At 60.3% G+C, this 43,573-nt stretch carries 42 protein-coding genes and 4 tRNA genes (1 of these 46 cut by a window edge); 18 read left to right on the top strand and 28 right to left on the bottom strand.

The features are described 5' to 3' along the window. Both QRN10_RS20520 and QRN10_RS20525 read left to right on the top strand, forming a co-directional pair. Positions 1 to 524, top strand: the end of a protein-coding gene (locus QRN10_RS20520; protein ID WP_285429010.1) for a TDT family transporter. Its footprint begins 625 nt before the window's first position; the window shows 524 of its 1,149 coding nt (coding positions 626–1,149); the start codon falls outside the window, past its left edge; its stop codon occupies positions 522 to 524. Positions 525 to 592: 68 nt separating this feature from the next. After that, on the top strand, positions 593 to 2,467 hold the full coding sequence (locus QRN10_RS20525) for an MFS transporter (RefSeq protein ID WP_181079921.1): 1,875 nt from the start codon (positions 593 to 595) through the stop codon (positions 2,465 to 2,467). A gap of 59 nt (positions 2,468 to 2,526) precedes the next feature. On the opposite strand, the gene sugE is transcribed toward QRN10_RS20525, so the two are convergent. From sugE to rdgC, 3 genes are all read right to left on the bottom strand, one after another. Further along, complete coding sequence (sugE, locus tag QRN10_RS20530) at positions 2,527 to 2,841, bottom strand: quaternary ammonium compound efflux SMR transporter SugE (protein WP_253511729.1); 315 nt, start codon at positions 2,839 to 2,841, stop codon at positions 2,527 to 2,529. 105 nt (positions 2,842 to 2,946) lie between these two features. Next, the gene (locus QRN10_RS20535; protein ID WP_253511732.1) at positions 2,947 to 3,912 is read right to left on the bottom strand and encodes a bile acid:sodium symporter family protein; all 966 of its coding nucleotides are present in this window, start codon (positions 3,910 to 3,912) and stop codon (positions 2,947 to 2,949) included. A 157-nt stretch (positions 3,913 to 4,069) separates the two neighbouring features. Next, positions 4,070 to 4,990, bottom strand: a complete 921-nt coding sequence (gene rdgC, locus QRN10_RS20540) for a recombination-associated protein RdgC (protein ID WP_181079918.1) — start codon at positions 4,988 to 4,990, stop codon at positions 4,070 to 4,072. A gap of 159 nt (positions 4,991 to 5,149) precedes the next feature. Here rdgC and QRN10_RS20545 point away from each other — a divergent pair. The 4 genes from QRN10_RS20545 (at position 5,150) to QRN10_RS20560 (ending at position 5,669) form a co-directional block, all read left to right on the top strand. Then, a tRNA-Val gene (locus tag QRN10_RS20545) sits at positions 5,150 to 5,225 on the top strand. Between the two features lie 19 nt (positions 5,226 to 5,244). Continuing rightward, positions 5,245 to 5,321, top strand: a tRNA-Asp gene (locus QRN10_RS20550). A 176-nt stretch (positions 5,322 to 5,497) separates the two neighbouring features. Further along, a tRNA-Val gene (locus QRN10_RS20555) sits at positions 5,498 to 5,573 on the top strand. 19 nt (positions 5,574 to 5,592) lie between these two features. Continuing rightward, positions 5,593 to 5,669 (top strand) — tRNA-Asp (locus tag QRN10_RS20560). Between the two features lie 308 nt (positions 5,670 to 5,977). On the opposite strand, the gene QRN10_RS20565 is transcribed toward QRN10_RS20560, so the two are convergent. Beyond that, a complete protein-coding gene (locus QRN10_RS20565) occupies positions 5,978 to 7,144 on the bottom strand; it encodes a catalase family protein (protein ID WP_285429011.1) in 1,167 nt (388 codons plus the stop codon). Continuing rightward, positions 7,141 to 8,949 (bottom strand): di-heme-cytochrome C peroxidase, encoded by a 1,809-nt coding sequence (locus QRN10_RS20570; RefSeq protein WP_181079916.1) that lies wholly within the window; start codon positions 8,947 to 8,949, stop codon positions 7,141 to 7,143. Before QRN10_RS20570 ends, QRN10_RS20565 begins: the two co-directional genes overlap by 4 nt. A 247-nt stretch (positions 8,950 to 9,196) precedes the next feature. Here QRN10_RS20570 and bamJ point away from each other — a divergent pair, with 247 nt between their 5' ends. From bamJ to QRN10_RS20590, 4 genes are all read left to right on the top strand, one after another. Beyond that, positions 9,197 to 9,937 carry a BamJ family beta-barrel-assembly machinery protein gene (bamJ, locus tag QRN10_RS20575; RefSeq protein WP_253511743.1) on the top strand — a complete coding sequence of 247 codons (741 nt, stop codon included), beginning with the start codon at positions 9,197 to 9,199 and terminating at the stop codon, positions 9,935 to 9,937. A gap of 298 nt (positions 9,938 to 10,235) precedes the next feature. After that, on the top strand, positions 10,236 to 10,691 hold the full coding sequence (locus QRN10_RS20580) for a YkvA family protein (RefSeq protein WP_181079914.1): 456 nt from the start codon (positions 10,236 to 10,238) through the stop codon (positions 10,689 to 10,691). A gap of 96 nt (positions 10,692 to 10,787) precedes the next feature. Then, entirely contained in the window at positions 10,788 to 11,126 is a 339-nt protein-coding gene (locus tag QRN10_RS20585) for a helix-turn-helix domain-containing protein (RefSeq protein WP_266248703.1), read from the top strand. Further along, positions 11,123 to 11,494, top strand: coding sequence for a hypothetical protein (locus QRN10_RS20590; protein WP_071484740.1), 372 nt, complete (start codon positions 11,123 to 11,125; stop codon positions 11,492 to 11,494). The genes QRN10_RS20585 and QRN10_RS20590 overlap by 4 nt, the downstream gene beginning before the upstream one ends. Here QRN10_RS20590 and QRN10_RS20595 read toward each other — a convergent pair. From QRN10_RS20595 to QRN10_RS20630, 8 genes are all read right to left on the bottom strand, one after another. Beyond that, a complete protein-coding gene (locus QRN10_RS20595) occupies positions 11,491 to 13,260 on the bottom strand; it encodes a bifunctional diguanylate cyclase/phosphodiesterase (protein ID WP_181079912.1) in 1,770 nt (589 codons plus the stop codon). The two genes, QRN10_RS20590 and QRN10_RS20595, sit on opposite strands and share 4 nt — an antisense overlap. Positions 13,261 to 13,377: 117 nt before the next feature. Next, complete coding sequence (locus QRN10_RS20600; RefSeq protein ID WP_253511749.1) at positions 13,378 to 15,459, bottom strand: carboxy terminal-processing peptidase; 2,082 nt, start codon at positions 15,457 to 15,459, stop codon at positions 13,378 to 13,380. A gap of 324 nt (positions 15,460 to 15,783) precedes the next feature. Beyond that, a complete protein-coding gene (locus QRN10_RS20605) occupies positions 15,784 to 16,437 on the bottom strand; it encodes an HAD family hydrolase (protein ID WP_253511753.1) in 654 nt (217 codons plus the stop codon). A gap of 28 nt (positions 16,438 to 16,465) precedes the next feature. Beyond that, positions 16,466 to 17,455: an ABC transporter ATP-binding protein gene (locus tag QRN10_RS20610; protein ID WP_181079909.1), complete on the bottom strand. Its 990-nt coding sequence runs from the start codon at positions 17,453 to 17,455 to the stop codon at positions 16,466 to 16,468. Beyond that, positions 17,452 to 18,252: an ABC transporter permease gene (locus tag QRN10_RS20615; protein WP_285429012.1), complete on the bottom strand. Its 801-nt coding sequence runs from the start codon at positions 18,250 to 18,252 to the stop codon at positions 17,452 to 17,454. The genes QRN10_RS20610 and QRN10_RS20615 overlap by 4 nt, the downstream gene beginning before the upstream one ends. Continuing rightward, positions 18,239 to 19,084: an ABC transporter permease gene (locus QRN10_RS20620; RefSeq protein WP_285429013.1), complete on the bottom strand. Its 846-nt coding sequence runs from the start codon at positions 19,082 to 19,084 to the stop codon at positions 18,239 to 18,241. Before QRN10_RS20620 ends, QRN10_RS20615 begins: the two co-directional genes overlap by 14 nt. Then, positions 19,081 to 19,887, bottom strand: a complete 807-nt coding sequence (locus QRN10_RS20625) for an alkaline phosphatase family protein (RefSeq protein ID WP_285429014.1) — start codon at positions 19,885 to 19,887, stop codon at positions 19,081 to 19,083. The genes QRN10_RS20620 and QRN10_RS20625 overlap by 4 nt, the downstream gene beginning before the upstream one ends. Positions 19,888 to 20,051: 164 nt before the next feature. Then, positions 20,052 to 21,128, bottom strand: a complete 1,077-nt coding sequence (locus QRN10_RS20630) for an ABC transporter substrate-binding protein (RefSeq protein ID WP_253511759.1) — start codon at positions 21,126 to 21,128, stop codon at positions 20,052 to 20,054. Between the two features lie 349 nt (positions 21,129 to 21,477). Here QRN10_RS20630 and QRN10_RS20635 point away from each other — a divergent pair, with 349 nt between their 5' ends. Next, complete coding sequence (locus QRN10_RS20635; protein ID WP_181079904.1) at positions 21,478 to 22,191, top strand: UTRA domain-containing protein; 714 nt, start codon at positions 21,478 to 21,480, stop codon at positions 22,189 to 22,191. A 41-nt stretch (positions 22,192 to 22,232) separates the two neighbouring features. On the opposite strand, the gene QRN10_RS20640 is transcribed toward QRN10_RS20635, so the two are convergent. Genes QRN10_RS20640 through QRN10_RS20675 form a run of 8 tightly spaced genes read right to left on the bottom strand, consistent with a single transcriptional unit; the run spans position 22,233 to position 28,344 of the window. Continuing rightward, positions 22,233 to 23,153: a metal ABC transporter solute-binding protein, Zn/Mn family gene (locus tag QRN10_RS20640; RefSeq protein ID WP_285429015.1), complete on the bottom strand. Its 921-nt coding sequence runs from the start codon at positions 23,151 to 23,153 to the stop codon at positions 22,233 to 22,235. Further along, positions 23,153 to 24,052 (bottom strand): metal ABC transporter permease, encoded by a 900-nt coding sequence (locus QRN10_RS20645; RefSeq protein WP_181079902.1) that lies wholly within the window; start codon positions 24,050 to 24,052, stop codon positions 23,153 to 23,155. The genes QRN10_RS20640 and QRN10_RS20645 overlap by 1 nt, the downstream gene beginning before the upstream one ends. Next, entirely contained in the window at positions 24,049 to 24,795 is a 747-nt protein-coding gene (locus QRN10_RS20650; protein WP_285429016.1) for a metal ABC transporter ATP-binding protein, read from the bottom strand. The genes QRN10_RS20645 and QRN10_RS20650 overlap by 4 nt, the downstream gene beginning before the upstream one ends. Next, positions 24,792 to 25,718 carry a metal ABC transporter substrate-binding protein gene (locus QRN10_RS20655; protein WP_253511768.1) on the bottom strand — a complete coding sequence of 309 codons (927 nt, stop codon included), beginning with the start codon at positions 25,716 to 25,718 and terminating at the stop codon, positions 24,792 to 24,794. Before QRN10_RS20655 ends, QRN10_RS20650 begins: the two co-directional genes overlap by 4 nt. Before the next feature lie 19 nt (positions 25,719 to 25,737). Continuing rightward, complete coding sequence (locus QRN10_RS20660; RefSeq protein ID WP_253511772.1) at positions 25,738 to 26,298, bottom strand: DUF6162 family protein; 561 nt, start codon at positions 26,296 to 26,298, stop codon at positions 25,738 to 25,740. Continuing rightward, positions 26,295 to 26,615 (bottom strand): hypothetical protein, encoded by a 321-nt coding sequence (locus tag QRN10_RS20665; protein WP_181079898.1) that lies wholly within the window; start codon positions 26,613 to 26,615, stop codon positions 26,295 to 26,297. The genes QRN10_RS20660 and QRN10_RS20665 overlap by 4 nt, the downstream gene beginning before the upstream one ends. Then, positions 26,612 to 27,145, bottom strand: a complete 534-nt coding sequence (locus tag QRN10_RS20670; protein WP_181079897.1) for a PA2404 family protein — start codon at positions 27,143 to 27,145, stop codon at positions 26,612 to 26,614. The genes QRN10_RS20665 and QRN10_RS20670 overlap by 4 nt, the downstream gene beginning before the upstream one ends. Beyond that, complete coding sequence (locus QRN10_RS20675; protein ID WP_253511775.1) at positions 27,142 to 28,344, bottom strand: PepSY-associated TM helix domain-containing protein; 1,203 nt, start codon at positions 28,342 to 28,344, stop codon at positions 27,142 to 27,144. The genes QRN10_RS20670 and QRN10_RS20675 overlap by 4 nt, the downstream gene beginning before the upstream one ends. Positions 28,345 to 28,854: 510 nt before the next feature. Here QRN10_RS20675 and QRN10_RS20680 point away from each other — a divergent pair. The 4 genes from QRN10_RS20680 to QRN10_RS20695 are packed head-to-tail and all read left to right on the top strand — an operon-like array spanning position 28,855 to position 33,365. After that, positions 28,855 to 30,009, top strand: coding sequence for a KamA family radical SAM protein (locus QRN10_RS20680; protein WP_253511778.1), 1,155 nt, complete (start codon positions 28,855 to 28,857; stop codon positions 30,007 to 30,009). A gap of 29 nt (positions 30,010 to 30,038) precedes the next feature. Further along, positions 30,039 to 31,406: an ATP-grasp domain-containing protein gene (locus tag QRN10_RS20685; RefSeq protein WP_181079894.1), complete on the top strand. Its 1,368-nt coding sequence runs from the start codon at positions 30,039 to 30,041 to the stop codon at positions 31,404 to 31,406. A gap of 4 nt (positions 31,407 to 31,410) precedes the next feature. After that, positions 31,411 to 32,136 (top strand): 2OG-Fe dioxygenase family protein, encoded by a 726-nt coding sequence (locus QRN10_RS20690; protein WP_253511781.1) that lies wholly within the window; start codon positions 31,411 to 31,413, stop codon positions 32,134 to 32,136. Next, a complete protein-coding gene (locus QRN10_RS20695; RefSeq protein ID WP_253511784.1) occupies positions 32,133 to 33,365 on the top strand; it encodes an MFS transporter in 1,233 nt (410 codons plus the stop codon). Before QRN10_RS20690 ends, QRN10_RS20695 begins: the two co-directional genes overlap by 4 nt. A 31-nt stretch (positions 33,366 to 33,396) precedes the next feature. Here QRN10_RS20695 and QRN10_RS20700 read toward each other — a convergent pair whose 3' ends face one another. The 5 genes from QRN10_RS20700 to msuE form a co-directional block, all read right to left on the bottom strand. Next, a complete protein-coding gene (locus tag QRN10_RS20700; protein ID WP_181079891.1) occupies positions 33,397 to 33,855 on the bottom strand; it encodes a VOC family protein in 459 nt (152 codons plus the stop codon). A 135-nt stretch (positions 33,856 to 33,990) separates the two neighbouring features. Continuing rightward, entirely contained in the window at positions 33,991 to 35,094 is a 1,104-nt protein-coding gene (locus QRN10_RS20705; RefSeq protein WP_285429017.1) for a sigma-54 interaction domain-containing protein, read from the bottom strand. 10 nt (positions 35,095 to 35,104) lie between these two features. After that, the gene (locus tag QRN10_RS20710) at positions 35,105 to 36,292 is read right to left on the bottom strand and encodes an acyl-CoA dehydrogenase family protein (protein ID WP_285429018.1); all 1,188 of its coding nucleotides are present in this window, start codon (positions 36,290 to 36,292) and stop codon (positions 35,105 to 35,107) included. Positions 36,293 to 36,349: 57 nt separating this feature from the next. Then, on the bottom strand, positions 36,350 to 37,489 hold the full coding sequence (ssuD, locus tag QRN10_RS20715; RefSeq protein ID WP_253511793.1) for an FMNH2-dependent alkanesulfonate monooxygenase: 1,140 nt from the start codon (positions 37,487 to 37,489) through the stop codon (positions 36,350 to 36,352). 12 nt (positions 37,490 to 37,501) lie between these two features. Next, entirely contained in the window at positions 37,502 to 38,065 is a 564-nt protein-coding gene (msuE, locus tag QRN10_RS20720) for an FMN reductase (protein WP_285429019.1), read from the bottom strand. Positions 38,066 to 38,456: 391 nt separating this feature from the next. On the opposite strand from msuE, the gene QRN10_RS20725 reads away from it, so the two are divergent. The 3 genes from QRN10_RS20725 (at position 38,457) to QRN10_RS20735 (ending at position 41,979) form a co-directional block, all read left to right on the top strand. Further along, positions 38,457 to 38,726: a hypothetical protein gene (locus QRN10_RS20725; protein ID WP_253511798.1), complete on the top strand. Its 270-nt coding sequence runs from the start codon at positions 38,457 to 38,459 to the stop codon at positions 38,724 to 38,726. A gap of 234 nt (positions 38,727 to 38,960) precedes the next feature. Continuing rightward, positions 38,961 to 40,121, top strand: coding sequence for a cysteine desulfurase family protein (locus QRN10_RS20730; protein ID WP_285429020.1), 1,161 nt, complete (start codon positions 38,961 to 38,963; stop codon positions 40,119 to 40,121). A gap of 49 nt (positions 40,122 to 40,170) precedes the next feature. After that, the gene (locus tag QRN10_RS20735) at positions 40,171 to 41,979 is read left to right on the top strand and encodes an aminopeptidase P family protein (RefSeq protein WP_253511804.1); all 1,809 of its coding nucleotides are present in this window, start codon (positions 40,171 to 40,173) and stop codon (positions 41,977 to 41,979) included. Positions 41,980 to 42,035: 56 nt separating this feature from the next. Here the strand turns inward: QRN10_RS20735 and QRN10_RS20740 are convergent, their stop codons facing one another. Both QRN10_RS20740 and rhtA read right to left on the bottom strand, forming a co-directional pair. After that, positions 42,036 to 42,317 carry a hypothetical protein gene (locus tag QRN10_RS20740; RefSeq protein WP_181079883.1) on the bottom strand — a complete coding sequence of 94 codons (282 nt, stop codon included), beginning with the start codon at positions 42,315 to 42,317 and terminating at the stop codon, positions 42,036 to 42,038. Positions 42,318 to 42,482: 165 nt separating this feature from the next. Further along, positions 42,483 to 43,370 carry a threonine/homoserine exporter RhtA gene (gene rhtA / locus QRN10_RS20745; RefSeq protein ID WP_181079882.1) on the bottom strand — a complete coding sequence of 296 codons (888 nt, stop codon included), beginning with the start codon at positions 43,368 to 43,370 and terminating at the stop codon, positions 42,483 to 42,485. Between the last annotated feature and the right edge of the window lie 203 nt (positions 43,371 to 43,573).

Genomic DNA, 43,573 nt, shown 5'->3' on the forward strand with positions numbered 1-43,573 from the left:
CGGTGGCGTTCAGCATTCTGACCATCTTGATGCTGCGCATGGCCCTGCACAAACTGCCCCACGCCAATATGGCCGCGTCAAGTTGGCTGGCCCTTGGCCCCATCGGCACCGGTGCTCTCGGCATGTTGCTGCTGGGAGGTGATGCACCGGCTATCTTCGCAGCCAACGGCCTGCCTGGCATCGGCGACATTGCCAACGGCCTTGGCCTGGTGGCCGGTGTCACGCTGTGGGGTTTCGGCTTGTGGTGGATGCTGATTGCGGTGTTGATCACACTGCGCTACCTGCGCGCCGGAATCCCCTTCAACCTGGGCTGGTGGGGCTTTACCTTTCCCCTGGGCGTGTACGCGTTGACCACGCTCAAACTGGCAAGCGTGTTGCACCTGGCGTTCTTCAACGTGGTGGGCAGCGCGTTGGTGGCGGCGCTGGCGTTGATGTGGTTGATCGTGGCCAGGCGCACCGTTGCCGGCGCCTATGGAGGTGAGCTTTTTGTTTCACCGTGCATTGCAGGATTAGGGAATAAGTAAGCAGGATTAGGTAAAGTCGTGGCCTGATAATCGATAAGCCTTCAGGCCACGCAGGAACACGGACGACGATGAGCCATCCTTCTCAATTCACCTTGCTGCGCACGCGGCGCTTTCTGCCGTTTTTCATCACCCAGTTGCTGGGTGCCTTCAACGACAACATCTTCAAGCAATCGCTGATCCTGGCGATTCTCTACAAACTCACCATCGACGGTGATCGCGCCATTTGGGTCAACCTGTGCGCGCTGCTGTTCATTCTGCCGTTCTTTCTGTTTTCGGCGCTGGCCGGGCAGTTCGGCGAGAAATTCAACAAGGACGCCCTGATACGCGCGATCAAGATCGGCGAAATCGTGATCATGGCCGTGGGTGCCACCGGGTTTCTGTTCAATCATTTGGAATTGATGCTGCTGGCGCTGTTCGCCATGGGCACGCACTCGGCGCTGTTCGGCCCGGTCAAATATTCGATCATGCCCCAGGCGTTGCGCGACGACGAATTGGTCGGCGGTAACGGCCTGGTGGAAATGGGCACGTTCCTGGCGATCCTGGCCGGCACTATCGGCGCCGGGATCATGATGTCGTCCACTCATTACGCACCGGTGGTGTCGGTGGCGATCGTCGGCGTGGCGGTCCTGGGTTACCTGGCCAGCCGCAGCATTCCGCGTGCGGCGGCCTCCACGCCGCAACTGCGTTTGAACTGGAATATCTTCAGTCAATCCTGGGCCACCCTGCGCATGGGCCTGGGGCAGACGCCGGCAGTGTCGCGCTCGATTGTCGGCAACTCGTGGTTCTGGTTTGTCGGCGCGATCTACCTGACGCAGATCCCGGCCTACGCCAAGGAGTGGCTGTACGGCGATGAAACCGTGGTCACTCTGATTCTCACGGTGTTCTCGGTGGGCATCGCGCTGGGTTCGATGCTGTGCGAAAAGCTGTCCGGGCGTAAGGTTGAAATCGGCCTGGTGCCGTTCGGTTCATTCGGCCTGACGGTATTCGGCCTGCTGCTGTGGTGGCACTCGGGTGGCTTCGCGCAGAACGTCCAGGCCAACGATTGGCTGGCGGTGCTCAGCTACGGCCAAGCGTGGTGGGTACTGGGCGATATCCTTGGCTTGGGTGTGTTCGGCGGTTTCTATATCGTGCCGTTGTACGCGTTGATCCAGTCACGCACGGCTGAACACGAGCGCGCGCGGGTAATCGCCGCCAACAACATCCTCAACGCGTTGTTCATGGTGGTGTCGGCGATGGTGTCGATCCTGCTGCTGAGCGTGGCCAAACTGTCGATTCCGCAGCTGTTCCTGGTGGTGTCGCTGCTCAATATCGCGGTCAACGCCTACATCTTCCGGATCGTCCCGGAGTTCACCATGCGCTTCATGATCTGGCTGCTCAGCCATTCCATGTACCGCGTGGAGCACCGCAACCTGCAGGCCATCCCCGATGAAGGCGCCGCGTTGCTGGTGTGCAATCACGTGTCGTTTGTCGATGCGCTGCTGATTGGCGGCGCGGTGCGTCGGCCGATTCGCTTTGTCATGTACTACAAGATCTACCGTTTGCCGGTGCTCAACTTTATCTTTCGCACCGCCGGGGCGATTCCAATTGCCGGGCGCAACGAAGATATTCAGATTTATGAGCAAGCCTTCAAGCGCATAGCTCAATACCTTAAGGACGGGGAGCTGGTCTGTATCTTCCCGGAGGGCAAGCTGACGGCCGATGGTGAGATGAATGAGTTTCGGGGTGGCGTGACGCGCATCCTGGAAGAGACGGCGGTGCCGGTGATCCCCATGGCGTTGCAGGGGCTGTGGGGCAGTTTCTTCAGCCGGGACCCGAACAAAGGCTTCCTGCGCCGGATCTGGTCGCGGGTGGTGCTGGTGGCCGGCGCGCCGGTTGCAGTGGAGGCGGCTACGCCTGCCCGGTTGCAGGAAGCGGTGGCGGGGTTGCGTGGGACGGTTCGCTAGATTGGTACGAGTAGTCAGCCCTTATCGCGCTCAAGCCGCCCGCGATAAGGGCTGGCGGCCTAGGTGCTGAGCTTGAGGCCAATGAGCCCGCATATGATCAGCGCGACACTGGCCAGCCTGAACAACGCCATGGATTCGCCGAACAGGATTATCCCGGCAATGACTGTTCCGACGGCGCCCACGCCCGTCCATACGGCATAGGCAGTGCCCAGTGGCAGCTCTTTGACGGCCAGGCCCAGCAGGCCGAGGCTGACGGCCATGGCGGCAAGCGTCAGGACGGTGGGCAGCGGCTTACTGAAACCGTCGGTGTACTTCAAGCCGACGGCCCAGCCGACTTCGAACAACCCGGCAAAAAACAGAATGATCCAGGACATGGGTAACCCCTTCTGCAGATGGGGTCGTCCCCGGAATTGTCGCTTGAAAGCGTCGCGGGGTCGTCCCCGCGAAGTCCGTCAGAGTGCCGAACATCGAGCCGGCGATCAAGTTGGTGGGGTGTGTTCCACTGCGCGGCGGTCTTGCTCTTCGCTCATGCGGCGGAAGTAAGTCGACAGCAACGCCCCCGAAATATTGTGCCAGACGCTGAATAGCGCGCTCGGCACCGCCGCCAACGGCGAGAAGTGCGCGCTGGCCAGCGCGGCGCCCAGCCCGGAGTTTTGCATGCCCACCTCCAGCGCCAGGGATTTGCGTTGCGCCAGAGGCAGCTTGAACAGGCGACCGGTGAAGTAGCCCAGCAAGTAGCCGAAGCTGTTATGCAGCATCACCACCGCCATGATCAACAGGCCCGACTCGGCAATCTTTGCCTGGCTCGCCGCAACTACCGCGGCGACGATCATCACGATGCTGATCACCGATACCAGCGGCAATACCTCCACCGCATGGCGCACGCGCTCACCGAGCACGCGTTGCGCCACCACGCCGAGGATGATCGGCAGCAGCACCACTTGCAGGATCGACCAGAACAGCTCCATGAACGACACCGGCAACCAGGCCGACGCAAGCAGCCAGATCAGTGCCGGCGTCAGCAGCGGGGCGAGGAGGGTGGTGACAGCGGCGATGGCCACCGACAACGCCAGATCGCCACGGGCCAGCCAGGTCATGACGTTGGACGAGGTGCCGCTTGGGCAGCAGCCCACCAGGATCACACCGACGGCAATTTCCGGCGGCAGATGAAACGCCTGGCACAACAACCAGGCCACGCCGGGCATGATCACGAAGTGCGCCACCACGCCCAGTGCCACGCGCCATGGATGGCGCGCGACTTCGGCGAAGTCATCCAGTTTCAGGGTCAGCCCCATACCGAACATCACCAGGCCCAGCAACGGCACGATGGCGCTTTTGAGGCCGATGAACCAGGTCGGTTCGAAGAACGCCACAACGGCGAAAATCAACACCCAGTAGGCGAAGGTATTGCCGACGAAGCGGCTCAGGCTGGCGAGGGCGCGCATGGGGATGTCCTTTTTTGTTGGTCTTTTTTGAAAGGTTGATGCGGTCAAATGTGGGGAGGGGGCTTGCCCCTATCGCACTGTGCCGGCCAATGAATAAGTTGACCGACACCGCGCAATCCAGAGCTCGCCCCCTGCCGCATCCCGATCCTCACACGGCTTAGATGCCCTGCGGGGTCTCTTCGCCGCCCAGTGCTTCGATCAACGCCGGCAGGAAGTCGCCGAACGTCAGCATCATCAGGGTAAAGCTGGCATCCAACTGGCCCAAGGCTTCGTCGCCGCCGTCCTGTTCGGCCTGGTCCTGCAGCAGGTCTTCGAACTTCAGGCGCTTGACGGTCATTTTGTCGTCGAGCATGAAGGACAGCTTGTCCTGCCAGGCCAGGGCCAACTGCGTTACCACTTTGCCGGTGGTCAGGTGCAGTTGGATTTCTTCGCTGGTCAGGTCCTGACGCTTGCAACGGACGATGCCGCCGTCTTCGTGAGTGTCGCGCAGTTCGCATTCGTCGAGAACGAAGAAATCATCGGCCGGTTTCTGGGTGGTGACCCAGTCGGTCATGATGGCGGTCGGTGCGGTTTTAACCGTCAATGGGCGTACCGGCAGGGTGCCGATGACTTCACGCAGGGTCGAGAGCAAGTCTTCGGCGCGCTTGGGGCTGGCTGAGTTCACCAGGATCAGACCTTGTTTCGGCGCAATGGCGGCGAAGGTCGATGAGCGACGAATGAACGCGCGGGGCAGGAAGGCCTGAATGATCTCATCCTTGATCTGGTCGCGCTCCTTCTTATAGACCTTGCGCATCTGCTCGGCTTCGATTTCTTCGACCTTCTCTTTGACTGCGTCGCGCACCACGCTGCCCGGCAGGATACGTTCTTCCTTGCGCGCTGCGATCAGCAGGAAGTCACCGCTGACGTGAACAAGGGGGGCATCTTCGCCTTTGCCGAACGGTGCGACGAAACCGTAAGTGGTCAACTCCTGGCTCGCACACGGGCGTGCCAGTTTGGTGGCCATGGCCGCTTCCAACGCCTCGGCATCAACAGGCAGATCTTGGGTCAGGCGATAGATAAGCAGGTTCTTGAACCACATGGGGTGAGTCTCTCCTTTATACAAAGGGGGGCATTATTCTCTTCATATTGGCGCAGGCCAACCCTGCCTAAGCCATTGGAAGGCATGAAAAAAAAGATTTAAGAAAGTGCTTGCCAGACCTGAGGGCGCTCCGTAGAATGCGCGCCACACCGAAACGAAGGGTGATTAGCTCAGCTGGGAGAGCATCTGCCTTACAAGCAGAGGGTCGGCGGTTCGATCCCGTCATCACCCACCATTCGCTTCACGTGTTACGCGCAGCGGTAGTTCAGTCGGTTAGAATACCGGCCTGTCACGCCGGGGGTCGCGGGTTCGAGTCCCGTCCGCTGCGCCATATTCGGTTACCTGGAACACTGAACGCCAGGTCGCCACAGAAAGCCCGCTTAATCGCGGGCTTTTTGCTGTTCGACATACGGCAAAAAATCGCGCGCTTAATTTTTTTAAAATAAAGTGCATTTAAATCAAGACATTACGATTTTTTGGTGTATGATGCGCCCACACCGAAACGAAGGGTGATTAGCTCAGCTGGGAGAGCATCTGCCTTACAAGCAGAGGGTCGGCGGTTCGATCCCGTCATCACCCACCATTCGCTTTATGTGTTACGCGCAGCGGTAGTTCAGTCGGTTAGAATACCGGCCTGTCACGCCGGGGGTCGCGGGTTCGAGTCCCGTCCGCTGCGCCATATTCGGTTATCTGGAACGCTGAACGCCAGGTCGCCACAAGAAGCCCGCTTATTGAGCGGGTTTTTTTTCGCCCGGGATTTGGCTACTCGACTTTTTTCTTGTGTGTCTGACGCGTAGCCAGGTGTTCAAAGCAAAACGAGGCAGTGCCGAACACCGCGATCAAGGTGAGTACGATCATGCCGAGGGTTGAGCTTTCCACGTTGATTTCCTACGTGATGGGGTAGGCGCTCAAGGTAGATTCGCGGCAAACATGTCTCAATAGACCCGACGCAATCCTTACGGCACCGGGCCCGTTGTTATGCACTCTTTACGGTGCGTTGCGGCTATGACGGTAATCGCTGACCGCTTCGTACACCGCCTTGCGCAGACGGTTGATACCGCCGATGGGGCGGTGCTCCGCGACGCCGAACCAGGGATTGAACGACTGGTTGTCACAGGCCAGGTTCTGCGCCGGCGTATCGAAGTCCTGAGCAGGAATCCGTACGGTGGCCACGGTTTCATAGGGCGCATCGCTCTCCTTCCACTCGATGCTGGTGTCTTCGATAGGCATGAATTTCTGCGGGTTCTGCCGCTGGATCTGCAATTCGAAGCACGCCGGCACCCGGTCCGTGGACAACTGCTGGCTCAAGGCGCTGCGCAAGAAATTCGGCAAGTCCTGGTTCTGTTTGGGCAGCACGTACTCCGGGCAACTCTGAGGGGCGGGCGCCACGCGGAACTTGGCATTGGCCGTACCGAACTTGTAGGGCGATACCGAAAAGTAGGTGGTCTGCGTCGGGCTGGCGGGCGCCGGCGCCAGGGTTGCGAGGGCGATAAACAGGTGACGCACTTGCCAACTGCGTGGGTCGATACCGGGAAAGAATGCCAGGACTTTCTTACCGTCCGCCTGGGCGCCGATGTTCTGTGCGTACTCCGCTACGTCGCTGACGAAAAAGTTGGGATGACTGAACATCACAAAGTCTTGCTCGGTACGGGCTTGTTGGTCCGCCAGCAGCTGTTTGCCGGGCACGTCGAGCAGCTTGAGGGCCATGCCCCGCGCGTCGCGGATACTGTCGAACTGGGGGTAAGCGTTGCCATTGGACAGTCGCATCAGCGCCTGCCAGGTCTTGCCCGGTTCGGCGAATACACCCTGGCGCAGCGCAGGATCCAGATCGGACAGCACGCTGACTTCGGCCTTCACGCAGCCGTGCGCCTTGGCGTGGGCGTCGCGCAGGTAGCGTGTACCTTCGCGATGCTGATCGACGATGCGCACCGCCGTTTGAATGATGCCTTGGGTCATCGCCGCTTCGCCCGGCGGCACCTGCTCATCCGCCGGCACCGGGCCGCTGTGTTGCCAGGCGTACCAGACGCTACTCGCCAGCCAGCCAATCAGGCCCAGCGCCACCAGCCAGAGCAGGGTCTTGCCGACAAAGCGGCCAAGGCGCAGCCAGAGGCGTGCGAGCAGGGAGGGGCGATCGTATTGAGATCGAATCATCATGGCAGTTGTTGCTCCAGAGGGCCGCCCAGTACTTTGAGGTATTCCAGCAGTGCCCAGCGCTCCTGCGGCAGCAAGCTGCGGCCAATCACGCCATTGCCTCGCTGACCGGCTCGGAATTCGTGGCCGCTGTTATGGTTGCCGGTCACTCGGGTATCGAACAGGAAGGCATTGTTGAATGCCGCGGTTTCAAAGCCCAAGTGGCGCGGGTCGTAGTTGAAGGTGCCTTTATAGAAAGTGGTGCTGCGCTCATCCTGAGGCGAGAGCAACTGGTAAATGGTCGGCACCGAGCCGTTATGCAGGAATGGCGGCGTAGCCCATACGCCGGCCAGCGGGCGCGCCTTGTAAGCGCGCAATTCGCGCACGCCGATCGGCAGGCCGTAGCCATCCAGGCGCGGGCGCTCGGCCGGGGTCACGCCGGCGGCGCGGTAGGCGTGGTCTTCGACGAAGGCGGTGACGTAGGCCAGGCCTTTGGCCACGGACATATTCTTCAGATCCAGCGGCTCGGTAGGGCTGGGGTGCAGTTCGACATTCAGTCTGGCCAGCTCGGTCGGGTCCCATTGCAGGGCGCTGAGATCGTAACGTCGATCGGCAATGTTGGCGGCGGTGCCGGGGTCGGTGCCGATGTACTCAACCGGCAGCATTTTCAAGTGCTGCACCGGACGGCCGTTTTCCTCGGTGACATTCGGTACGTGGCAGCCTGCGCAATTTTCCGCGAACAGTGCGCGACCCTGCGCCGCCAGCGGCTTGTCGATGGCACCGAACAGGTCTTCGGGCCAGGTGGGTGGCTTGAGGCGCTGCAGGGTTTCTTCAATCAGGTTGAGGTCGCGCACCCTTACGCTGGAAGGGTAGCGCGCATCGCCTTGCAGGGGCTGACCGGCGCTGTCGAAAAAGGCCAGGGTCGCGCCCACGCCCAATGCTTCGCCGATATTGCGTGCCATGGGCTGTTGGGCCGAGCCGTTCCATTGCACCCAATCGAAGGTCCAGATATCCCACAGTTGTGGGTAGTCCACCGGCGCGTTGGCCACGCGGTAGTTGTCCGCCGAAATGGCATCGCCAAAACTGGCGTTGGCGATACGGCCAAAGGCGTCTGTACGGCCGGGGCCTTCTTCGGTGGGGTAGAGGCCCCGGTGGGTGTCGTTCCAGGCGACTTTGAAAAACTGATTCAGCGACTGCTTGAAGTCCTCGCGCAGTTGGCTGTGTTCGGCGTCATAGCGATCTTTGAGCACCTGGCGGGCGAACCGTTCGAATTTCCAGGGGTTGTAATAAGTGGCGGCCAGGCTGGCGACCAGGGCCTGGCCGAAGCTGCCACCGCGCAATGTCGGTACGCTGGAGGGCAATACGTGCTGGGCCGAGCCGCCATCGATACGCAGCGCCTGGCCTTTGAAGTGCAATTCGCCGGTGTGGCACGCCGCGCAGGTGATATCCAGGTATTCGACGTTGCTGTCGGCATTCTTGTGGCGGGCGAACCCTACGGGCAGGTTGCCGGGATTTTGCGCGGAGGGTACTTGCCTGGGGTCGACCAGGAAACCGAAGCGCGCCAGGTACTCAGGCGTGGCAAAGCGTTGCTCGGAGAACGGCAGTTCAAGGGCGGTGAACCACTCATAATGCAGCCCCTTTACCTGGGTACCTTGGGGCGTGAAATAGTAGATCTGGCGGTCGGCGGCGCTCCATTGGTCCTGGTAGTGCACGTGCTTGACGGGCACGTAGGCCGGCAACCTGGGGTTGATGGTGTAATAGATCACCACGGCCACCGCCAAGCCCAGCAGCAGCCCGAGCAGCAGCAAAATACGGGAAAATAGGCGCAAGATAACTATCCTTGTCTAGGGGTTGCGTTGTTATGCCACTACGCCAGGAGTGCGGCAAGTGGCCATGAGCCTGGATGAAGGCGGTCCCGCGGTCCGTCGCGGGCCCTCATGATGAATGAAAATGCTTTTAAACACGTGAACTTATCGGAAGTTTCCTGCTCACATGCCGGTAGCCATTGGTCGTGGCCGCCTGATAAGCTCGCGACTTTATTCAAATGCCCTATTGGCGCATGAACAAGGAAATAGCATGAAACAGCATCGGTTGGCGGCGGCGGTGGCCCTGGTTAGCCTGGTACTTGCGGGTTGTGATTCGCAGACCAGCGTAGAGCTGAAAACCCCGGCGCAAAAAGCTTCCTATGGCATCGGCCTGAACATGGGCAAGAGCCTTGCCCAGGAAGGCATGGATGACCTGGATTCCAAAGCGGTAGCCCAAGGCATTGAAGATGCCGTCGGCAAGAAAGAGCAGAAGCTCAAAGACGACGAACTGGTTGAAGCGTTCGCCGCACTGCAAAAGCGTGCTGAAGAACGCATGACCAAGATGAGCGAAGAGTCGGCAGCCGCCGGCAAGAAATTCCTCGAAGAAAATGCCAAGAAAGACGGCGTCGTGACCACGGCTTCCGGTCTGCAGTACAAGATCACCAAGAAAGCCGATGGCCCGCAGCCTAAGCCTACCGACGTGGTGACTGTTCACTACACCGGCAAGCTCACCAACGGCACTACCTTTGACAGCTCCGTGGATCGCGGTAGCCCGATTGACCTGCCGGTCAGCGGCGTGATTCCGGGTTGGGTCGAAGGCCTGCAATTGATGCACGTTGGCGAGAAGGTCGAGCTGTACATCCCATCCGACCTGGCCTACGGCGCGCAAAGCCCGAGCCCGGCGATCCCAGCCAACTCCGTGCTGGTATTCGACCTGGAGCTGCTGGCCATCAAGGATCCGGCCAAGGCTGACGCACCTGCCGCACCTGCCGCACCTGCCGCCAAGAAGTAATCGGCGCCTGAACACACAACGCCCCGTCGAGACGGGGCGTTGTTGTTTCTGCGGCCTGCACACATTCAACCGAACGTCCAAAGCCTGTAACAGTCTGATATAACACTTGAGCACGGGTAACCGCACGGCAACGCCAAGTCAATGAATTCTTGGGTTTTTTTGATGTGCGCAAAAAACGCCCGATCTGACTGCAAGCCTTGTAGTTCGTGGCTTTCAGCCCGCAAAACAGGCTCTGTTCACAAGGTTATCCACAATTTGTGTGGATAACCTTGTGTGTCGACTGGAACTGGAGTGACCCATGAAACCACCTTTCAATTTCACCCGATTCCTGCCCATGGCGGCTCGCTTGCTGGGACGCGGACGCTTGCCGACGTTGCTGTTCGCGGTGGCGGCCAAGGGCTCCAGCCAGGGCAACCGCCTGGGTAAACTCAAGGATGATCTCAAGTTGCTTCAGGCCCTGTGCCTGGCCTACTGGCGTGGTGAGTACCGCGCCATCAGCCCCAAGGCGCTGATTTCGATAGTGGCCGGTCTGATGTATTTCCTGAGCCCGATTGATGCGATCCCGGACTTCATCCCGATGTTCGGCATGTTCGATGATATCGCCGTACTGGCGTGGGTGATGAAGACGTTGGAAGGCGAATTGAGCGCCTTTCGCGCCTGGCGTAATGCCCAGCGCCCGGAGAAGCTGGCGGTGGTGGAGCGTCTGCCTGCAACGCCGGCGCTGTTGGCTGAGGAAAACCCGCAAAAAAACTGAACCCGTGGCTATCCCCCTGCGACCTTTGTGGCTGTTAGGATTACACTCCTAAGGAAAGTGCTTACGCTGTAAGTGTTGTTATCCTACGGGGCGGTCATGGATATTCAGATAATTTCACGCAATGGCGAACCCGAATATGCGGTGTTGCCATGGGATCAATACCAGGCGCTGCTCAACGCGGCCGGTCAGCAACAGCCTCCGTCACCTTCTTCCCCTGTTGCCCGAGCGGTTGCCGAGCAGGACCTTCGGCCGCTCGCCGACTTGCGTGGGCTGCGTGAAGCCAAGGGCCTGGCTATTGAAGGACTGGCCCGCACCGTGGGCATCAGCCCCTCGTATCTTGAATTGATCGAAAAGGGTGAGCGCCAGCCGGATGCCGCGATCCGCCGCAGCCTGGCCTGGGAATTGGGCGTTGCAGGGTGGAGGGATGAATCTTGAGTTTACGTATCAGCCGTCAACACTGGGATGGGTTGCTCAACGAGCTGGACCAGGCGCGCCGCCAGCGCCATTTGCTGACCTACCGCGCGCTGCTTGAGCGCCTGCAATTCCCCTCGCCAGCCATGCAGACCCTGGCCGCGGCCCTCGAGCACTTGGCGGCGCTGGATGCCAAAGCCGAGCAGCCATTGCGCAGTTCCCTGGTGATCAGCCAGGGCGCCAGCCGCCTGCCGCGTACCGGTTTCTTCGAATGCGTGGAGCGCCTGGGGCGTTTCAGCGGGCCGTCCGATGGCGTGGCCGCGGCTTCCTGGCATGCGTCCGAGGTGGTGCGGGTGTTCGAGTACGAGTACCCGGAATCCGCCGAGGCCTAAAGTGGCTGGGGCAGCATGTCCATGCTGTCGATGACATGGATGCTGTAGCCGGCCACATCTTTTGCGTGGTGCTTGGCCTGCGACGCCAGCTCTGCCAACTGACTGGCATCCAGGTGCCCGCAGGCCTGTGGGTATAAATGGACCACGCCGATCGACAACGACAGCAATGCGAATTCCTGACGTATGCCCTGGCGGTTCAACGCCACGAAGCAGCCGGCATCCAAGTGTTCGGCGCGGTAGAAGCGTCGGCACTGGGTGTGGAAATCATCCAGCAACTGATTGAGCCGCCTGCGCCAGTCCTGCGGCCCCAGCACCAGTAGAAAATCATCCCCACCGATATGCCCGACGAAGTCGCGGCTGGGGTCGACCCGGTCGTTCAGGCACTGCGCCAGGCACAGCAACACCTCGTCCCCACGTCCATAGCCGTAGATATCGTTGAAGGGCTTGAAACTGTCGATGTCCACGTAGCAGATCACCGATTCACGCTGTTGCTGCAACAGCCGTGCGAGGCACTGCTGAATCGGCACGTTGCCCGGCAGCAGGGTCAATGGGTTGGCGTAGCGCGCCTGTTGGATTTTCAGTTCGGTAATTAACTTCAGCACATCGATCACCCGCCCCAGGCCCAGGTAATCGCCATTGAGCGTGATGATAAAGTCTTCCTCGATCCGTTGCCGTGCGCGGCTGGTCAGCAGGCGGCTGACCTGTTGCAGCGACTGGCTCAGTTCCACCGCCAGGAAGTCGTTGCTCATCAGGCGGCTGATGGGCTTGCGCGCGAACAGGTCGGTGGCGAACGGCTTGAGCAGCGCGTCGGACAGCGAATGCCGATGCACGATACCCACCGGGTGGCCGCGCCCATCGAGTACCGCCAGGGAATTGAGATTGGCCTGGCGGCGAAACGCCTCCAGCACCTGGGCGGTGGCAGTATCCTGGTCCACGGCCGGTTGTTCGTTGAGCAGGGCGCTGAGGTCACTGCCTTCATCGTTGAGGGTCACGCTGGCGCTGTCAGGCTTGGGCAGCATCAGGCGTGCTTCCTGCGGCGGCTGTTCCTGCGGGCGGCAGAGCAGGTACCCCTGGACCAGGTCGACGCCCATCTCGGTCAACACTGCCAGCTCCTCCGGCAATTCGATCCCTTCGGCGATGACCTGCGCGCGCGACGCCCGAGCGATCTGCAGGATCGAGCCGACAAACTCGCGCTTGAGCGCATCCTGATGGATGCCATCGATAAAATGACGATCGATCTTCACATAGTCCGGGCGCAGCTCCGACCATAACCGCAGGCTTGAATAGCCGGCACCCAAATCGTCCAGAGCAATCGAAAAACCCATGTTGCGATAGTGATGCAACGCGGTCTGCAAGAGGTTGAAATCGTCGGTGGGCGTCTGCTCGGTGAGCTCGATCACCACCTGGCTCGGCGGGATGCCAAAGTCGTGCAGCAGTTGTAGGGTGCGCCCGGGTTGGTGTGCGGTTTCCATCAGCGATTCGGGTGAGATGTTCAGAAACAGCTTACCCGGCAGCTTTTGCTCGCTGAACCGGCGGCAGGCGCTCTCGCGGCAGGCAATTTCCAATTCGCTGAGGCGGCCGGTTTGGCCCGCGATGGCGAACAAGGCGACGGGCGAGTGCAGGGGGCTGTTGGATGGCCCGCGACTGAGGGCTTCATAACCAAGAATCCGCCGCTCGGACAAGCAGATGATCGGCTGGAACAGACTGTGCAAACTGCCTTGAGCCAGGATTGAGCTCAGTGCATTCAGCTGTTCGGTCGTGGTCATGGCGGTCTCGGTCAAAAAAAAGGACCCCAGGCCTGAAGCCTGGGGTCCCTCATTTCACGACAGAATGATGTCTATTTGATGACACTCCGGGGAGCGTTCACATTAAATTGCCATCAGTTACTGCTTGGCTACCTGCTTGCTGATCTTCAGGTAATCCAGCAGGATCCGCCCGGTTTCAGCCAGGTAGGCATCGTCTTCCGGCTTGGTTTTATCCGCTTCGGTCGGCAATGCATCTTCGTCTTCTTTCTTCAACTCTTTGAGCGGATCCTCGCCCTTGGCCTTGCGACGGATGTTTTCCAGGGCCAGTTGCTTGTTTTCGATATCGCTGTGCTGTGCGCGACGGTCCACTTCATTAAGGCTGACGGTTTTTTCTTCCATCAGTTTTTTGGCCAGGGCCAGTTTGTCGCGGATGAAGACGAACTCGGCATCTTTGGCAGAGCGAGCGTCGTGGTCAGCTTTCAACTGTACGAGGAACGGTTTGAACGGGTCGGAGGCCGGCTTGATCGCGGGACGAATGGTGTCCCACGGCATGGCTTCCGGCAGGGCGCTTTCGCCGATTTCCTTGGTGTCGATGACCGACGGGAAATCAATGTCAGGCAATACGCCCTGATGCTGTGTGCTTTGCCCGGACACTCGGTAGAACTTCGCCAGTGTCAGCTTGAGCTCGCCATGGTTGAGCGGCTGGATGGTCTGCACCGTGCCTTTGCCGAAGGTCTGGCCGCCGATAATCAATGCACGGTGATAATCCTGCATGGCACCGGCGAAAATCTCCGACGCCGACGCCGAGAGACGATTGACCAGCAGTGCCATCGGCCCTTTGTAGAATGCGCCTGGATTCTCGTCTTCCAGCACGTCGACACGGCCGTCGGCGTTGCGTACCAACACGGTCGGGCCCTTGTCGATAAACAGGCTGGTCAGTTCGGTGGCTTCCTGCAGCGAGCCACCGCCGTTATTGCGCAGGTCGATGACCACGCCGTCGACTTTTTCCTTCTGCAGCTCTGTCAGGATTTTCTTAACGTCGCGGGTGGTGCTCTTGTAGTCCGGATCACCGGCACGGAACGCCTTGAAGTCCAGGTAGAACGCTGGGATCTCAATCACCCCCAGTTTGTAGTCCTTGCCATCCTGCTTGAGGTTCAGGACTTTCTTCTGCACCGCCTGGTCTTCGAGTTTCACCGCTTCGCGGGTGATGGACACGATCTTGCTGGTCTGGTCGTTGGGCGCGTTGGTGTGCGGGATTACTTCCAGGCGCACCACGCTGCCTTTCGGCCCACGGATCAACTTGACCACTTCGTCCAGGCGCCAGCCGACCACATCGACCATCTCTTTGTCGGCCTGGGCCACGCCGATGATCTTGTCGGCCGGGGCGACCTGCTTGGTCTTGTCCGCCGGACCAGCCGGCACCAGACGCACGATCTTGACCTGGTCATTATCGCTTTGCAGGACGGCACCGATGCCTTCCAGCGACAGACTCATATTGATATCGAAATTTTCCGCATTATCTGGCGACAGATAATTGGTGTGCGGGTCGTAGGACATCGCGAAGGTGTTGATGTACGCCTGGAAGATATCTTCCGCGCGGGTCTGGTCCAGACGCGCCAGCTGATTCTTGTAGCGCTTGGTCAACAGCTCCTGGATGGCCTTGGGTTCCTTGCCGGCGATCTTCAGGCGCAGCACTTCGTCCTTGACGCGTTTGCGCCACAGGTCGTCGAGGGCGGCGGTGCTGGTCAGCCAAGGGGCGTCCTTGCGGTCCACCAGAAGGGTTTCCTTCTGGGTGAAGTCAAGTTTGTCGACGCCTTTGTCCAGTTCAGCCAATGCGAAGTCCAGACGCGCTTTGACGCGGTCCAGGTAGCGCTTGTAGATGGTGAAGCCGGGTTGCAGGTCGCCGCTCTTGAGGAAGTCGTCGAACTGGGTCTTCCACTTGTCGAACTCAGCGATATCGCTGGCCAGGAAGTAGCTGCGCGACGGGTCCAGCAGCTTGAGGTAGCTGTCGTAGATGATCACCGAGCGCGCGTCGTCCAGCGGCGGCTTGCTGTAGTGATGACGCTTGAGCAACTCGACGACGTTAAGGCTGGCAATCACCTCATCGCGATCCGGCTGAAGGTTGTCCCAGCTGTTGGCTGCGAACGTATTGGTCGACATCGACGCAAAGCCGAGACCAATGAAAAGAGCGAGGGCGGTGCTGGGGAACAGATGCTTCATGCTGGTTCGACGCGGGGGCAATTGATAACGCATATTAGGCCGTCTTTGAAGTCGCCGGTTCCGTGTGGGCCGGTCGCATAATGCAAAAAGCCCGGCGCTACTGCTACGGGCTCAGTCCAGAGTCACTATGGAGGCACTGTGAAAGCATTGCAAGGCGTTGAAGGTCATGTGATGTGCTTGGCGCTCGGAGTCCTACACACGATGTAGGCTCGTTTCGCATTCCAATGACGACTTCCGGCCTTGATCGCGCCGATTTATGGCAGCCCGCAGGGCTCTGTTCACCATCCGCTGACAGCGTGCGCCCTGGCGCGGAGTTCACGCGCATCAAACCCAGTGATGAATCGGCCAGTTCGCCTGCTCGGCATGTGCCCGCAACACCGGGTCCGGGTTTACCACCTGCGGATGATCGACCTTCAACAGCAATGGCAAATCATTGCGCGAATCCGAATAGAAGTACGCGCCGTCCAAAGTTTCATTTTCCTGCGCCAACCAGTCCTGCAAACGCGTAATCTTGCCTTCACGGTAGGTGAGTACGCCCACGGTCTTGCCGCTGTAAACGCCATGGCTGACCTCCAGCTCAATCCCCAGTACCTCATCGATACCGATGCGCGCCGCAATCGGCTTGACCAGATGCGTGCCCGAGGCCGAGATCACCAGAATCCGGTCGCCCTGAGCGCGGTGGCGGGCAATGGTTTTGGTGGCGTCGCTGTAGATCAGCGGTTCGATCACGTCTTCGACCCACGGCTCCACCAAGTGCTCGATTTCTTCCGGCGTGCGGCCGATCATCGGCTCCAGGCTGAAGTCCATAAAGTCTTCCATGGCCAGTTTGCCCTGGCTGTAGGCGTCCATCAGTTCGTTGTTTCTGCGCATGAACGACTCGGGGTCGACCCAGCCCAGACGGCCCATCTGCTCGCTCCATAAGGTGGCGCAGTCGCCGTGGATCAGGGTGTCGTCCAAATCAAAAATTACCAGTGCCATCCGTTACGCTCTCTCAATAAATCGCTGCTCAGGCTACTTCACATAGCGCGCTGGGGTCGATGGAAAGTGCCAGGCGCTGGCCATCGGGGTGCAGATCGTCGGCCGAGCGGTTGAGTACATCCACCACCAGTTCCACGCCCCGGGCCTCGATGCGGTAGCGGATCACGTTGCCCAGCAGGCTGTGGCTGCGTACCTGCGCGTCGAGTTCGCCGTTGCGGCTCAGTTCGATGGCTTCCGGGCGGATCGCAATGCGCCCGCTGATCGGGCGTTGCAGCAAGCGGCTGGCCTTGTCGGCGTCCAGCAGGTTGTAGTTACCGATAAAACCGGCGGCGAAAACATCCACCGGCGCTGTATAGAGCGTCTCCGCATCGCCGCTCTGTACGATCTTGCCCTGGTTCATCAGGAAGATGCGGTCGGACATGGTCAGCGCTTCTTCCTGGTCATGGGTCACGAAAATCGTGGTGAGCCCCAATTCGCGCTGGATTTCGCGGATCTGTTCGCGCAGATGCTTGCGAATCCGCGCGTCGAGCGCCGACAGCGGTTCGTCAAGCAGCAGCAGGCGCGGCCGGGTGACCAGGGAGCGGGCCAGGGCCACGCGCTGGCACTGGCCGCCGGACATCTGGTGCGGGTAACGGCCGGCCAGCTCAGTGAGTTCGACCAGTTGCAGCACTTCCTGCACGCGCCTGCGGCTGTCATCGGCGTTGACCTTTTGCATGCGCAGGCCGAAGGCGACGTTCTGTTCCACGGTCATGTTGGGGAACAGCGCGTAACTCTGGAACACCATGCCGATGTTGCGTCTTTGTGGGCTCAGCGGAACGATGTCCTGGCCGTCCAGCAGGATCTTGCCGCTGTCTACCGCGGTCAGCCCGGCGATGCAGCGCAGCAGCGTTGATTTGCCGCAACCGGACGGTCCGAGCAGGGTGACGAATTCGCCCTGGGCGATGTCGCAGTTGATATCGCTGAACACCGGCGTGCCGGCGTAGCTTTTCTGCAAGTGTTGCACGCTGACGAAGCTCATTGGCTTTTGTCCTTGTTCAAGAAGGTGGCGGCCCAGGTCAGTACCAGCACAAAGAAGAAGTAGGAAATGACCACGGCGCTGGTGAAATGGCCGCTGCTGTTGCGCATGTTGTTGAGGTACACCTGCAGGGTTTCGTAGCGGGTGCCCACCAGGATGTTGGCGAACACGAACTCGCCGAACAGGAACGAGAACGACAGCAGCAGCGCCACCATCAGGCCTTTTCGCAGGTTGGGCAGTACGACCAGGATCGTGGCCTGCCAGGTGCTGGCGCCGAGCAGTTGGGCGGCGTCCATCAGGTCACGCAGGTTGATGGCCTGCAGGTTGTTGGTAATGGCCCGGTACATGAATGGCAGCGCCACGGTGAAGTAGCAGCCGATCAGGATCCACGGCGTGCCCACCATCGCCATCGGCCCGGAGCCGTAGAGCTGCAGCAAGCCGACCGACGACACCACAGGCGGCACCGCAAAGGGCAGCAGGATCAGGATATTCATCAGCGCGTCGAGCTTGGGGAAGTGGTAATGCACCACAAACAGCAGCGGCAGGATCAGCACCACCGACAGGATCAACGCGCCCACACACACCAGCAGCGACTGACCGAAGGCCATCAGGAAGCGCGGGTCGCTCCACAGCTGCACATACCATTTCACGGTAAAACCGGCCGGCAGAATGGTCGCCGACCAACTGCTCGCAATCGAATAGATAAACGTGCCGACCAACGGCAGTACCAGAATGGCAAATAGCAGGTACACCACCACGCGATGGTAGAGCGAGGCCGGGCCGGCTTCAGCGCGAGACATGGTAGCTCCTCTTGAGCAGCAATTGATGGGCCACGGTGATCACGGTCATCAGCGCCACCAGTACCACAGCGAGTGCGCTGGCCATGTTCGGGTCCAGGGAGATATCCCCTGACACCATCGCCGCGATACGGATCGGCAAGACATTGAAATTGCCGGTGGTCAGCGCGTACACCGTGGCATAGGCGCCCAGGGCATTGGCCAGCAGGATCACGAACGTGCCGAGCAGCGCCGGTGTCAGTACCGGCAGGCCGATGTGCCGCCAGAATTGCCAGCTGCTGGCGCCCAGCAGCGACGCCGACTCGCGCCAGTCTTCGCGCAGGGCGTCGAAGGCGGGGTAGAGCAGCAGCACGCCGAGGGGAATCTGGAAATAGGTGTAGAGGATGATCAACCCGGTTTTCGAGTAAAGGTTGAAGTCTTCGATGATGCCTGCCTGCTTGAGCATGATCGTGATACTGCCGTTGAACCCCAGCAGGATGATGAAGGCGAAGGCCAGGGGTACGCCGGCGAAGTTGCTGGTCATGTTGGCGAAGGCGGTGACGAAGTTGCACAGGGGCGAATCCACCCGGCGCAGCGAGTAGCTGCCCAGCACGGAAATGATGATCCCGAACACGCTGGAGTAAAAGCTGATTTCCAGGCTGTATTGGATGGCCTGCAGGTAGAACTTGGAGCTGAAGATCCGCGTGAAGTTGTCTACGCCCCAGCCGGAGTCTTCGGTCTGCAGGCTGTTGATCAGCACCCACACCAGCGGTGCGATTTCGAACACGATAAAGAACAGCGTGAAAGGCACCAGGCATAGCAGCGCCAGCCATTTGCCGCGAGTCATGGCATTCACTTCAATAGCTCCCGGCACACAGGTTTGTCGTGGGGCACGCCCAACAGTTCGCAGACGGTACCGCACAGGTCGGTTTGTTTCGGTGCGGCCTTGGCATCCAGGCTGAAGGCATCGCCGAGGACAAACAGCGGCACTTCGCGCTCCTCCGGCAACAGGCCGTTGTGGGAGCGGTCGTTGTTCATGCCGTGGTCGGCGGTCACCAGCACTTGGTAGCCGGCGTCGAGCCAGCCTTGCAGGTAGTCGGCCAGGATGATGTCGGCCGAGCGTGCGCTGTTGCGGTATTGCGCGGTGTCGAGGCCGTGCTTGTGACCGGCATCGTCGATGTTCATCGGGTGCACCACCAGGAAGTCCGGCGCGTGCTTGAGGCGCAGGCTTTCGGCGTCGGCAAACAGGTGGGAGTCCGGGTAGTGGTCATTCCAGTAGAAATGCCCGTGCTGGATCGCCAGCGCCTTGTCGTCGGTATGACGATCGCGGGCGGCGAGAAAGGGTGTGCGGTTGTATAGCTCGCTGACCCAATGGTAAGCCGCTGCCGCCGTGGTAAGACCGGCGTCGCGGGCGTAGTGGAAAATGCTGCGCTGGTTGGACAGGCGCGAGACGTTGTTGTGCACGATGCCGCTCTGGATCGGTGGCACGCCGGTGAGGATGCATTCATACAGCGGGCGGGACAGTGAGGGCAGTTCACATTCCAGTGTGTAGAGGGCTGCGCGTCCTGCGCCGACATAGGCCTGCAAATGCCCCATGGCGTGCCTTGCAACCTCGAAGTTAAGGCCGTCGAGCACGACAAGGATGACGGGGTGCTTCATGGGGGCTGGCGCTCCGCAACAGGTTATTTCCGGTAAAAACGCGGTTCAGGTGTGGGAGCGGGCTTGCTGGCGAAAGCGGCGTATCAGAACAAATGTATTGGCTGACATACCGCATTCGCGAGCAAGCCCGCTTCCACATTGGATCTCCAATGCGGAATAAACCCTTATTTCATCTCTACGATGACCTGCTCATTCCACAGCTGAGGCAGTTTCTTGGAGGTTTTTTCCCAGGCATCGGCATCCTTGATCGGCTGTGGATTGGCCTTGGTGTACTGCTCGCCCGGGATCAGGTTCTTGGCGATATCGGCCGGCAGTTTCAGGTCGGTTTCGGCACGGATGGGGCGCGCATTGCCCCTGGCCAGGTTAAGTTGGCCGGCATCGCTGAAGATGTATTCGCGGGTCAGCTTGGCCGCGTTCGGGTGCTTGGCGTATTTGTTGATGATGGTGGTGTAGCCGGATTTCACCGAGCCGTCCGATGGGATCAGCACCACGTAGTCATCCGGGTTGCCCATCTTGGCTTTGTAGCTCAGGCCGTTGAAGTCCCAGACGATGCCCACTTCGACTTCGCCTTTTTCCATGGTGGCGATGGTCGGGTTGGACAGCGAGAGGCGACCTTGCTGGGCAATTTTGGTAAAAAACTGCAGCCCGGGGGCAATGTTCTTCTCGTCGCCTTTATTGGCGATGGCCGCTGCCAGTACGCCGTTGGCCGCCTGTGCCGCCGTGCTGACGTCGCCCACGGAGACCTTGTACTTGCCGGTTTGCAGGTCGGCCCAGCTGTGGGGCACTTCAGATCCATGCAGCAACTTCTTGTTGACGATAAACGCAATCGTCCCGGTGTATGCCAGGGCCCAGTGGCCGTCCTTGTCTTTTGCCCAATCCGGCACCTGGGCCCAGGTGGACGGTTTGTAAGGCTGGGTCACTTCCTGTTTCACCGCAATCGGGCCGAAGGCTGCGCCGACGTCGCCGATATCGGCGCTGGCGTTGTCTTTTTCGGCCTTGAACTTGGCGATTTCCTGCGCCGAACTCATGTCGGTGTCGATGTGCTTGAGGCCATAGGTCTTGGCCAGATCGTCCCAGGTGCCTTTCCAGTTGGCCCAGTCATCGGGCATGCCGACGCTGTTGACGGCGCCTTCGGCCTTCGCGGCGGCTTCCAGCGTTTTTAGATCGGTATCGGCAGCCATGGCGGCGGTGCACATGGCAATGGTCGAGCCTAACAGTGATGCCAGGAAAAGCTGTTTCATCCGAAGCTCCTATGGGCGTTAACAACGCTGCGTTTTTATGAACGATTGCGGTGGTGTGGTCTAGGTCAGCAATACCTGAGCCAATCTAGGCCCGATGGATGACAGTTTCATGTCGATGTCGTTTTCAACGCGTCGATGTCGCTCCGCGCAGACTCAGCGTAGACCACGCCAAAGGGCCCGCATTGGCGGGACTTGGCCGATGTATTGCAGGGTGTGGTAGGCCGCATCCAGGGGGCTGTCATCTCTCGGTCATTTGTCCTGCCTACGCTTGCACGCAATAGCAAGGGCCCGTTTACCCAGCGCTTTGTGCACCTGAACGGTGCTGGTCTAGTCCAGAAAGGTAACGTTGATGCGTGATGAAGCAATCAAGGCGGTGACCTCCATCGGCCTGGCGCTGCAGGAGCAGATCGACCACGGTCTGTTGCCGCCCGGTCGCAAGTTGCCTGCCGAACGTAAGCTCAGCGAGTTGTTTGGTACCACTCGCATTACCGTGCGGGAAGCCTTGTTACAACTGGAGGCGCAAGGGCAGATCTATCGCGAAGAGCGCCGCGGCTGGTTTGTGTCGCCGCCGCGCCTGGCCTACAACCTGATGCAACGCAGCCACTTTCACGCGATGGTCAGCGACCAGGGCCGGGTGGCGTCCACCGAAGTGCTCAGCGCGCGCTTGCAACCGGCCTCGGCGGCGGTATGCGCCTGGTTGCAGTTACCGGCGTTGTCCAGCGTGATCCAGATCTGCCGGGGGCGGCGCATTGATGGGCGGTTGGTGCTGTATGTGGAGCACTACCTGAACCCGCAGTATTTTCCGGGGATTCTGGCGTGTGATTTGACCCAGTCGATGACCGAGCTGTACGCGCGCAAGTACGACGTGCATTACGGACGGGTGCGTTTCGAGATCGTCCCGACCTCATTGCCGGTGGAGGCTGCCGCCGCGTTGCGCGTCTCGGTGGGCAGCCCCGGCCTGCGCATTGCCCGGGTCAACTATGACCAGCACCAGCGCCTGATCGATTGCGATCTGGAATTCTGGCGGCATGATGCGATTCATGTGGGAGTAGATGTCGTCTGAGTGACAGGGGCCAATTCGGGTCTCAGTAAGGCCGTTGGCATTCAGCCACTTGGCGTCAGGCTTTTGATCACCTGATCCACGTTGCTTTCCAGCTCCGTCACCGGGTCTGCGCCGTCGACGTTGAGTACCAGAAGCTGTGCACCACCTGCCGCCACCGCGGCTTTTACCGCTTCACTTGGCTGGCGATGATGCAGCACCACGGCGACGTCATTGTCCTTCAGCTCGGCGGTGAGTTTGCCCAGTGCATGGGGCGTCCACTCGGCATCGGGGCGGGCGTCGGTGCTGAGCGCTTCGAGGTTCAGGCTGCTGATCAGATACGCGAAATGATCACTCAAGCTCACCACGCTCAGGTTATCGGCCTTGGCCAGGCGTGCCTCGCTGTCGGCATTGAGTTTGAGCAGGCGTTGTTTGAGGGCTGCGAGGTTGCCGTCGATCCTGGTTTTGGCATCCGGTGCCAGGCGGCTCAAGTCGGCGGCCATGACATCGGCCATGCGCCCCAGGTTGTTGCTCGATTGCCAGGGCTGGCTATTCAAACCGTCGATCGCGCCGGGTTGCACGGCGATCCCCGGCAAACCGCCGTCGACCGGGCGCGCGGCGTCCACTTCGACGATGCGGATATTGCTGCGGCGCGCCACCGGATAGAGCGGGTCATCCGGCCACAGCGAGCGCAGGCCGATGGCTGCGTCGGCGCCCTGGGCCAAGGCGCTGAGCGCCGGCGCGCCACGCCCCGTGAAATACGCCACCTGCCGCGAGCCGGGCAGGTTGGCCGGCGCGGCGCGTTCCAGTTGCACGTCGGTGCCCTTGAGCAACACGTCCGCCAAGCCATAGGTGATGGGCAGCGAGGCCAGCACTTTCACGGGTTTGGCGGCATGCACCGCAGGTTTTACCGATTCGACCGCCATCAGCGGTGCGGCGATCAGGCAGGCAAAGGCCAGGGTCAGCGGGCGTAGAGCGAAGCGCATTATCCAAGATTCCCTTTCAGACTGGGGACGACGCCACGCGCAATGGCGGCGCAGGCGAAGGCGATACCGGCGACGAGGATGATCGCGGCACCGGAGGGGATGGGCAGGTCGAATAGAATCGGCAGCAGAATCCCGCAGAGGGTGCTGACCGTGGCGATCACCACCGAGACCCAGAAGAACCCTTTGAGCGACTGGCTCAGCAGGCGCGCCGCCGCCGCCGGAATCACCAGCAGCGCCCCCACGAGGATCGCGCCGATGACCTTGACCGCGGCCACTGTGATCAATGTCACCAGGATCACGAACAGATAATCCAGGGTCTTTACCGCTACGCCGCGCACCGCCGCCAGCTGCGGGTTGAAACTGGCGAGCATGATGCGGTTGTACAGCGGCAGCGCCAGGGCCATCACCAGCGTGCCGACAATCGCCAGCACCAGCAGGTCGTTGCCGTTGACCGTCAGCACCGAGCCGAACAGTACGTTTTCCAGAATGTGCACGTTGATCTTGCCCGCCAGGATCAACAACAGGCTCGCGCCCAGCGCCAGGGACACCGAGAGGAACACGCCGATCAAGGTGTCGGGTGCCAGCCCGGTGCGGTTGCGCAGGTAGTTGAGCAGGATGCCGAACAGCAGGCAGTAGCCGAACAGGCTGCCGTACGGTCCGGTATAGGGCTCGCCGAGCAGGATGCCCACGGCTACGCCGGTCAGCGCGGCGTGGCCGACCGCTTCAGAAAAAAACGCAAAGCGCTTGACCACCACCAGCGTACCCAGCCCACCCAGTACCGGACCGATCAACAGACCCGCGAGCAGCGCATTGACCACAAACCCGTAGGCCAAGGCTTCCGGCAGGTACCCGGAAGAGGCCCAGCCCTGGACCATCAGGCGAAAGGCTTCATAACTCATGGTGCCGTGCTCCGAGGATGAGTAGAAAACAGGGTCAGCAGGCGGTCCGGAGTCAGTGCTTCCTTAGGCGTGGCATCGAACAGTACGCGGCGGTTAAGGCCGGTCACTCGATCGGCCAGGCGGCCGACCGCTTCCAGATCGTGTTCGATCCACAGTACGGTAATGCCGGCCAGGCGCCAGTCATTGAGAAGGCGCTCGAAGACCTGGATGCCGGCTTCATCAAGGGCCGACATCGGTTCATCCAGCACCAGCAGGTGCGGGGCCGGAATCAGGCCTTGGGCCAGCAGCACGCGCTGGCGCTCGCCGCCGGACAGCGCGCCCATGCGGCGCTTGCGCTTGTCCTGCATGCCGACCCGCTCCAGCGCTTCGCCGATGGCGGCCGCGTAGTGCCGGGACAGGCCCAGAAACGCCGGACGCCGCTGACACATCGCAGCCATGAAATCATCCACGGTCATCGGCAAGCCTCGGTCGAACTCCAACGCCTGCGGTACATAGCCGACGGCGCCGGGCGAAGCCGGCCACGCCAGGCTCAAGCGCCCCTGATGTGGGGTCTGCCCCAGGAGGGTCTTGATCAGCGAGCTTTTACCGCCGCCGTTGGGGCCGACCAGGGCGTGGATGCTGCCCGGCTGTACCTGGAAACTCACGTCGACCAGGATTGCGGTGCGGCCCAGGGTCAGCGACACCTTGTCGAAGTCCAGGGTCGGCCCGATGCTGGCGACTTTCAGCTGTTCTGCGGCGGTCATGCCCCCGACTCCTGGATGGCCCGGACGACAGTGTTGAGGTTGCCGGTCATTTCCACTTCGTACTTCTCAGCGCTGTATTCGCCGTAGGAAATATGCGACAGCGGGTACAGCTTGACCCCTGATTCGCGCTGGATGGTATCGACATAAGTGGAGGGGAAATCCATCTCCGAAAAAATCACCTTCACATCCAGGGCGCGCAGTTCATCGATGGTTTTCTTCAACTGGCTGGGGCTGGGTTCGATGCCGTGGGCCGGCTCGACCACTGCGGTGACCTCCAGGCCGAATTCACGCAGCAGGTAGTCGTAGGCCGCGTGCACGGTGGCGACGCGCAGGTCGGGGTTGGGCGCGCGGGTGAGCTTGGCGAGGGCGTCGGCGCGCATCTGGCGCAGGCGCTTGCCGTAGGCGCGGGCGTTCTGGGTGTAGGTCCTGGCGTTGTCGGGATCGAGCTTGCCCAGCTCGCGGGCAATGTTGTTGACCTGAGCAATCGACGCGCTGATCGACAGGAACGTATGCGGGTTGACCACTTTGCCCGCACCGCGCGCGGCATTGCCGGTGGCGGCCAGCAGCGGCACGTTGGCGTTGGCCTCGATCACCGGGATGTCCGGGCGTTCGCTGGTGGCGATCATGCGGTCGGCGAAATCGTCATGGCCGACGCCATTGAGCACGATCACATCAAGGGTGCCGATGCGCTTGATGTCTTCGGCGCGGGGCTCGTAGGCGTGCGGGTTGAAGCCGGCCGGAATCAGCGGCACTACTTCGGCCTTGTCGCCGACAATATTGGCTACGTAGCTGTAGTAAGGATGCAGCGTGATGCCGATGCGCAGACGTTTTGCGGCATCGGCATCGGCGTGGGCGAAGGGGGCGAGTACCAGGCTGAGCAGTCCAACCAGCAACAAACGCAACAGGGGAGGTGAAATAGGCATGGGCAATCGGTCTTCTCGTTCAGTGACGGTGCTGGCGGGTCACGCCGGCATCGAATTGCGCGACCACCTGCTGCCAGCCGGCTGCGATCAGCGCCTGGTCAGTGAGGTCGGAAGGGGCGCCAAGGTCTTGGGTGCGGTTGAGCCAGATATCCGGCTCGCTGCCTTGCACGCGCATCAGCAATGAGCCGCTCACGCTTGGCACTTGGCTCAACCCCAGGTAAGCGGCTGGTGCCAGCAACTGCCAGCGGTGATCGCCGCGGCTGACCGAGCTGGCATCCTGAGCGAACGGCGCGAAGCCTTCCTCGGCCAGTTGCTCGGGCGTCGGCAGGGCGCTCTGCTCCTGTTGCAGCAGGTGGATTTCATCCAGGGTCACGCGCAGGTCGGCGTAGATGCCTTGCTCGGCGGCGCTCAGGTCGCGTCGCGCATCCAATTGATGGCTGGGCAGGACCGCAACCTGCTGGGGTTCGCCGTGCAGTGCCACCACTGTCCCGGCGACCGCCAGGATGATCAGGCACAACAGCAGCACATACAGAGTTTCGTGTCCGGCACCGGCGGGGCGTACAACCTGTGTCGTACTCATTGGGGCTGGATATCCGCTTGGTCGATTTCCACCACATGGCCGGGGCCGGCATCGAACAACACGTAGAACTCGGCCGAAGGCTTCTTGAAGGTCAGGGTCGAATCGGCGCCGAGCTTGCCAGGCATCAGGACGGTCTCGTCGTAGCCGATCACGTCCAGGGTCACGCCGGGAGCGCCGCTGCCATCGGAGAAGCCGCCTTTGCACTGAATTTGCTCGCCGGGTATTTCCTTGCATTCGCACATCGGGTTATGGGCCAGCGCGGTGGCACTGAAGCCCACGCATAGCAGCGCGGTAAAGGCGCGCAGGATTGAGGTCATGGTTTGACTCCTTGCTTGTTCAGCCAGGCAATGGTGGCGGGCGACGCCTGGCTGAGCGGGATGGAACCCTGGTGCATCGTGCCGTCCCAGCCTTCCATGGTGATCCACAGTTCGGCGTCGGGCGGCGTGCGCGCAGGCACCGGCAGGCCGGCACCCATGCGATAGGGGGTGCCAAAGAAGATCACCCCTGCGGCGCGCAGGCTGCGGGGTTTGCCGATGCGCAGGTAAGTGGCCTTGACCTGGTCGGCACAGGCGGCGCACAGGGCGGCGTTGAAGAATTTCATCGGCCCGGCGGGATCGGGGCTCGGGCCCTCGTTGCGGAATTCGGCGAGGGTCAGGCTCCAGGGGCCGACCTGCACGTCGCCGGCCACCCGTTCGCCGATGCCGGTGTCTCCACGAAACAGTGCGGCGTCGGCGAAATACCTGGGCATGAAGCCCAGAGGCACCAGGACCAGCAGGAGGTTGAGGTGAAAACGCCATTTCAGCCAGAACGTCCGCAGCGGCGACGGTGCGGCAGCGACTTTGCTCATGGATTGGCCTCCTGGGTTTCAGTCTGCATAACGGGAATCGATGCAGCCTGACGCTGTACTTTGTGGCTGCGCTTGAGGGCATTGGCGGTGGCCAGGGCGGTGCGTTTGGTCCAGATCAGCAGGCCGCTCAGCACCATCATGCTCAGTACGAGGCCGAAAAACGCCCAGATCAACTTGATCCATAGGCCACCGAAGTCACCGGTGTGCAGCGGGCGCATGGATTCGGTGACGAACTCCAGGGGCGTGCGGTCGGAGAGCAGGTGTGAGACCGCGATATCTCCGTCATAGGGGTTCAGTTGCGCGGTCTGGAACATCAGCGGGTACCAGCCCCGGCCACCGATCTGCAGGTGGCTGTAGGCGTTGAGCGGCAGGAACACGAAGCTGGCCTCCAGCCCCGGAATGCGCTGGGTGGCGATCTTGATGGCGTCGTCCAGGGGGATCATCGGTGCCGGAACGCCGGCGGCCGAGGTCGGCACTTTATCGCGGGCAATCACCGGCACGATGGGCTCGCTGGAGATGGAGATCTGGTTGTCCCCCAGGAATGCCTGAATCAGGAACCAGGTGCCGGTGATGGAGATGACCGCGATGAACCAGATCGACCAGATACCGCTCAGCCTGTGGAAGTCGCCCCAGAAGATTCGCGCCCCATGGCGAATACGCAGGGTAGGGCGCAGGAAGCCTTTCCAGAAGCGCTTGTACACCACCAGGCCGGTGACCAGCGATGCCAGCAGCGGCAAGCCGAGGAATGAAACCAGATACCAGCCCCAGCTGTAGCCATTGGTAAACGGCACCAGCCACCAACCGTGCAACGCACGGGTAAATTGCTGGAAATCGAATGCCGGGCTGATGCCCTGGATTGCGCCGGTATAAGGGTTGGCATAGGCCTCTACCGAGCGACCGTCGGGGTAGCTGAGGCCGACGCTCAAGGCGAAGTGCGACTCATCGGGGCGGATGATGGAGCGCACGATCACTTGGGGATCGTCGCGCTTGATGGCGGCAATTACCTGGTCGAAGCTCAGCGGTTCAGCGTCATCGGACGGTTTGCTCGCGCGGATCTCGGGGTTGGCCAGCCAGACGATTTCCTGGCTGACCACCGCCAGGGTGCCGGTGACGCAGACGATCAGTACGAAGAACCAGATGGGCAAGGCCAGCCAGCTGTGTACGAGAAACCAGAGTTTGGAGCGTGACTTCTTCGACATGTGAATGAGGGTCTTGATCGGAAGGGCGATGGGCGCCCGGAAAAGGCCGGTCGTAGCTTTTGCTGACGCGACAGGCTGTATCTAAATTAAGACGGATGAGAATGAGAAATCCCTAAGGCGCAAATGAAAGAAAATGTTTCAGGGCTGCGCTTTGCCTTGGATCAACCGTACGTTGGGGGTCGGCAGGCTGGCCTGAGCGATGGAGGCCTTACGGCCGTCAGGGGTTAATCCCTGAAAAAAAGATGGGTATTTTTTTGACATCGGCCAAACCATCGTCTTAAGTGTAGGCGGACTTGGAAGTCAAACGCTTATTAAAAGGATGTAATGAGATGGTTAAGTCCCCAACCTATCTGCTGGAAAGCAGCCCGCGCGCATCACTTCTTTGTTATTGATAAACACGTTAATAAGTTGATCTCATGTCGCCGTTGCCTGGCGCCGGTATTGTCATGAGTCAACGAATTACTATTCAAGAACGGCGCGCACTCAAGTTAAAACAGAGAGACAGCACGGATGTCTATTTTCGATCGCTCAATCAATAGTTCGGTGCAGTGGCAAGACTGGCGCTGGCAGCAAAAGAACGCCATTCGCGATGAATATTCGCTTCGTGTTGCGTGCGGTGGCTGGAGTGAAGAAACCTCTGCGCATATCGAGCATAACTTGCAAGATCGCAAGATGCAGATCACGCCTTATTACGTTGATCTGATCAATCGTTCACTGACCGGCGGCGAGGTCATGGACCATCCCTTGTGGCGGCAAGTCGTGCCGTATTGGAGTGAGCAGGTCAGCGGCGATTATGACGGTACTTCCGAGAACTGGGAGTTGAGTCACGAGATGAAGACGCCTATTTGCCAGCACAAGTACGATAATCGCGTCATCCTGCGCATGACGAACACCTGCAATGCCTATTGCCAGTTTTGCTTCGAAGCGCTGCGCACGCTGCAGGTGGATACCGCCAAAGCCAACGCCAGCACGGACTCCTTCAAGGAATCCCTGGCCTATATCCGCGCGAACCCGGCGATTGAAGAAGTGATCCTCAGCGGTGGCGACCCCCTGATGCTGGCTGATCGAAAGCTTGAAGAGAATTTGGCGGCGCTGCGTGGCATCAGCGACGAACTGCTGATACGCATACACTCGCGCGCCTTGAGTTTTAATCCGTTCCGGGTCACTGATGCCTTGGTGGCGATGCTGGAAAAGTACAACGTCAATGCATTCGGCGTGCATGTTTGCCATCCCTTGGAACTCAGTACTGAATTTGCCGCCGCGGTCAAGCGTATTCAAAGTGCAGTGCCGATTGTCTTTTCCAATATGCCGCTATTACGCGGTGTAAATGATGACGAGGCGACGCTGCATAAACTGTTTATCGATCTTTATCGCCTGGGTGTGAAACCTTATTACTTATATCATTTCATGCCGTTTTCGCCGGGGGCTTCGCAATATAAAGCTTCAATCCCTCACGCTATCGATATTATGAATCGACTCAAGCGGCGCGTATCCAATATTGCCCTGCCCGAATATGTGCTGCCGCACGCTCAAGGCAAGTTCACGGTGCCTTTGTTGGACCTGGAAAAACCTGAAGACCTGCCATACTTCGACGTGGTTGGCGGGCAGCGTTATTACTGTTTTCGCAACTGGGAGGGCCATTGGTGCCGTTGGCAGGATGCCTGATTAACTTACGGAACAAGGTCGCACCCATCATGAATCAAGACGCTATTTTATTTATTGATGTCGATGACAGCGCTTCTGTTCGCTATCACTACCGTGAGCCGCACTTCGCCGTTGCTCGCGCCCGAGGGCTGCGGTGTCTGACCGCCGGCGTGGCGGGGCGCAGACACCTGCAGCGGCTGCTGGATGACAGCGACGAAGTGTTCCTGCTGGACGCACTGAGCGAGCTGAGCATTCTGGAGCTGGTCGGCGAACTGGATGGGCGTTATCGCATTCTGGCGATTTTCTGCCAGGCCGGTCATCCGTCCGCCCAAGGCGAAGTAGGTCGTATCGTCGCGCAGGCGTGTCGGCGGCTCGGGCTGGTGCATAGCCAGCCGGATGCCATCAGCGCGTGTAATAACAAGTTCCTGATGCGCCGAATGCTGAAAAAGCAAGGGCTTCGCTCCGTGCCGTTCGCCCTGTGCCAGGACGAGCGAGAACTTCGCGAAGGTGCCGAGCGGGTCGGGTATCCGCTCATTGCCAAACCGCCCTTCGGCGGTGCGTCGGCGTTTATCAGGAAATGTTCGAATTGGACTGAGCTGCAGGACCATTACCGGCATTTCGTCGAGCAACACGGCGCGGCTGCCTACGCGGATTTCTATGGTTGTGCCCACGCGTTGCCGGAAGAGGACGGTCAGAGGCATGAGTATCATCCGGGTCGCAGTGTTCTTTTAGAAGGCTATATACCCGGCATCGAAGGCAGTGTGGAATGTGTGATGCTCGGCGAGCGCGCCCACGCGGTGCTGATCAACGAGAAACTGCTGCTCACCGAGCGCAGTGGCACTGTGCTTGAGAACCTGTTGATTTCGCCGCCGACGTCGTTCACCCAAGCCCAATGCGAGCAGATCCGTGCTTATGCGGTGGATTGCCTGAAGGTGGTCGGCCTGACCAACGCCGTGGTGCATTTCGAATTCCGAATGACCGCCGAGGGCCCGGTGGTGATAGAGATCAACCCCCGCGTGGGAGGCCTGTATGTGAGCGCGGCGTTCCGTGACCTGGCTGCGATCAACCCCTTTGAACTGTATCTTTCGTTGCTGCTGGGCGACCAAACGCTTGACGCAAAACTGGAGGCAGGCGCGCGCAAGGTCCTCGAGGCCCGGCAACACTACGCAATGCTGGCGATTTATCCGCAGCACAGCGGCCAATTCAGGGGCATCGAAGGTTCGGCGTATCTGGATCGACACCCCTCGGTGCTGGAGTACGCGCAGCAGGACCCCGGCAATACCATTGACGCGGATATCGAAGAGCACTATCTGCTCAAGTGCTGGGCCCAGGTCGACGATGCCGCCCATGCCTATGCCCTGCACGAAGCCCTCGTGCACAACCTGCGCGTGATCATTGATCGCCCTGCTGAAGGATAGAAGCGTGAATACCCAGCAGATTTCAGCGCGCTTGCTTGAGCAGCGGTATTGTCATTACCGCGACTTTGCCGCGTTGGTTGCGGCTGGGCCAGGCGAAGTGCAGAGCTTTTGTGCTTACTGGGCAAACCTGGTCCGGGACGAGGCGTTCAAGGAATACACGCATCGCGAACGTCGCATCCTGCGCTATCGTTTATCGCCTGGGCGTCAATTGCAGATCGACCGGAACGCCGCGTACACGTCCACCGTCACTTACGCCGTCAACTACCGCCAGGGCGTGAACCATTTGAGCTATTGCGAGGATGGCTTTATCGAGCATCCGCTGATGCGTAAAGTGTTGGCCACCGACCTTGCGATCATTGGCCCGTGCCTGGATGAGCAGGCGTACACCATCGATATCCACCAGTTCCGGATCAGGGCGGAGGCGTACTCAAGCAGCCCCACGACGTCAGGTATTCATCAGGACGGCCTGGACTGGGTGTTCATGCACTTCATCGGCGAATGCAACACGGTGCCGGTGGTCTCGGAGATTTTTACCCATGAGACAGAACAGAGCCGGGTGTTCAGCCTGCCAATGGCGCATTTCCTGGAAACTATCGTGATCAATGACCGTGGTCTCTACCACCGCGCTGCTGAGGTTCGACCGCAGACGCAATCCGCGCCAGCCTGGCGCGATGTGTTATTGGTCAGCCTGCGTCGCCAGAGCGTTGATGATGAGGCCGCGTCTTCATGAGCCAGGATGTTCAGCAGGGCCTGTCGACCCGAAACGCGCGGCTGATTGTCTTTGCCCGCGGCGTTTCGGACTTCGGTGCGTTTCTCAACATGGTGGCGTTATCCACCTATGTTTATTGGCTTAGCCAAAGCGTGGTGTTTGTCAGTGTTTTTCTGGCGTGCCGGGTGACCGGCGGGATTGTCGCCAGTCTGTTCGGTATCCCGTTTTTTCGGCGCTTTGCCGGGCGCGGCACGCTGGCCGGGCTGGACCTGGCGCGGGCACTGCTGTTGGTGCCGCTGCTGGTGCTGATACCCGCGCATCAGTTGAGCGTCCTGCCCTTCATCGCGTTTGGCATCGGCTTGTGCAATTCGCTGTTTGCCATCGGCCTCAACAGTCAACTGCCCACGTGGGTGGCGCTTGAGCAGCGGGTGGACACCAACGCGTGGATCACGTCTGCGGCCGCCACGGGGGCGGTCTTCGGCAGTTTGCTTTCAGGGTTGCTGATCGCCACCGGCGGTTTCGAAGCGGTGTTCGCGGTCAACATCGGCACCTACGGGGTGGCCGCGTGCCTGATCCTGCCATTACGCGCCTTGTATTCGGTTGCCATGGCCGAGCATCGCAGCTTCGCTGCCGAGTGGCACGCATTGACCAAAGGGCTGCGAGGCGCGCCTGTGCTGGCGGCCATGTTGCTGATCAGCATGCTCGACACCCTGGGCAGCGCCGCGCATAACGTGGGCTGGCCGGTACTGTCTCAATACATTTCGCCGGATACTGCGAAAACCGTCATGGGTTATCTGCTGGCGGTCTGGGCCTGCGGTAAGTTCGTCGGCGCACGGCTGGCCAGCGCGGTGTTGAAAGGTCGCGGTCTGCACGCCATGGAGCGCCTGTTCATGCTGGGTGTGGCGCTGATGTCCAGCGGCTTTATCCTGACGTTTCAGCAGACCCAGTTGTGGCTGGCGCTGCTGCTGGTGGTGTGGGCCGGGCTCGGGGACGGGATATCGGAGGTGGCCCTGGTGTCCCGTGCACAAAGTGAACCCGATCGCCTGCGCCTGCCGCTCTTCAGTTTATTGACGCTGATTCAAATGGCCGGTTTCGGCGTGGGGATGCTGGTGGTGGGGCCGTTCTACCTGACGTGGACACCCGCCCAAGTGATTATTCTGTTCCATGGGCTGCCGCTGAGCGCGCTGCTGATCATGACTGTGTGGATAGGCGCCCGCGCAGCACGGCAGGTCGAGTCGACCCCCCCATGAACTGCGCGGGTATAAAACCGATAGCCGACCTTCATCCCTGCCTGAACAGCTCTTCGGCGCGCTGGTGGATTTGTTCAGGAGTCAGGTCTTCCTTGCGGGTCGCCAGGAACCAGAGGTGGCCATACGGATCTTTCACGGTTGCGCTGCGATCGCCATAGAACTGGTCCTGCGGCTCGGACACGACCTTCGCGCCGGCGGTAACGGCTTGCTTGAATTGCTCGTCCACGTTTTGGACATAGAGATGCAGGCCGACACTGGCGTGTTCGTCTGGATTGCGCAGGGCTGCTTCATCGCAGGGCGAACCCAGCATGATCGCTGAACCACCCATGCGCAGTTCCGCATGGCCGACCCGGCCGTCGGGCATATCCAGGCGCATGATCTGTGTGGCGTTGAACGCTTTCTTGTAGAACTCGATGGCTTCGGCGGCCTTGTCGATGCCCAGATAGGGCGTGATGCTCTGGTAGCCCTCGGGTATTGGGTTGACGCTCATAGCGTTCTCCTTGATTGGCGAGTGGATAAAACCGGAATGACCGGTTTTTCACTATAGGCGACGTCAATCAAGGCTATGGCGCTTCCGACGAGGGGGATTGGGTGTCGAGCCAGTCACTGCGCGTGGCGCTGTCGACTAAATGGATAGATGCAGCATTCGCTCGCCTTGAAGGGTTTCCCCAGGCCGGCGTTTGTTAACCACCAGTTCGCCGATCTTGATCAGGCGGGTGCGTGTCACATTACGGCTCAGCCCCAACAGATTGGCGGTGTGCACCTGGTTGTAATGACTGAACCGGTACGCGGCGCGCAGCAGGGTGTCTTCGACTTTTTCATGCAGGGCGCCGGCCTGTTCTTCGAACAGCTTCTGGAAGGCTCGCTCCAGCAGGGCTTCGGCACTGTTATCGGCAACGTGCCCCGGGTCGTCCTGGCGCTCGATACGCAGGTTTGAGAGGCGCAGGTCATCGCGCTCGATCACGCCGTCGCGGCAGATCAGCAGGGTGTGGTGGATCACGTTTTCCAGCTCGCGAATATTGCCCGGCCAGCTGTAGCTTTTGAGCTTGAGTTCCGCTTCACGGCTGATGGCGATCGGGCCGTAGCCCAGGCGTTGGCTGTAGGCTTCGATAAAGTGGCGAACCAGCGGGAGGATATCGCCTGGGCGTTCGCGCAGCGGGCTGAGTTCGAGGCTGACCACGTCGAGGCGATAGTAGAGATCTTCGCGAAAATGCCCGGCGTTGATGGCCTTTTCCAATTGCACATTGGTCGCCGCCAGCACGCGCACATCAATCGCAATACTTTTGCGAGAGCCCAGGCGCACCACTTCACGCTCCTGCAGCACCCTTAGCAATTTGACCTGGATCGCCATGGGCAGATCACCGATTTCGTCCAGGAACAGGGTGCCGCCGTCGGCTTCTTCAAACCAGCCTGCCTTGGCGCTGAGTGCGCCGGTGAATGCGCCTTTCTCATGGCCGAACAATTCCGCTTCCACCAGGGATTCGGAGAAGGCCCCGCAGTTCACCGCCACGAACGGACGATTACGCCGCGCGCTGAGGTTATGAATGTGGCGGGCCACCAGCTCTTTGCCGGTGCCGGTCTCGCCGATGATCAACACACTGGCTTCGCTGGGCGCCACTTGCTGGATATGGTCGAGCAGGGCCTGGGACTTGGGGTCTTCAAAGACCTGCGCGGTGGCCCGGATGGAGGTCGCCAGGGCCGGTGAGGGCGGTAGTGTCAGAAGCTGCATGAGGCACCTCTCAGGAGTAGAACGTTGGAGTCGGCAGGGACTGGTTCAACGCCCAGTCCCCCAGTTCGTGGAGCTTGTAGTCCACCGGGTCGTGCAGGGTTTGCGTGCGCAGGTTGCGCCAGTGTCGGTCCAGGCGCAGCGATGCGTGGGTGGACCGCGCGCCGGTGACTTCGAACAGACGGCTGCACAAATCCAGGCCTTGGCGAGTGGCGGCGACTTTGGCGGTGGCAATGGCAATCGCTAATTGACCCCGTTGCTTTTCACCCAAGGCCGGTCCTTTGGCCCAGGCCTCATCCAGTAAATCGGCGGCGCGTTCGACCAGCAGGCGTACGCTTTCGAGCGCCACCCAGAACTCGCCGTAGTGATGCAGCACGTAAGGGTCCTGGTCTACGCCTTGGGCGCCGGACTTGTGCCACGGGCGGCTCTCGGTGAGGGTGTAGTGGCGTGCCTCTGCAAAGGCGCCTTCTGCAATGCCGAGAAACATATGGGTAAAGGTCAACTGCGCAATCAGCGGCCGCAGGCAGGCAAAAGGGGTACTCAGTGGGCCCGGGTCGAGCAGCAATTCCGATTCCTCCACACGTACCCGTTCGAAGCTCGCGCTGCCGCTGTCGGTCTGGCGCTGGCCGATGTTGTTCCAATCATTGTGCAAAGTAATGCCGCTGCGGCCGCTGGGGATGGCGGCAATCAGCAATTTGCCGCCAGCGTTCTCGTCCACTGCGGAGGCGATCAGCATTTGGGAATCGCTGGCTCCGGAGCAGAAACTTTTCTTACCGGAAAACTCTCGCCAGCCGCCGAAATCCTTTACCACGGTGCGGGTGTCCAGCGGGTTGAGGGCGTTGCCCCAGAACCAGTTCTTGCGTGCGGTCTGTTCGAACCACGGCTGCCATTGGTCCGGCCGTGAAAACAGGCGCACGGTGGCGAGCATCAGGTGGTGGAAACCGAAGATGTGGGCGATGGAACTGTCGACCTTGGCGAATTCGCGCACGACCGCCAGTGTGCTGCTCCACGTTGCTCCCAGCCCACCGTATTGCGCAGGGATGCTGAGTGCCAGCAGGCCGCTCTGGCGCAGGGCATCACGTTCGGTTTTGGGCGTGCCACCGTGTTCGTCGCGCTTAACCGCAGTGAGAGCGAATTCGGCGGCCAGCAGTTTGGCGGTCTGCAACGGTGATGGCGGGACGCTGTGAGGTTTAGCTGTCACGGGTATTCCTCTTTATCGAGGTGGGAATGGCCGGCGCCGCTCCCACCGCTGCGTCGATCAGTTCTTCGCGGGCAATACATCGTTGGCAATCATTTCGCCGAACGGGCCGGTGAGGTTGGTGATGCCACGCCCGGCCAGGCTGGCGTAGGGCTCGGGCAGCAATGGAAATACCTGTTCGGCAAAGCGATACGCCTCTTCCAAATGGGGGTAGCCGGAGAAGATGAAACTCTCGATGCCCAGGTCCGCGTACTCCTTGATGCGCTCGGCCACTTGCTGTGGGTTGCCCACCAGGGCAGTTCCGGCGCCGCCGCGCACCAGGCCGACGCCGGCCCACAGGTTGGGAGCGATTTCCAGGTTGTCGCGGCGGCCGGCATGCAGGGCGGCCATGCGTCGCTGGCCTTCGGAGTCAAAGCGCGAAAAGGATTTTTGCGCGGCGGCGATGGTCTCGTCGCTGATGTGCTCGATCAATTTGTCGGCGGCTTTCCAGGCGTCTTCTTCGGTCTCGCGCACGATTACATGCAGGCGGATGCCGAACTTCACGGTGCGCCCGTGGCGAGCGGCGCGTTCACGCACATCGGCGAGTTTTTCCGCGACGGCGGCAGGCGGTTCGCCCCAGGTCAGGTACACGTCGACCTGCTCGGCGGCCAAGTCATGGGCCGCGTCCGAGGAGCCACCGAAGTACAGCGGCGGATAGGGCTTCTGCACCGGTGGGTAAAGGGCCTTGGCGTTCTGTACGTGCAGGTGCTTGCCTTTGAAGTCCACGGATTCGCCCTGAAGGACGCGACGCCAGATTCTGAGGAATTCGTCAGAGACTTCGTAGCGTTCGGCATGGTCGAGAAAGCTGCCGTCGCCGCGGTTTTCATCCGGATCGCCACCGGTGACCACGTTGATCAGCAAGCGCCCGTTGGACAGGCGATCCAAGGTCGCCGCCATCCGTGCAGATACCGTGGGCGAGATGATGCCTGGGCGAATCGCTACCAGGTAGCGCAGGCGCTCGGTCAATGGCACCAGCGCCGAGGCGATTACCCAGGAATCTTCGCACGAGCGACCGGTGGGAATCAGCACGCCGTGGTAACCCAGGCTGTCAGCGGCCTGGGCGACCTGCTTGAGGTAATTGAGTGTCACCGGCCGTGCACCTTGAGTGGTGCCCAGGTAATGACCGTCGCCGTGGGTGGGCAAGAACCAGAAAACATCCATGACTCATTATCCTCAGGCAATTTTCAACAGTGAGGGCGCATGCACGGCCAGCAGCGGCGCAGCGCGCTCGGCAGCCAGTTGGATACGGCCTTTCAGTAGCTCGCTGGTGATCTGGTAGTCGGTAAAGTCGGCTTCAGTGGCGTACACACCGATGGGCAGGGTCAGTGCCTGGAAGAAGCTGAACAGCGGACGCAGCTGATGATCCAGCACAAGCGCGTGCCGTTCGCTGCCGCCGGTGGCTGCCAGCAGAACCGGCGTGTTGACCAGCGCGTTGAGATCTATCAGGTCGAACAGGTGCTTGAGCAGGCCTGGGTAAGAGCCGCGATACACCGGCGCGGCAACGATCAGCAGATCGGCCTGTTCGATACTCAGCAGTTGAGCTTCGATCTCGGCGGGTAACTCGTCGCGCGACAGGGCCGCGCCTAATGGCCGGGCGATGTCGCCCAGTTCGATCAGCGTGGACTGGATTGGCAATCGCGTGGCCAGTTCATCCAGCAGCGCTTGGGCCAGTACACGTGTTCGAGACGGGCGCCAGGCTCCCCCGGAGAGGGCTACAACGTTTAGAGGGCGGGTCATGCACAGTTCCTTTTTCAACAGGGTTCGTAACAGGGTGTGCACCGGGTTGAGCAAGAGCTGTACCAATAGCCGCAGGCCTCGGCTGGCGGAGCTTGCGGGCTTAGCGTTGCAAAGCGGCTGTTGCCTGCCTGCTGTTTTGTTGAAGAGCTGTTGCCTGGACAACAGTTGTGCAGCAAACAGTTTCGGCGTGTTGAGCGCATTTATAGAAGGTCATTGTTATTCCGTAAATGACTGTATTTTTATATTTATAGATCAATAATGAATATGCGTGATGGCTATCGAAGGTGCCGGAAAGGTTGATAGCAACTATCACGGACGATGATTTTTCACTCTGCAGGGGCGGGAGTAGCCTGTGTTCATTGACTTGAACCTCTCTCTCAGGACCGCCGCCATGCACCGTTTTCTTGCTGTTTCCCTATTACTTGTCGTCTCTGTACTCGCCGGTTGTGCGAACCATCCTGCCCCTGAGTTGCGTCCTTACTCAGCGGAAGAAACCAAGCAACTGGCGCTGGAATCGTTGAGTCGTCGCGGACTGTCTTTTGACGAATACCAACGCCAGCGCGCAGCGTTGACCGGCCAGCCGGCCAAACCCTTCGGCTTTGATAGGCAGGGCGAAATGAACGCCGAGCGCAGCATCACGTTGCACGGGCGCCCCAGTTGACCCCCGTTCGGCGGCAAAAAGCCCGAGGTTTCCGTCAAGAATCCTCGGGCTTTTTGTTTTCCTTGGGGCCGCTTCAGCCTGTTAAGCTGAATTTCAGGAGCGTTCCTACGCACAATTAAATAAAGTGGTCCTTCTTTAATGGCATCCGATCGGGTAAACCTGACGACCTCTTGTTCCGGTCAATGCCCCTGAGACACTGCTCTCGGGAACCTGCTCTGCGAGTGTTTGAACGTCATGACTAAACGTCCGTTGTATTTCGACTACGCCGCCACCACACCGGTGGATGAGCGGGTCATCCAGGTGATGGTCGAATGCCTGGGCTTCAATGCCAATTTCGGTAACCCGGCGTCCAGCTCCCATGCCTTCGGCCAGGCGGCCAGGCACACGGTCGAGCAGGCGCGACGTCAGGTCGCCGAGTTGGTGGGAGCGCAGCCTGAGCAGATCGTCTGGACTTCCGGTGCGACTGAATCCAACAACCTCGCGATCAAGGGTGTGGCCCAGGCGCGTGGCATCGCGGGTGGGCACATCATCACCAGCCAGATCGAACACAAGGCCACCCTGGATACCGCGCGGCAGCTGCAGGAGGCCGGCGTGGCCGTGACCTACCTGGTGCCGGACGCCGATGGTTTGATCAGCGTCGAGGCGGTCAGCGAGGCATTGCGCGATGACACGTTCCTGGTGTCGCTGATGCTGGTGAATAACGAACTGGGTACACTTAACGACATCCCCGCCATCGGCGCGCGCGTGCGTGAACAAGGGGCCTTGCTGCATGTGGATGCGGCGCAGGGGGCGGGTAAGGTCGCGATTGACCTGGCGCAGTGGCCGGTGGACCTGATGTCGTTTTCCGCGCACAAGCTGTATGGCCCCAAGGGCATCGGCGCGCTGTACGTAGGAGCGCGTGCGCAGCAGAAGGTATCGGCACAGATTCACGGCGGTGGGCATGAGGGCGGCTTGCGCTCCGGCACTCTGGCGACCCATCAGATTGCCGGCATGGGAGCGGCGTTTGCCTTGGCGTCCGAGTCATTTGTCGAGGAGAACGCTAAGGTGATGACGTTGCGTCAGCGTTTGCTCCAGCAGTTGGACGGCGTAGCCGGCGTGCGCCTCAACGGCAGCCCCACCGAACGTATCCCCCACACCCTGAGCCTTACGTTTGGCGAAGGTGAATTCAACTCGGCTGCGTTGAGTGCAGGCATCGCGTTCTCCGCGACGTCGGCCTGCAACTCGGCCAACAATGCGCCGTCCCATGTACTTCTGGCATTGGGCCATGACGCCCGTAGCGCCGATCGTACCATTCGCTTGAGCCTGGGGCGGTTTACCACCGAGCAGGACATCGACCAGGCGGTTCAGTTGATCAAGGCGGCACTCGCCACTGCACCGGCGTTCTGGGCGGTCTGAGTTTTCAGTCGCAACACATAACAATTATTCGTGGTTAGCAGGAGACACAATGAGCACGCAGCCTTTGATCCATGGAACGGTTCCGCAGCGCCTGGCGCATACCCGTGAGCTGATGAGCCGCGAAGGCATTCATGCCCTGCTGGTGCCGTCGGCCGATCCGCATTTGTCGGAGTACCTGCCGGGTTACTGGCAAGGGCGACAATGGCTGTCTGGATTCCATGGCTCGGTGGGCACGCTGGTTGTTACCGCCGACTTCGCCGGTGTTTGGGCCGACAGCCGTTACTGGGAGCAGGCAACCAAGGAACTGAAGGGCAGTGGTATCGAGCTTGTGAAGTTGCAGCCGGGCCAGCCCGGCCCCTTGGACTGGCTTGCCGAACAGACACCTGAAGGCGGCGTGGTTGCGGTGGACGGCGCGGTGATGGCGGTCGCGTCGGCGCGAACCCTGAGTGCCAGGCTGGCAGAGCGTGGCGCGCGCCTGCGCACCGACATCGACCTGCTCAATGAGGTCTGGAAAGATCGCCCGAGCCTGCCCGAGCAGCCGATCTATCAGCACCTTCCGCCACAGGCGACTGTCAGCCGAGGCGAGAAGCTCGCTGCGCTGCGCGCCAGTTTGAAAGAGAACGGCGCCGATTGGCATTTCATCGCCACGCTGGATGACATCGCCTGGTTGTTCAACCTGCGTGGCGGTGACGTGTCGTTCAACCCGGTGTTTGTGTCTTTTGCATTGATCAATCAGCAACAGGCCACGTTGTTCGTGGCATTGGGTAAAGTCGACGCCGAGTTGCGCGCTGCGCTTGAGCAGGACGGCGTGACGCTACGTGACTACAACGAGGTAGCGAACGCGCTACGTGGCGTTCCGCCGGGCGCCAGTGTGCAGGTTGACCCGGCTCGCGTGACAGCCGGTCTGCTGGAAAGCCTGAATGCCGGCGTCAAGCTGATCGAAGGGCTTAACCCGACCACACTGGCTAAATCGCGCAAGAGCCTGGCCGATGCAGAGCATATCCGCCGGGCCATGGAGCAGGATGGCGCTGCGTTGTGCGAATTCTTCGCCTGGCTGGACAGTGCGCTGGGACATGAGCGCATTACCGAGCTGACGATCGATGAGCGCCTGACGGCTGCGCGTGCGCGTCGTCCCGATTATGTATCGCTGAGTTTCAACACTATTGCGGCATTCAATGCCAATGGCGCTATGCCCCATTACCACGCCACCGAAGAAGAGCACGCGGTTATCGAAGGTGATGGTCTGTTGCTGATCGACTCGGGTGGCCAGTATCTGGGCGGCACTACGGACATTACACGGATGGTGCCTGTCGGTACGCCGAGCGATGAGCAAAAGCGTGACTGCACTCGTGTGCTCAAGGGGGTGATTGCGTTGTCCCGTGCGCATTTCCCCAAGGGTATCTTGTCGCCGTTGCTGGACGCGATCGCTCGTGCGCCGATCTGGGCCGATGGCGTGGATTACGGACATGGCACGGGCCACGGCGTAGGTTATTTCCTCAACGTGCACGAAGGCCCGCAGGTGATTGCCTATCAGGCCGCGCCTGCGCCGCAGACTGCGATGCAACCCGGAATGATCACGTCTATCGAACCCGGCACCTACCGCCCTGGACGTTGGGGTGTGCGAATCGAAAACCTGGCGTTGAATCGCGAGGCGGGCAGGACTGAGTTTGGTGAGTTCCTCAAGTTCGAAACCTTGACCTTATGCCCAATCGACACCCGTTGCCTGGAGTCTTCCATGTTGACGGCGGATGAGCGCGCGTGGCTCAACGCTTACCATGAACAGGTGCGTGAGCGCTTGAGCCCTTTGCTCAGCGGTGCGGGGCTTGAATGGTTGCAGGTGCGTACGACACCGATTTGATGATTGCCATTTCAAGTGGGCGTCGGCCAGGCAGTCGACGCACGCTTTGAGCCCGACTACTTGCAAATCACGATCATGCTGCGACTGGTATAGCCGGCAGGGTTCAGGCCGAAAGGGTAGTCACCTGGCTCTTCGGAATTGTCACCGGACTTCGCGATGACCCGGTAGCCCTTGGTGCCGCAGGAATGGGTTGCGCTGGTGTAGCACTGATCCCAGGAGGAGGACAGGCCGGAGCAGTTGATGTGCAGTCCTTTTTTGCCTCTTTTCACTTCTGTTTTTGTGGTCGCCGCACAGCCAGCAATCGCTACGACCATCAACAGTATCAAAATTCGTTTCATTCCCATCCTTAAATAGCCGCTTCGCAATGTTTGAAGTCGGCTCTATTCGCTCTCGAGCGTAGCGTTCGTGCTGTCCTTGTCGAAAAACTCCATGAATGCGATTGGTTTGCTGGCTAAACATGGCCTAAATGCGCTGCAAATACCAGATCTACATGCGTTGATGACTTAATCCGCCGGGACCAGCGGTTTGGACTCCTTACGCATGGTCAATGTGGCTCCGATGGATGCCAGAATGATGCAGGTGATGGCCATCCACTGCGCTATGGATAAGTGCTCCTGAAGGAAAAACAGCCCGGACAGCGCGCCGAAAGCCGGCTCGATACTCATGAGCGTGCCGAAGGTGCGGGCGGGCAGGCGCGTGAGCGCAATCATCTCAAGTGTGTAGGGCAGGGCGGTGGAGAGAATGGCCACTCCAATGCCAATCGGGATCAGCGCTGGCGTCAGAAGGGCGGTGCCTGCGTGGACAATGCCGATAGGTGCCACGAACAGTGCGGCGATCAACACCCCCAGAGCAGCGGTTTGGACGCCATTATCGTTCCCCGCCTTCTGCCCGAACAGGATATAGAGTGCCCAGCAGATCCCCGCGCCCAGGGCATAGCCGGCGCCGAGCAAATCAATTCCGTGGCTGGCTTCACCCAAAGGAATCAAGAGCACCAGCCCGACGATCGCGAGGGCTATCCACAGGAAATCGACCGCTCGGCGCGAGGTATAGATGGCGACGGCAAGCGGGCCGGTGAATTCAAGCGCTACGGCGACACCCAGTGGGACGCTGCGCAGTGACATATAAAAGAGGAAGTTCATTCCGCCCAGGGCCATCCCGTAGATGATTACAGTACGCAGCGATTTGGCTGTCAGCCTTGCGCGCCATGGGCGCAGTAGAAGCAGCATGATCACGCTGGCGAAAATCAAACGTACGGTCGTTGTTCCTTGTGCACCGACGATAGGAAACATACTTTTGGCCAATGAGGCGCCGGTTTGAATGGACGCCATGGCGATCAACAGCAGGCCGACGGGAAAGAATGTCGATACCAGGCTGCGAGAAGAGGAGGTCATTAGTAATGGGTCCGGGTCATGTTCGGGAGGCAGGCCCTATATGATGCTCAAATGAACATGGCTGAGCAATATATTGCTCAGTTTAGAGTGTGTGGGCCTGCTTTTAGATAACGTAAGGTACTTTTTCAGACAGTTGATAGAAAAATCAAATTAACGCTTGACGGCAGATTCCAGAAGTCTATAATTCGCCCCACTTCCGGCGC

The sequence above is a fragment of the Pseudomonas sp. lyk4-R2A-8 genome (genome assembly GCF_030209095.1).
Classification (GTDB): domain Bacteria; phylum Pseudomonadota; class Gammaproteobacteria; order Pseudomonadales; family Pseudomonadaceae; genus Aquipseudomonas; species Aquipseudomonas quebecensis.

Coding starts and splice junctions, on each gene's coding strand:
- QRN10_RS20600 (WP_253511749.1), bottom strand. CDS start 15,459: ATGAAGCATCTGTTCCCCAGCACCGCCCTCGCTCTTTTCATTGGTCTC.
- QRN10_RS20660 (WP_253511772.1), bottom strand. CDS start 26,298: ATGAGTACGACACAGGTTGTACGCCCCGCCGGTGCCGGACACGAAACT.
- QRN10_RS20535 (WP_253511732.1), bottom strand. CDS start 3,912: ATGCGCGCCCTCGCCAGCCTGAGCCGCTTCGTCGGCAATACCTTCGCC.
- QRN10_RS20730 (WP_285429020.1), top strand. CDS start 38,961: ATGACTAAACGTCCGTTGTATTTCGACTACGCCGCCACCACACCGGTG.
- QRN10_RS20655 (WP_253511768.1), bottom strand. CDS start 25,718: ATGCCTATTTCACCTCCCCTGTTGCGTTTGTTGCTGGTTGGACTGCTC.
- QRN10_RS20665 (WP_181079898.1), bottom strand. CDS start 26,615: ATGACCTCAATCCTGCGCGCCTTTACCGCGCTGCTATGCGTGGGCTTC.
- QRN10_RS20705 (WP_285429017.1), bottom strand. CDS start 35,094: ATGCAGCTTCTGACACTACCGCCCTCACCGGCCCTGGCGACCTCCATC.
- QRN10_RS20675 (WP_253511775.1), bottom strand. CDS start 28,344: ATGTCGAAGAAGTCACGCTCCAAACTCTGGTTTCTCGTACACAGCTGG.
- QRN10_RS20580 (WP_181079914.1), top strand. CDS start 10,236: ATGAAACCACCTTTCAATTTCACCCGATTCCTGCCCATGGCGGCTCGC.
- QRN10_RS20615 (WP_285429012.1), bottom strand. CDS start 18,252: ATGTCTCGCGCTGAAGCCGGCCCGGCCTCGCTCTACCATCGCGTGGTG.
- bamJ (WP_253511743.1), top strand. CDS start 9,197: ATGAAACAGCATCGGTTGGCGGCGGCGGTGGCCCTGGTTAGCCTGGTA.
- QRN10_RS20740 (WP_181079883.1), bottom strand. CDS start 42,317: ATGAAACGAATTTTGATACTGTTGATGGTCGTAGCGATTGCTGGCTGT.
- QRN10_RS20630 (WP_253511759.1), bottom strand. CDS start 21,128: ATGAAACAGCTTTTCCTGGCATCACTGTTAGGCTCGACCATTGCCATG.
- QRN10_RS20595 (WP_181079912.1), bottom strand. CDS start 13,260: ATGACCACGACCGAACAGCTGAATGCACTGAGCTCAATCCTGGCTCAA.
- QRN10_RS20625 (WP_285429014.1), bottom strand. CDS start 19,887: ATGAAGCACCCCGTCATCCTTGTCGTGCTCGACGGCCTTAACTTCGAG.
- QRN10_RS20700 (WP_181079891.1), bottom strand. CDS start 33,855: ATGAGCGTCAACCCAATACCCGAGGGCTACCAGAGCATCACGCCCTAT.
- QRN10_RS20725 (WP_253511798.1), top strand. CDS start 38,457: ATGCACCGTTTTCTTGCTGTTTCCCTATTACTTGTCGTCTCTGTACTC.
- QRN10_RS20685 (WP_181079894.1), top strand. CDS start 30,039: ATGAATCAAGACGCTATTTTATTTATTGATGTCGATGACAGCGCTTCT.
- ssuD (WP_253511793.1), bottom strand. CDS start 37,489: ATGGATGTTTTCTGGTTCTTGCCCACCCACGGCGACGGTCATTACCTG.
- QRN10_RS20635 (WP_181079904.1), top strand. CDS start 21,478: ATGCGTGATGAAGCAATCAAGGCGGTGACCTCCATCGGCCTGGCGCTG.
- rdgC (WP_181079918.1), bottom strand. CDS start 4,990: ATGTGGTTCAAGAACCTGCTTATCTATCGCCTGACCCAAGATCTGCCT.
- QRN10_RS20650 (WP_285429016.1), bottom strand. CDS start 24,795: ATGACCGCCGCAGAACAGCTGAAAGTCGCCAGCATCGGGCCGACCCTG.
- QRN10_RS20565 (WP_285429011.1), bottom strand. CDS start 7,144: ATGATGATTCGATCTCAATACGATCGCCCCTCCCTGCTCGCACGCCTC.
- QRN10_RS20640 (WP_285429015.1), bottom strand. CDS start 23,153: ATGCGCTTCGCTCTACGCCCGCTGACCCTGGCCTTTGCCTGCCTGATC.
- rhtA (WP_181079882.1), bottom strand. CDS start 43,370: ATGACCTCCTCTTCTCGCAGCCTGGTATCGACATTCTTTCCCGTCGGC.
- QRN10_RS20605 (WP_253511753.1), bottom strand. CDS start 16,437: ATGGCACTGGTAATTTTTGATTTGGACGACACCCTGATCCACGGCGAC.
- QRN10_RS20645 (WP_181079902.1), bottom strand. CDS start 24,052: ATGAGTTATGAAGCCTTTCGCCTGATGGTCCAGGGCTGGGCCTCTTCC.
- QRN10_RS20695 (WP_253511784.1), top strand. CDS start 32,133: ATGAGCCAGGATGTTCAGCAGGGCCTGTCGACCCGAAACGCGCGGCTG.
- QRN10_RS20735 (WP_253511804.1), top strand. CDS start 40,171: ATGAGCACGCAGCCTTTGATCCATGGAACGGTTCCGCAGCGCCTGGCG.
- sugE (WP_253511729.1), bottom strand. CDS start 2,841: ATGTCCTGGATCATTCTGTTTTTTGCCGGGTTGTTCGAAGTCGGCTGG.
- QRN10_RS20585 (WP_266248703.1), top strand. CDS start 10,788: ATGGATATTCAGATAATTTCACGCAATGGCGAACCCGAATATGCGGTG.
- QRN10_RS20610 (WP_181079909.1), bottom strand. CDS start 17,455: ATGAGCTTCGTCAGCGTGCAACACTTGCAGAAAAGCTACGCCGGCACG.
- QRN10_RS20670 (WP_181079897.1), bottom strand. CDS start 27,145: ATGAGCAAAGTCGCTGCCGCACCGTCGCCGCTGCGGACGTTCTGGCTG.
- QRN10_RS20525 (WP_181079921.1), top strand. CDS start 593: ATGAGCCATCCTTCTCAATTCACCTTGCTGCGCACGCGGCGCTTTCTG.
- msuE (WP_285429019.1), bottom strand. CDS start 38,065: ATGACCCGCCCTCTAAACGTTGTAGCCCTCTCCGGGGGAGCCTGGCGC.
- QRN10_RS20680 (WP_253511778.1), top strand. CDS start 28,855: ATGTCTATTTTCGATCGCTCAATCAATAGTTCGGTGCAGTGGCAAGAC.